This window comes from Cupriavidus sp. 8B, assembly GCF_054589115.1.
The window spans coordinates 43,621-91,361 of the sequence record NZ_BAAILO010000250.1 but is presented as its reverse complement, the minus strand read 5'-3'; the positions used below and the strand labels follow the sequence as shown (position 1 = coordinate 91,361).

General features: G+C 66.5%; 45 protein-coding genes and 1 pseudogene. 23 read left to right on the top strand and 23 right to left on the bottom strand.

What is annotated here, in order from left to right:
- Nucleotides 1-351: 351 nt before the first annotated feature.
- From ACYP5B_RS24360 to ACYP5B_RS24350, 3 genes are all read right to left on the bottom strand, one after another.
- The gene (locus tag ACYP5B_RS24360) at nt 352-1,584 is read right to left on the bottom strand and encodes a metal-dependent hydrolase family protein (RefSeq protein ID WP_459571361.1); all 1,233 of its coding nucleotides are present in this window, start codon (nt 1,582-1,584) and stop codon (nt 352-354) included.
- A 14-nt stretch (nt 1,585-1,598) separates the two neighbouring features.
- On the bottom strand, nt 1,599-2,933 hold the full coding sequence (locus ACYP5B_RS24355) for an MFS transporter (RefSeq protein ID WP_459571360.1): 1,335 nt from the start codon (nt 2,931-2,933) through the stop codon (nt 1,599-1,601).
- A gap of 324 nt (nt 2,934-3,257) precedes the next feature.
- Entirely contained in the window at nt 3,258-3,740 is a 483-nt protein-coding gene (locus ACYP5B_RS24350; RefSeq protein ID WP_400093149.1) for a DUF2147 domain-containing protein, read from the bottom strand.
- A gap of 533 nt (nt 3,741-4,273) precedes the next feature.
- Here ACYP5B_RS24350 and ACYP5B_RS24345 point away from each other — a divergent pair.
- Nucleotides 4,274-4,966, top strand: coding sequence for a hypothetical protein (locus ACYP5B_RS24345; RefSeq protein ID WP_459571359.1), 693 nt, complete (start codon nt 4,274-4,276; stop codon nt 4,964-4,966).
- A gap of 503 nt (nt 4,967-5,469) precedes the next feature.
- Nucleotides 5,470-6,048, top strand: coding sequence for a histone H1-like DNA-binding protein (locus tag ACYP5B_RS24340; protein ID WP_267604439.1), 579 nt, complete (start codon nt 5,470-5,472; stop codon nt 6,046-6,048).
- Between the two features lie 378 nt (nt 6,049-6,426).
- Here ACYP5B_RS24340 and ACYP5B_RS24335 read toward each other — a convergent pair whose 3' ends face one another.
- The 10 genes from ACYP5B_RS24335 to ACYP5B_RS24290 form a co-directional block, all read right to left on the bottom strand.
- Entirely contained in the window at nt 6,427-6,894 is a 468-nt protein-coding gene (locus tag ACYP5B_RS24335; RefSeq protein WP_400093144.1) for an outer membrane lipoprotein, read from the bottom strand.
- A 22-nt stretch (nt 6,895-6,916) separates the two neighbouring features.
- Nucleotides 6,917-7,864: a carbohydrate kinase family protein gene (locus tag ACYP5B_RS24330; protein ID WP_400093142.1), complete on the bottom strand. Its 948-nt coding sequence runs from the start codon at nt 7,862-7,864 to the stop codon at nt 6,917-6,919.
- Nucleotides 7,865-7,979: 115 nt separating this feature from the next.
- Nucleotides 7,980-8,480: a thiol peroxidase gene (gene tpx / locus ACYP5B_RS24325; protein ID WP_459571358.1), complete on the bottom strand. Its 501-nt coding sequence runs from the start codon at nt 8,478-8,480 to the stop codon at nt 7,980-7,982.
- Nucleotides 8,481-8,550: 70 nt separating this feature from the next.
- Entirely contained in the window at nt 8,551-10,155 is a 1,605-nt protein-coding gene (locus ACYP5B_RS24320; protein ID WP_459571357.1) for a DUF3426 domain-containing protein, read from the bottom strand.
- A 9-nt stretch (nt 10,156-10,164) separates the two neighbouring features.
- A complete protein-coding gene (prmA, locus tag ACYP5B_RS24315) occupies nt 10,165-11,079 on the bottom strand; it encodes a 50S ribosomal protein L11 methyltransferase (RefSeq protein ID WP_267604436.1) in 915 nt (304 codons plus the stop codon).
- A gap of 43 nt (nt 11,080-11,122) precedes the next feature.
- Nucleotides 11,123-12,490, bottom strand: coding sequence for an acetyl-CoA carboxylase biotin carboxylase subunit (accC, locus tag ACYP5B_RS24310; RefSeq protein WP_043349611.1), 1,368 nt, complete (start codon nt 12,488-12,490; stop codon nt 11,123-11,125).
- A gap of 185 nt (nt 12,491-12,675) precedes the next feature.
- The gene (gene accB, locus ACYP5B_RS24305; protein ID WP_267604434.1) at nt 12,676-13,134 is read right to left on the bottom strand and encodes an acetyl-CoA carboxylase biotin carboxyl carrier protein; all 459 of its coding nucleotides are present in this window, start codon (nt 13,132-13,134) and stop codon (nt 12,676-12,678) included.
- A gap of 160 nt (nt 13,135-13,294) precedes the next feature.
- Nucleotides 13,295-13,789, bottom strand: a complete 495-nt coding sequence (gene aroQ, locus ACYP5B_RS24300) for a type II 3-dehydroquinate dehydratase (RefSeq protein ID WP_400093139.1) — start codon at nt 13,787-13,789, stop codon at nt 13,295-13,297.
- Nucleotides 13,790-13,995: 206 nt separating this feature from the next.
- Nucleotides 13,996-14,544, bottom strand: a complete 549-nt coding sequence (locus tag ACYP5B_RS24295) for a TlpA family protein disulfide reductase (RefSeq protein ID WP_400093202.1) — start codon at nt 14,542-14,544, stop codon at nt 13,996-13,998.
- A 113-nt stretch (nt 14,545-14,657) separates the two neighbouring features.
- Nucleotides 14,658-15,371: a UDP-N-acetylmuramate--alanine ligase gene (locus tag ACYP5B_RS24290; protein ID WP_267604430.1), complete on the bottom strand. Its 714-nt coding sequence runs from the start codon at nt 15,369-15,371 to the stop codon at nt 14,658-14,660.
- A 226-nt stretch (nt 15,372-15,597) separates the two neighbouring features.
- On the opposite strand from ACYP5B_RS24290, the gene mpl reads away from it, so the two are divergent.
- The 8 genes and pseudogenes from mpl (at nt 15,598) to mtgA (ending at nt 23,538) form a co-directional block, all read left to right on the top strand.
- Nucleotides 15,598-17,001: a UDP-N-acetylmuramate:L-alanyl-gamma-D-glutamyl-meso-diaminopimelate ligase gene (gene mpl, locus ACYP5B_RS24285; RefSeq protein WP_459571356.1), complete on the top strand. Its 1,404-nt coding sequence runs from the start codon at nt 15,598-15,600 to the stop codon at nt 16,999-17,001.
- Nucleotides 17,002-17,013: 12 nt separating this feature from the next.
- The gene (locus tag ACYP5B_RS24280; protein WP_459571355.1) at nt 17,014-17,652 is read left to right on the top strand and encodes a YqiA/YcfP family alpha/beta fold hydrolase; all 639 of its coding nucleotides are present in this window, start codon (nt 17,014-17,016) and stop codon (nt 17,650-17,652) included.
- Between the two features lie 7 nt (nt 17,653-17,659).
- Entirely contained in the window at nt 17,660-18,301 is a 642-nt protein-coding gene (locus ACYP5B_RS24275; protein ID WP_459571354.1) for a chorismate--pyruvate lyase family protein, read from the top strand.
- A 69-nt stretch (nt 18,302-18,370) separates the two neighbouring features.
- A pseudogene (locus ACYP5B_RS24270) lies at nt 18,371-18,466 on the top strand (3-oxoacyl-ACP reductase); the annotation flags it as partial.
- Nucleotides 18,467-18,648: 182 nt separating this feature from the next.
- On the top strand, nt 18,649-20,817 hold the full coding sequence (locus ACYP5B_RS24265; RefSeq protein ID WP_459571353.1) for a ribonuclease catalytic domain-containing protein: 2,169 nt from the start codon (nt 18,649-18,651) through the stop codon (nt 20,815-20,817).
- A 161-nt stretch (nt 20,818-20,978) separates the two neighbouring features.
- Nucleotides 20,979-21,848, top strand: a complete 870-nt coding sequence (locus tag ACYP5B_RS24260) for an energy transducer TonB (RefSeq protein WP_459571363.1) — start codon at nt 20,979-20,981, stop codon at nt 21,846-21,848.
- Nucleotides 21,849-21,865: 17 nt separating this feature from the next.
- Nucleotides 21,866-22,741, top strand: a complete 876-nt coding sequence (aroE, locus tag ACYP5B_RS24255) for a shikimate dehydrogenase (RefSeq protein WP_400093131.1) — start codon at nt 21,866-21,868, stop codon at nt 22,739-22,741.
- 95 nt (nt 22,742-22,836) lie between these two features.
- Nucleotides 22,837-23,538 carry a monofunctional biosynthetic peptidoglycan transglycosylase gene (gene mtgA, locus ACYP5B_RS24250; RefSeq protein ID WP_400093198.1) on the top strand — a complete coding sequence of 234 codons (702 nt, stop codon included), beginning with the start codon at nt 22,837-22,839 and terminating at the stop codon, nt 23,536-23,538.
- A gap of 27 nt (nt 23,539-23,565) precedes the next feature.
- Here the strand turns inward: mtgA and corA are convergent, their stop codons facing one another.
- Both corA and ACYP5B_RS24240 read right to left on the bottom strand, forming a co-directional pair.
- Entirely contained in the window at nt 23,566-24,528 is a 963-nt protein-coding gene (gene corA, locus ACYP5B_RS24245) for a magnesium/cobalt transporter CorA (RefSeq protein WP_459571352.1), read from the bottom strand.
- 500 nt (nt 24,529-25,028) lie between these two features.
- Nucleotides 25,029-25,931 carry a DMT family transporter gene (locus ACYP5B_RS24240; protein WP_459571351.1) on the bottom strand — a complete coding sequence of 301 codons (903 nt, stop codon included), beginning with the start codon at nt 25,929-25,931 and terminating at the stop codon, nt 25,029-25,031.
- A gap of 173 nt (nt 25,932-26,104) precedes the next feature.
- On the opposite strand from ACYP5B_RS24240, the gene pyrF reads away from it, so the two are divergent.
- Nucleotides 26,105-26,923 carry an orotidine-5'-phosphate decarboxylase gene (pyrF, locus tag ACYP5B_RS24235; protein WP_267604420.1) on the top strand — a complete coding sequence of 273 codons (819 nt, stop codon included), beginning with the start codon at nt 26,105-26,107 and terminating at the stop codon, nt 26,921-26,923.
- Nucleotides 26,924-26,971: 48 nt separating this feature from the next.
- Here the strand turns inward: pyrF and ACYP5B_RS24230 are convergent, their stop codons facing one another.
- From ACYP5B_RS24230 to thiL, 3 genes are all read right to left on the bottom strand, one after another.
- On the bottom strand, nt 26,972-27,469 hold the full coding sequence (locus tag ACYP5B_RS24230) for a CinA family protein (RefSeq protein ID WP_400093127.1): 498 nt from the start codon (nt 27,467-27,469) through the stop codon (nt 26,972-26,974).
- Between the two features lie 38 nt (nt 27,470-27,507).
- On the bottom strand, nt 27,508-28,074 hold the full coding sequence (locus ACYP5B_RS24225; RefSeq protein WP_400093126.1) for a phosphatidylglycerophosphatase A family protein: 567 nt from the start codon (nt 28,072-28,074) through the stop codon (nt 27,508-27,510).
- Between the two features lie 106 nt (nt 28,075-28,180).
- Entirely contained in the window at nt 28,181-29,161 is a 981-nt protein-coding gene (thiL, locus tag ACYP5B_RS24220; protein ID WP_318230854.1) for a thiamine-phosphate kinase, read from the bottom strand.
- A 273-nt stretch (nt 29,162-29,434) separates the two neighbouring features.
- Between thiL and ACYP5B_RS24215 the strand changes: the two genes are divergently transcribed.
- From ACYP5B_RS24215 to ACYP5B_RS24205, 3 genes are all read left to right on the top strand, one after another.
- Nucleotides 29,435-31,759, top strand: a complete 2,325-nt coding sequence (locus tag ACYP5B_RS24215; protein WP_267604415.1) for an NADP-dependent malic enzyme — start codon at nt 29,435-29,437, stop codon at nt 31,757-31,759.
- Between the two features lie 407 nt (nt 31,760-32,166).
- On the top strand, nt 32,167-32,523 hold the full coding sequence (locus ACYP5B_RS24210) for a guanyl-specific ribonuclease (protein ID WP_420715674.1): 357 nt from the start codon (nt 32,167-32,169) through the stop codon (nt 32,521-32,523).
- The gene (locus ACYP5B_RS24205) at nt 32,520-33,119 is read left to right on the top strand and encodes a barstar family protein (protein ID WP_267604414.1); all 600 of its coding nucleotides are present in this window, start codon (nt 32,520-32,522) and stop codon (nt 33,117-33,119) included. Before ACYP5B_RS24210 ends, ACYP5B_RS24205 begins: the two co-directional genes overlap by 4 nt.
- Nucleotides 33,120-33,202: 83 nt before the next feature.
- Here the strand turns inward: ACYP5B_RS24205 and ACYP5B_RS24200 are convergent, their stop codons facing one another.
- The 4 genes from ACYP5B_RS24200 to ACYP5B_RS24185 all read right to left on the bottom strand — a co-directional run bounded on the left by ACYP5B_RS24200 (nt 33,203) and on the right by ACYP5B_RS24185 (nt 35,962).
- Nucleotides 33,203-33,805 (bottom strand): YidB family protein, encoded by a 603-nt coding sequence (locus tag ACYP5B_RS24200; protein WP_459571350.1) that lies wholly within the window; start codon nt 33,803-33,805, stop codon nt 33,203-33,205.
- 52 nt (nt 33,806-33,857) lie between these two features.
- Nucleotides 33,858-34,613, bottom strand: a complete 756-nt coding sequence (locus tag ACYP5B_RS24195; protein ID WP_459571349.1) for a 16S rRNA (uracil(1498)-N(3))-methyltransferase — start codon at nt 34,611-34,613, stop codon at nt 33,858-33,860.
- The gene (locus tag ACYP5B_RS24190; RefSeq protein ID WP_267604410.1) at nt 34,613-35,053 is read right to left on the bottom strand and encodes a VOC family protein; all 441 of its coding nucleotides are present in this window, start codon (nt 35,051-35,053) and stop codon (nt 34,613-34,615) included. Before ACYP5B_RS24190 ends, ACYP5B_RS24195 begins: the two co-directional genes overlap by 1 nt.
- A gap of 72 nt (nt 35,054-35,125) precedes the next feature.
- The gene (locus ACYP5B_RS24185; protein ID WP_318230859.1) at nt 35,126-35,962 is read right to left on the bottom strand and encodes a spermine/spermidine synthase domain-containing protein; all 837 of its coding nucleotides are present in this window, start codon (nt 35,960-35,962) and stop codon (nt 35,126-35,128) included.
- Nucleotides 35,963-36,092: 130 nt separating this feature from the next.
- Here ACYP5B_RS24185 and tkt point away from each other — a divergent pair, with 130 nt between their 5' ends.
- The 3 genes from tkt to ACYP5B_RS24170 all read left to right on the top strand — a co-directional run bounded on the left by tkt (nt 36,093) and on the right by ACYP5B_RS24170 (nt 40,497).
- A complete protein-coding gene (tkt, locus tag ACYP5B_RS24180; RefSeq protein WP_459571348.1) occupies nt 36,093-38,129 on the top strand; it encodes a transketolase in 2,037 nt (678 codons plus the stop codon).
- A gap of 97 nt (nt 38,130-38,226) precedes the next feature.
- Nucleotides 38,227-39,225, top strand: coding sequence for a type I glyceraldehyde-3-phosphate dehydrogenase (gene gap, locus ACYP5B_RS24175; RefSeq protein ID WP_174422980.1), 999 nt, complete (start codon nt 38,227-38,229; stop codon nt 39,223-39,225).
- A gap of 282 nt (nt 39,226-39,507) precedes the next feature.
- Nucleotides 39,508-40,497, top strand: a complete 990-nt coding sequence (locus ACYP5B_RS24170; protein ID WP_267604407.1) for a LysR family transcriptional regulator — start codon at nt 39,508-39,510, stop codon at nt 40,495-40,497.
- Nucleotides 40,498-40,567: 70 nt separating this feature from the next.
- Here ACYP5B_RS24170 and fur read toward each other — a convergent pair whose 3' ends face one another.
- A complete protein-coding gene (gene fur, locus ACYP5B_RS24165) occupies nt 40,568-40,999 on the bottom strand; it encodes a ferric iron uptake transcriptional regulator (RefSeq protein WP_267604405.1) in 432 nt (143 codons plus the stop codon).
- Nucleotides 41,000-41,198: 199 nt separating this feature from the next.
- On the opposite strand from fur, the gene ACYP5B_RS24160 reads away from it, so the two are divergent.
- The 6 genes from ACYP5B_RS24160 to ACYP5B_RS24135 all read left to right on the top strand — a co-directional run.
- Nucleotides 41,199-41,810: an outer membrane protein assembly factor BamE gene (locus tag ACYP5B_RS24160; RefSeq protein WP_459571347.1), complete on the top strand. Its 612-nt coding sequence runs from the start codon at nt 41,199-41,201 to the stop codon at nt 41,808-41,810.
- Between the two features lie 64 nt (nt 41,811-41,874).
- Nucleotides 41,875-42,672, top strand: coding sequence for a 4-hydroxy-tetrahydrodipicolinate reductase (gene dapB, locus ACYP5B_RS24155; RefSeq protein WP_459571346.1), 798 nt, complete (start codon nt 41,875-41,877; stop codon nt 42,670-42,672).
- 146 nt (nt 42,673-42,818) lie between these two features.
- A complete protein-coding gene (gene leuS, locus ACYP5B_RS24150; RefSeq protein ID WP_459571345.1) occupies nt 42,819-45,443 on the top strand; it encodes a leucine--tRNA ligase in 2,625 nt (874 codons plus the stop codon).
- 49 nt (nt 45,444-45,492) lie between these two features.
- Nucleotides 45,493-46,014 (top strand): LPS-assembly lipoprotein LptE, encoded by a 522-nt coding sequence (locus tag ACYP5B_RS24145; RefSeq protein WP_052494686.1) that lies wholly within the window; start codon nt 45,493-45,495, stop codon nt 46,012-46,014.
- Between the two features lie 64 nt (nt 46,015-46,078).
- On the top strand, nt 46,079-47,119 hold the full coding sequence (holA, locus tag ACYP5B_RS24140) for a DNA polymerase III subunit delta (RefSeq protein ID WP_459571344.1): 1,041 nt from the start codon (nt 46,079-46,081) through the stop codon (nt 47,117-47,119).
- Nucleotides 47,120-47,230: 111 nt separating this feature from the next.
- The coding region (locus ACYP5B_RS24135) for an aldehyde dehydrogenase family protein (protein ID WP_459571343.1) at nt 47,231-47,741 on the top strand (511 nt) is incomplete at its 3' end.

Here is a 47,741-nt window from a genome sequence, read left to right as displayed (position 1 = left end):
GGTCCCTCTTTTCCGCTCTTTTGGCTTGCCGACGAGGCGCCGCATAACGGGAGATTCAAACCTTGACGGCTCGCTTCGCATCGCGCTTGGGTGATTCCCGCCCGTGGGGCGAGAATCACGGCTACCACAATTGGTTTATCTTGCCGCTGGTTTGCTCCCCTCTCCCACTTGTGGGAGAGGGCCTGGGGGAGAGGGCGGGCGATCGTTACGCCTGCGTGCTGGAAAACACTGGGCTTCGCTTCAAGTGGCTCCTAGCCAAACCGCCCCTCTCCCCAACCCTCTCCCCGTGAGGGGAGAGGGAGCGACAGCCGTCGTCGTAGCACGGGGCTTTGGCCCGGCTGCTGGCTTCGTTCAGGCGGGCTGGCGATGCAGCCGTCCTGCCTGCATCACCATTGCCAGGTGCTCGCCCTGGCCGCACAGCACACTGATGTCCGCCAGCGGGTTGCCATCGACCGCTATCAGGTCCGCCAGCGCGCCGGCCCGCACGGTGCCGAGCTCCCCTTCGCGCTGCAGGATCGCGGCGGCGATCGAGGTGGCGCTGCGGATCGCTTCCAGGTTGCCGAGCAGCTCCGCGCGGATGCGGAACTCATCCGACTGGTCCTGGTGCATCTCGCCCAGCAGGTCGGAGCCAAAGCCCATCGGCACGCCGGCTTGCGCGTAGATGCCGAGTGAATCGCGGCCGGCCTGGCGCACGGTTTCGATCTTGGCCACCGATGCCGCCGGCAAGCCAAGGCGTGCGCCGTCGCGCGCGAGCGCTTCGTAGGTGACCAGGGTGGGTACCACGAACGCGCCATGCTCGCGCATCACGCGCGCGGCTGCGCGGTCGACCAAGTTGCCGTGCTCGATGGTGCGCACGCCGCAGCGCACCGCGCGCGCGATGGCGCGGCCGGTGTAGGCGTGCGCCATCACATACGTCTGGGCTGCCTCGGCCTCCGCCACGATGGCGCGGATCTCGTCTTCGCTGTATTGCGTGTTGCCGATCGGGTCGGTGGGCGAAGCCACGCCGCCGGACGCCATGATCTTGATCTGCGTGGCGCCCTTCTGGATCTCTTCGCGCACCGCCAGGCGCACCGCGTCCACGCCATCGGCCACACGGGCGATGGCGCCGGCGCGAAAGGCGCACGAGCATGGCTCCAGCACATCGGCGCGCGGGCGGAAGTCGCCGTGCCCGCCGGTCTGCGACAGTGCCTTGCCGGACGGGAAGATGCGCGGGCCCGGCACCAGGCCGGCCTCGATTGCCTGTGACAGGCCCCAGTCGGCGCCGCCCGCATCGCGCACGGTGGTGAAGCCGCGCTCGAGCATGGCCTTCATGATCGGCATGGCGCGAAACGCCACCAGTACATTAGGCTGCACCGCGTTCAGGCCGAGGTTGGCCAGCGAGGCCAGCACGTGCACGTGGCAGTCGATCAGCCCGGGCATTACGGTCTTGCCGGCGAGGTCGATCACCTGTGCTGCGGGGGCGTGGATCGGCGTGGCCGATACTTCGGCGATGCGTTCGCCCTCGATCAGCACATCGTGGCGTTGCAGGAGGCTGCCGTGGGCAGGGTCGAGGACGTTGCCGCCCTTAAGCAGGATCTGTTTCATGCGCGGGACAGTCATTAGACGGGTTGAGCGGCTCGGGTAGCCTGCGCCGGGCGCAGGTAGGCGGGCTCGCGCACCAGGCGCGTGCCGGCCAGGCTGATGGCGGCGGCGAACATCACGTAGAACGCCGGCGCCATGGTGCTGCCCGTGCTGGCGATCAGCCAGGTGATGATGAATGACGCGAAGCCGCCGAAGATGGTGACCGCCAGGTTGTAGGCCACCGACAATCCAGTCGACAGCACCTTGGCCGGGAACAGCTCGGAGAACGCCGCCAGGATCGGGCCGGTGTAGGTGGCGATCAGCACGCCGAACACCAGCTGGAAGACCACCAGCGAAGCCAGCCCCGGGGCCTGGTTGATGTAGACGAACATCGGGTAAGCCAGCAACAGGATCAGCAGCGCGGAACTCGACAGCAGCACGCGGCGCCCGATGCGATCGGCCAGCAGCCCCACCAGCGGCGAACACACCATGATCGCCAGGCCTCCCACCATGCCGGCGATAAAGCCGGTCGACTGCGACACATGGAGCACTTTGACCGAGTACGTCGGCATATAGAACAGCAGCACATAGGTGCAGACGGTCCACAGGATCACCATTGAAAAGCTGGCCGCGGTCTGGCGCGGGTAGTCGCGCAATACTTCGGCCAGCGGCGAATCCGACTTGTCGGTGGCATCGCGGAAGGTCGGCGTCTCGTCGAGGTGATGGCGGATGTAGTAGCCCACCGGCCCGATCACGATGCCGAGCAGGAAGGGCAGGCGCCAGCCCCAGTTATTGAGCGCCTCGGTGCTCAGCGCGGAGGTGACGAAGGTACCGACCGCGGCGCCCAGCAGCACGGCCACGCCGATGCTCGCCTGAATCCAGCTGGAGTAGTAGGCGCGGCGCTCCACCGGTGCGTACTCGGTCAGGAAGGCGGTGGCGCCGCCCATCTCGCCACCGGCCGAGAAGCCCTGCAGCAGCCGTGCCACCACGATCAGCAGCGGCGCGAACAGGCCGATCTGATCATAGGTGGGCGCCAGGCCGATCATGGTGGTGCCCAGCGCCATCAGCAGGATGGTCAGCGACAGCGCCGCCTTGCGGCCCACGCGGTCGGCGTATACCCCGAGGACGATGCCGCCGACCGGCCGCATGAAGAATCCCACGCCAAACGTGGCAACCGCAAGCAGGAGCGAGGACAGATCGTTGCCGGTGGGGAAGAAGAGCTTCGCGATGATGACGGCGAAGAAGCTGTAGACGGTGAAATCGAACCACTCGAGACCGTTGCCGATCACGGTGGCGACGATGGCGCGGCGGCGTTGCGCGCCGCTGACGCTTGGTGGCTTCGATGGCGCTTCTGGGTGGGCGCTTGCGTGCATGACATCCTCCTGGGTTGGCGGGCCCGGCGCGCGGACCGTGTCGATGCCGGGCCGGCGTGGCAGCGCCGCCCGGTGCGGTCGGGGATAAAGCGGCGCACGGCAGGTAACCCGATGGTAGGAGGAGCGAGGTCGGGCCGAAAACGAATTCTGCGCATGTCGTCATGCGGGCAGCGCATGGCAGGCAACGGGCCGCATGCCGCGCAAGGGGGCGCGGGCGGTAGTGGCGGGATGGGCGGGGAAGGGTGTGGCGGAGGTGATGCGCAAAGGCAACCAGGCGGTGTGGCCGGTGCCGTTGGTGGCACCGGCACCGCCCGTCGTGGCAGGCTAGCGTTCGCGCTCCCAGGTCTGGGTGCGGCCCAGCAGGCTGATGCCGATGAAGCCGCGCACGTTGAGCTTCTTGCCATCGTCCGCCAGCGACATCTTGGTCTTGTAGAGCTTGCCGCTTTCGGGGTCGAGGATCTCGCCGCCGCTCCACTCGTTGTCGCCGGTCTTGCGCAGGCCGGTGATGATGGTCATCCCCATGATGGGCTGGTCGCGGCGCGCGTCGGTGCACTTGTCGCACACCTTGGGCTTGCCGTCGCTCTCGACGAAGCTCTTGACGAGCTTGCCGCTGTAGACACCGTTCTGTTCGCTGATCTCCACCAGGCCGCGCGGCTTTCCGGTGGCGTCGTCGATGGTCTTCCATGAGCCGGTCGGGGTGGCCTGGGCCAGCGCAACGGCGCTACCCAGCAGCGCACCTGCGAGCACGGCGGTGCGAGCCGCGACGGCGGCGGCGCGTGCGACGGAGCGGGGGGCAGTAAAGTGCATTGGGATCTCCTCTTCGAGTTGGCGCGCGCCATGATACCGGCGCAGGACCAGCCCGGCGGCGCGCGTACGCCAATCTACTGGCGATGGGCTCGCGCCGCAATCGCCAGCCCGCCTTTGCGTACGCACCAAAGCCGCCCCGGCACCTGCCGCAGACCGGCCTGGCGGCTGGCAACAGGCCGATTCTGTCATGCAGCAAATTGTCCGCTGGCCGCCACTCGAAGCAATCCTCTAGCCGTGCGTTTCAAGTGGGGCAACATGCCGCGCTTGCTGCCGCAGGACGCGCCGGCGCGTGCGGCCGTCCCCTCTCTCGTTGCTTGCGCGCATCGGCGACCTGATCCGTTGGCAGTAGTCCATTCGGATGGTGCGCAAGCCGATGCCTCGCCAGGCGATCTGTCGTCCTGGTCGACGCGTTGAGTCATCCACTGCCGGACGCATGCCGACACCACCGTGAGACCACCGGCGACACCACCGGCAATGCGCGGCTCGCGATGGCATCTCACGCGTCGACGACGCCTGCGCGATGCGAGTGCGAGATGGCGTTCGACATCGTCCGAGCATCGTTCGCGCATCGTTGGAGCGCGCGTGTCGCGGTGACGATTCTCAAACCGTTGCGTCGGCGCATCACTGCTCGCGCTGCGCGTGAACGCGCGTGCCGGGATACGCAGATGCGCAGCGTCCGCGCTGCGCGCCGCGTTGCCGATGCGAGTCTTCGCGGTGGCGCTGTCGATGCGCTCGCCGTGCTCGCTCGCATCCGGGCAGCACGCGTGGCAACGACGGCGCGAGGCGTGCGCGCGGTTGTCTCGCGGAAGTTTTTAGTTTCCCGAAAAGCCTTTGCACATGCGGGTTTCCGGTTTTCCGGAATGGTCGGCAAGCGTGTCGTTCAAGCGCCTCGAAGGCGCGCAGGCAGCGATGCGCGCGATGAAAAAGCGGAGCGTGCCGGCAACGTCGTAACGCTCGCGCGACGCTGTGTCGAAGCTGCGTCGAGCATGCTCGCGAGAGAGCGTCGAGAGGGGACGAGAGACGCGGTGAGAGCGCAGCGCGCGCAAGCAAAGGCGAGGTCCGCGCAGCGCAACGACGAAGACGATGAAGTTGTCATGCTCGCGCGCAAGTTTTTTTGCACTTTTTTCTTAACATCGCCCAACAAACGAATTATGATTCGCCTTGACAAGAGTCTCACTTCATTGCATGGCTTGCGAGGCAAGCAAGACAGCAAGATGCAACGATGAGGTTGGACGTGATGCGCAACGATGAGCGCCACCCACTTCGATGCAATGAAACAGGTAGCTCAGGAGCACTAGAACTTTGACGCAGACCAAGCCGTACTGGTTTTCTAAAACGCGTGCAGTCTCCTTTGGCCCAGCAACGGGATGGGCGAACTACCCCCGAAAAAATGCCGTACGTGGTGTGCGTGGCCTAGCCCGCATCGCGGAAATGCCGGCCGATATCTCTTCTTTTCATGTCGCGCGCCGATCCGGCGGATGGCGCGGGCAGATCGAATATTCCAGGGCGCGGCAAGCGTCAGAAGCCCGGCTGCGGGCTCCGCTTGGCCACATTCGCACCGCGCGCCGCGGTGCCCCTGCCACCGAATTCATTAGCGTGCGGCCACAACGTTGCCGTGCGCCGATGAATCGCTCGCTCGATTGGGGTCGCACCGCTGTATCGCGCCTCGGGTCGGTCGGGTCGCCAACTTAGGTCATTCGATATTCACTCTCAAGTGAAGGAGTTATCCATGGCAACGACTGCAAAGAAGAAACCGGCGGCTAAGAAGGCCGCCGCCAAGCCGGCCGCCAAGAAGGCAGCCGCCCCGGCCAAGAAAGCCGCAGTGAAGAAGGTCGCCGCCAAGAAGGCCGCACCGGCCAAGAAGGCTGCAGTGAAGAAGGTCGCCGCCAAGAAGGTCGTAGCGAAGAAGGCAGCGCCGGCCAAGAAGGCAGCCGCACCGGCCAAGAAGGCCGCAGCCAAGAAGGTCGTAGCCAAGAAGGCCGCACCGGCCAAGAAAGCTGCCGCCAAGAAGGTTGTAGCGAAGAAGGCCGCACCGGCCAAGAAGGTCGCCGCCAAGAAGGCCGCACCGGCCAAGAAGGCTGCTCCGGCAAAGAAGGCCGCGCCTGCCAAGAAGGCTGCTGCTGCCAAGAAGGCTGCGCCGGCCAAGAAGGCGCCTGCTGCCAAGAAGGCACCGGCCAAGAAGGCTGCTGCCAAGAAGGCCGCGCCTGCCAAGCCTGCCGCTGCACCTGCTGTTGCACCCGCTGCAGCTGCCAAGACCGCGCTGAACCCGGCTGCGGCATGGCCTTTCCCCACGGGCACCCGTCCGTAAGCGTGCTGGTAACGGCTACCGCTGGGAATTGCCAAGGCACGCAGGGCGTGCCGCACTGACCGGATACCGCGTATCCGGTCCGCAAGACGCGAGTCTTGCCAACCCGCCGATGGTGCAAGCCCGGCGGGTTTTTTCATGGGCGATCGGAAAGCGGGAAGCGGGACGCCGGAGCCCGGGCCGGGATCGCAGCAAAGAAAAAGCGCTGCTCCGGTGAAGGAGTCAGCGCTTTGCCAGGGTTGCGTTGCGGCGTCTGCCGCGGCCCAGCAGACCGCTTCAGAGCGTGCCAGGAGCCGTTGCGCGGCAGGGCGGCACCCTTGGGTTGCGCCTGCCGCTGCGCGGCCATCCAGGGCCGCCCAAATGCCGTCCTGCGTCCTGCGCTTAGTGCGTGACGCGGGTCGTGCCGCCCGACGACAGCAAGCGCACGCGCTCGCCCGGACGGAAGGCTTCGTCGGCGTCCTGGACGATGGCGCGCATGTCGCCGTTGTCCAGGCGCACGGTGATTTCCAGGCCGCGGCGCTGGCTGATCTTGTTCTCGGCCATGCTGCCGGTGATGCCGCCGAGCACGGCGCCCAGCACGCCGGCCGCCACCGAGCCGCCGCCGCGGCCGATGGTGCTGCCCGCGGCGATGCCGCCGATGGCGCCACCGGCGATGGTGCCGGCGCCGGTCTGGTCGCCCTGGATCAGCACCTCGCGAACCGTCTCGACCACGCCATAGCGCAAGGTCTGCTCGCGCTGCGCCTGGCCCGGGGTGTAGATGCTGGCGGAGTTCGACTGCGAAGCGCAGCCAGCCACCAGGGTGGCGGCGGCGGCGAGCGCGATGGCGCTGGTGCGGATCAGGGTGTGCATAGGATCAATCCCGAAAAAGGTGTTACTCGTAGCGATAGCCAAAAGCGGACTGGAAGCGTTCACCGATTTCGTCGCGCGACGGCTTATGGTTCTGCGGACCCTGGTGCGCGATCTTGATGGAGCCCATCAGGCTGGCAAGCCGGCCCGTAGTTTCCCAGTCGAAGCCCCGTTCGATGCCGTAGAGCAGGCCGCCGCGGAAGGCATCGCCGCAGCCCGTCGGATCGACGACACGATCCGCTTTCACGGAGGCGATATTGTACTTCTGCTTGTCGGCGAAGACGGTGGCGCCCTTCTCGCCGTGGGTCACGATGAAGGCCTTGACCTGGGCGGCGACTTCGTCGCTGGTCCAGCCGGTACGAGACAACAGAACCTGGGCTTCGTAGTCATTGACCGTCACGTAGCTGGCAAGTTCAACGAACTGGCGCAGATCATCGCCGTTGAACAGCGGCATGGCCTGGCCCAGGTCAAAGATGAACGGCACGCCGGCGGCGGCGAACTGGCGCGCGTGGTGCAGCATGCCTTCGCGGCTGTCGGGGGCGACGATGCCCAGGCCGGGCGCATTGCTGCCGCCGAGCGCGTCCTGCACCTGCGAGAGCTGCGACTGGTTCATCGCGCCAGGGTGGAACGCCGTGATCTGGTTGTTCTCCAGGTCGGTCGTGATCATTGCCTGCGCGGTGAAGGTGTCGGGCAGGGTGCGGATGTGCTCGGTGCCGATATCGAGCGCGCGCAGGTGTTGCAGGTAGGGCTCGGCGTCGACGCCGACGGTGGCCATGATCACCGGATCGCCGCCAAGCAGCTTGAGCGAGTAGGCGATATTGCCGGCACAGCCGCCGAACTCGCGGCGCATGGACGGGACCAGGAAGGACACGTTCAGCATGTGGATCTGGTCGGGCAGGATATGTTCGCGGAAATGCCCCTCGAACGTCATGATGGTGTCGTAGGCAACGGAGCCACAGATCAGGCTGGACATGCTCTCTCCAATTCTCGTAATGCGGACTGACGGGGCCACCGGGTCAGGCCGGTGCCCCTGAATGCAAAAACGGCCACCCGTTTTGCCGGGTGGCCGCGCCTGGCAGGTGGCGCGCTTACTTCAGTGCGGCCAGTGCGGCGTCGTAGTTCGGCTCGTTCTTGATTTCCGAGACCAGTTCGCTGTACTTCACGGTGTCGTTCTCATCGAGCACCACCACGGCGCGCGCGGTCACGCCGGCCAGCGGGCCGGTCTTGACATCCACGCCGTAGTTGCCCTTGAACTCGGCACCGCGCATCAGCGACAGCGGCACCACGTTGGCCAGGCCTTCAGCGGTGCAGAAGCGGCCCATGGCGAACGGCAGGTCGGCCGAGATGGTCAGCACGACGGTGTTGGCCAGGCCGCTGGCGGCTTCATTGAACTTGCGGGCCGAAGCCTGGCACACCGGGGTGTCCAGGCTGGGGACGATATTGAGCACCTTGCGCTTGCCGGCAAAGTCGGCCAGCGTGACGTCCTTCAGGTCCTTGCCGACCAGCGAGAATGCGGGGGCCTTGTCGCCGGCTTGCGGAAACTTGCCGCCGACTTCGATGGCGTTGCCGCCGAGGGTGACGTTGCTCATATGTGCTCCTGTGTGAAATGCGGGCTCGCGAATGGGGGCGCCCGGAATGAGCGGCGAGCCCGGGTGGAATTCAGGGATAGAAGATCAGCACGCGGTAGTTTGCCGCCGCCTGCTGCGACCGGAATCGTACCCGAACCGGCAGCTCCGTGCCTGCCCGCAGGCCATGTGTGGCAAAGGCCTGCTGCCCGGTTTCGAGATAGTCGGCGGGTTGCAGCACACGGCGTAGCAGGAGCTGGTCCTGGAGGTCCGTCATGACCAGCTCGATGGCGGGCAGCGCCACGGTGGCGCGGCCTTGGTTGCGCAGCGTGACGGCGAGCAGGTAGGCGTCGGATTCTTCATCCTGCTTTTGCAGCAGCGAGCTCTCGATGCGCAAGGCGTCGATGTCGCGCCATGGTGCCACCTCGCAACCCAGCGGCGCGCAGGCCGCCTCGAAGGCGGGGCGCAATACGGGGAAGCGGCCGGACAACTGGCTGCGCGCCAGGTAGGTGCCTTGTAGCAGTCCCGCGATCACCAGGAACCCGATTGCCAGCCTTTGCAGCACGCGCTTGCGCCTGGCCGGGCCAGGATCGCGCTCGCGCGCGTGGCGCAGGAAGTCGGGCGCGAAGGACGGGGTGGCAGGCGTGTCGCTGCGCATCCACGGCCGCTCGGCCTGCTCGCGTGCGATGGCTGCGGGAATCTCGGGGAGGTCGTCCTGCGCTTCGGCGCGAAGGTAACCGCTTGCGCTCGGGACGGCCGCAGTGTCAGCGTTGGCGGCGTTGGGGGCAGTGCTCGTGGCGGCATGGCTGGTGGCGGATGCTTCGTTCGCCGCTTTCGCCGTGTCGGCAGCACTTTCCGTATCGGCGATGTCCGCAGTGTGCGTGGCATCGTCGTCGCCTAGCGTGCTGGGGTCGAGTTGCGGCCAGGGTGCCGCTTCCGGCGCGGGGGCGGGTGCTTCGCTTGCCCGCGGCGCGTCTGCCTCGGCTCCCTCGGCGTCGGCGGCAAGGCCAACTTCCTCGCCCTCGACGATGCCGGGCACGAATACCGCGGAGGGCTCGTCCTCGTCCTCACCGGTGTCTGAGTCCGCAGTGCCGGCTTCCGGCTCCGCCTGACGGTTGCTGGCCTGCACGGCCTCGTCTGCTTCCGCCTGCGTCTGGTACAGCATGACGGTGGGCGCGTCGAGCGCCGGCACGTCATAGCCAGGGTCGTAGCCGGGGTCAAAGGGCGCAGCGGCGGGGCGGCTCTCGTCGGCGTCGTCGTCGTTGTCGTCGGAGGGGCGCGTGTCGAAGTGTGCTGCCTCGTGCGGTACAGCAGCAGCTTCGACGGCGTGCGCTTGCGTGTCCGGGTGCGCGTCGGCATGAGAGCGCTTGCGCGGCGCGCGCGGCGCGCGGGCGGCCTTGTGTGATTCTTCGTGGGCTCCTTCGTGTTGCGCTTCGTCGTGCGCGTGCTCGACGGGCGCCTCATGTGCCGGGGACTCGGCAGGGGCAGGGGCGGTAGTGCTTCCCGCCGACTGCGCGGCGGTCTCAGGGCTGCCTGCCGGCTCGGGCGCCGGCAGCTCGATCAGGTGCTCGCGCGCATCGAAGACGGTATCGCACTGGCCGCAGCGGACCAGCCCCTGGCGCAGCCGCAACTGGTCCGCCACCAGCCGGAAGGCAGTGCGACAGGCCGGGCAACGCGTGACGAGCTTGGCTGCGGCCATGGGCTGGGCTCAGCTTTGGGTGCCGGGGCCTTCACCGCGGGTGCCGTGCAGGCAGACCCAGCCTTCCTCGCTGCGCCAGACCGACATGGGCAGCCAAGGCGCGTAGGCCGCGGCGACTTCGTCGGCCTGCCGCTCCAGCACGCCCGACAGCACCAGCCGGCCGCCGGGGCGAACCCGTGCGCTCAGCATGGCAGCCATCAGCTTCAGCGGGTTGGACAGGATATTGGCGACGACGAGGTCGTAGCTGGCCTCGGAGACGGTTTCCGGCAGCGCGAAGGTGGCCTCCACGCGATTGCGCTCGGCGTTATAGCGCGAGGCTTCCACCGCGTTGGGGTCGATATCGATGCCGAGCGTGTCGCCGGCACCCAGCTTGCGCGCCACGATGGCGAGGATGCCCGAGCCACAGCCGTAGTCGAGCACCGTTTCGCCGGCCTTGATGTTCTGTTCCAGCCACTGCATGCACAACCGCGTGGTGGGATGGCTGCCGGTACCGAAGGCGAGGCCCGGGTCCAGCTCCAGCACCACCGCGTCGGGTTCCGGCGCATCGTGCCAGGACGGCACCACCCAGATGCGCTCGCCGATGCGGATCGGCGCGAACTGGGATTGCGTCAGGCGCACCCAGTCCTGGTCTTCCACCGGGCGCAACTGGTACGCCGGCACCGGGTCGATACCCAGTGCATTGGCGGCGGCGGCCACCACCAGCACGGGGTCGGCGCTGTCGTCAAACAGTGCCACCACGCGCGAGCGGTTCCATGCCAGGCGGGTCGGCTCCATGCCGGGCTCGCCGAACAGCGGCTGCTCGTCGGGCGTATCGGCATCGGCGTCTTCCACCGAGACCGACAGCGCGCCGAGGTCGAACAGCGCGTCAGACCAGGCTTCGGCCTGGTCTTGTGCGATTTCGATCACACATTCCTGAAATGCCACAGGCGATCCTTGTCGATCAGTTATGACTGGCCGCGCCGGGGCTTCAGATCTTGCCGCCCTTGGCCACGTTCTTCTGGGCCAGGCGGTGCTCGAGATAGTGAATGCTGGTGCCGCCTTCGACGAAGTTGGCATCGAGCATCAGCTCACGGTGCAGCGGTACGTTGGTCTGGATGCCGTCCACCACCATTTCCGACAGCGCGATCCGCATGCGGGCGATGGCCTGCTCGCGGGTGGCGCCGTAAGTGATGATCTTGCCGATCATCGAATCGTAGTTGGGCGGCACGAAGTAGCCATCATACGCGTGCGAGTCGACCCGCACGCCGGGACCGCCGGGCATGTGCCACGCAGTGATCCGGCCGGGGGACGGCGTGAACTTGAACGGGTCCTCGGCGTTGATGCGGCATTCGATCGAGTGCCCGCGCAGCTGCACGTCCTTCTGGCGCCAGCGCAGCTTCTCGCCAAAGGCGATGCGGATCTGCTCCTGCACAATGTCGATGCCGGTGATCATCTCGGTGACCGGGTGCTCCACCTGCACGCGCGTGTTCATCTCGATGAAGTAGAACTCGTTGTTCTCGTACAGGAACTCGAAGGTGCCGGCACCGCGGTAGCCGATCTTCTTGCAAGCCTCGGCACAGCGATCGCCGATGCGCTCGATCAGGCGGCGCGGGATGTGCGGCGCAGGTGCTTCTTCGATGACCTTCTGGTGGCGGCGCTGCATCGAGCAGTCGCGCTCGCCCAGCCAGATGGCCTGGCGATGCTGGTCGGCCAGGATCTGGATCTCGACGTGCCGGGGGTTCTCCAGGAATTTCTCCATGTAGACCTCCGGGTTGCCGAAGGCGCGGCCGGCTTCCTCGCGCGTCATGTTGACCGCATTGACCAGGGCTGCCTCGGTGTGCACCACACGCATGCCGCGGCCACCGCCGCCGCCGGCTGCCTTGATGATGACCGGATAGCCCACGGCACGCGCCGTGGCCAGGATTTCCTTGGGGTCGTCGGGCAGGGCGCCCTCGGAGCCCGGCACGCACGGCACGCCGGACTTGATCATGGCCTGCTTGGCCGAGACCTTGTCGCCCATCAGGCGAATGCTCTCCGAGGTCGGGCCGATGAAGACGAAACCGGACTTTTCAACGCGTTCGGCGAAGTCGGCGTTTTCCGACAGGAAGCCATAGCCCGGATGGATGGCTTGCGCGTCGGTCACCTCGGCGGCCGAGATGATCGCCGGCATGTTGAGGTACGACAGCGGCGAGGGCGCCGGGCCGATACACACGGCTTCGTCTGCCAGCTTGACGTATTTGGCTTCCTTGTCGGCCTCCGAATACACCACCACAGTCTTGATGCCGAGTTCGCGGCAGGCGCGCTGGATGCGAAGGGCGATTTCACCGCGATTCGCGATCAGAATTTTTTCAAACATAGTCACTCTCTGCGAGGAGAAAGGCGGTCCCACCGCGGCGGATCCTGGCGCCCCCGGCGAGGGCAGCCGGAGTGCGGGCGGGGGTGCTGGCACCGGGACGAGGAACGCCCGATGGCCGTCGCCGCCGTGGCTGGCCGGAGCACTCTCCGGCGCAGGCTGCGGGCGGCGCGGCATGCCGGTCAGTTTCAGCCGATGATGAACAGCGGCTGGCCGTATTCCACCGCCTGGCCATTCTCGACCAGGATTTCCTTGATCACGCCAGCCTTGTCCGACTCGATCTCGTTGAGCAGCTTCATGGCTTCGATGATGCAGACCGTCTGGCCTTCCTTGACGGTATCGCCCACATTGACGAACGACGCGGCGCCCGGCGACGGTGCGCGATAGAAGGTGCCGACCATCGGCGAGGTCACGACATGGCCAACCGGCAGCTGCGGGGCGGCCGGCTCGGCGCCGACGGCGGGCATCGCGGCGGGCGCGGCGGCCGGGGGCAGTGCCTGCATCGGTTGCATGGCCATCGGCGCGGCGATGACCTGCGGCGGCGCCTTGACGATCCGCACCTTGCCTTCGCCTTCGGTGACTTCCAGCTCGGAGATGCCGGACTCGGCCACCAGGTCGATCAGCGTCTTCAGCTTGCGCAGGTCCATCTTCTATCCTCCTGAATCGGGTTGTCCGGCGGCCACCGCTCTGGTGGCTGCGTCCGGGAAAAAACTGACGCCTCCGGCGGGCTGCCTTGGTCCGCCGCGAAAAACAGCGGCAGGGCAGGCGCCGGGGGCGCGGTAATGGTTTAAGAAATCAATGGGCGGATCAGGCTTTGGGAAGCGCCTGCTCCAGCTCCTGCTCGAGGGCATAGTCCAGCGCCAGCAGATACCCTTGCCAGCCAAGTCCGCAGATCACCCCGATCGCCACATCGGAGAAGTAGGAGTGATGACGGAAGTTCTCGCGCCGATGCACGTTCGACAAGTGGACTTCCACAAACGGAATCGCCACCCCGGCCAGCGCATCGCGCAGCGCCACGCTGGTATGCGTATAGGCGGCCGGGTTGATGATGATGAAATCCACGCCCTCGTCGCGCGCGGCATGGATACGATCCACCAGCGCGCCCTCATGGTTGGACTGAAACGTAGCCAGGGCGATGCCGGTCTGGCGGGCGCGCTGCGCGAGGGCCAGGTCGATATCGGCTAGTTTCGTGTACCCATAAGTCTCCGGCTCCCGCGTGCCCAGCAAATTCAGGTTCGGTCCGTGCAGGACCAGCACCTTGCGGTAGCGGGCGGAGCGGCGTTCGGGAGGTGTATCGATCACGGCGGCTCGACCAATTCAACGAAATTGCGCGGAGATTACCGTAGCTTAGAGTGATTTGTCTAGCAGCGTAGACATAGGCAGCTTCGAAGCCGGCGAGTTTTCAGACCCGACCCCGCCCTTTTTGCGTGCGGAATCGCGTTTCGATCAAATTGCGTGATGATCGAACAAGGTTAGGAGAAAATCGCCCCAAATCAAGAATCTTATGCCTAGCTGCGAGGCAACGCCGCGCGCAGCTCGTCAGGGGAAACCCTGCCCATTTTGCGGTAGCTGACCGTGCCATCTGGCGCAATGATCACTGTATAGGGCAGGCCGCCGGCCGCGTTGCCGAAATTGCGCGACAGTTCCGTGCCGGCGAAACCGGCCACGGCGAGCGGGTACGAGACGGGGACTTTCTTGATGAACTGCTGGATGTTGCTGGCGGAATCGATGCCGATGCCGACAAATTCCACTTTCCGTCCCGCGTATTCCTTATGCAAAGCGGTCAGGTCGGGCATTTCTTCCACGCAGGGGCCGCACCAAGGTGCCCAGAAGTTCACAACCACCGTTTTTCCACGAAGTTGCGCGAAGTTGATCTGGGTGCCGTCCGGATCCGGCAGTTGCGTGCGCAGGAACGTCTCGACGGCCTCATCGGATGCCGGCTTGGGCGAAAACACATAGTGCCCGGCCAGCGCGCCGGCGGCGGCGGCCACCACGGCAACGGCAAGCCAGACCCAGAGGCGGCTGCGGCGGACAGGAGTGCTGGTGGAAGATGTCATGGCAGCAAGAAGGATAGCGGCTGATGGAAGAGATAAGAACCTGGAGGGCTCCATGGGGAAAGCGCGCATGGCCTATGTCCGGCCTCGCCTGCGCTCCCGGTCAAAGGTAGCGCTCAGGCCGCCGCGGGCGCGTCGGGCACCTCGCGGGCTGCCGCTTCGGCGGCCGCCAGCAGCGCTTGCACCGCGTCCACATCGGCACGGGCAACCCGGCCGCTGGCCGCGGCCCGGACTGCGCCGCGTTCGTCATCCGCATCATACAGCGCAATATGAATGCCAACTGGCTGGCCAAGTTCCGCACGGATCTCTCCTGCCAGCAGGCGCGCGTCGCGCACGGCCGGCCACTGTCCCTTCCAGAGGAAACTCAGGGTCTCGACCTCGCCGCGGCCGGCAAAATGCCGGGTCTCGCTGGTGTCGAAGTCCACGCCAGCGTTGAGCAGGTGCAGGGTGAGATCCTTGGGGCTATCGCAGAAGCACTGTAGATAGATGTCGGAATGCTCGGTGGCGGTGCCGTTGAGCACGGCCCCGGCCAGGTACGGGCGGAACGCGGCGAGGTCGCGCATGGCAAGCACGGCCAGCCGGCGCAGCAGCGCCAAGACGCGGGGCTGGCTCTCCGAGTGGAAAAGCGCCTGATAGAGACGGACCTCCGCCTCCACGGCCTCATTGTCGGGGAGCCACTCGCCCGCCACGCGCACGTCGCCCAGCAGCTGCCGCGCGGCCTTGCGCTTGGCCGTAGCGTAGTCGGTGCCGTCTTCCGCGATCATGCGGGCGGCGGCCTGGGCGATTTCCTCGCGCAGGCGGATGGGGTCGAGGCTGGGGCGGCGGGGCATGGGGGGATGATACCGGAGGGATCGCGGCCTGCGCTGGGGCGGGGTTTTGCATTTTAGAGTGGTTGGTGACGGGGAGATTCCTTGGGAAGAAGGCTGCGGCCTGGAAATCTGCCGTGCCCGGCGCCGGCGCCTCCCGCACGGCTTCGCCGTCACCCCCTCAGGTACAATTCTTTCCATCCAGAAGCAACCCGGCCCGGCCGCCCTGGCCCGCCTAATCCCAAATCCCATGCATATTCACATCCTCGGTATCTGCGGCACATTCATGGGCGGCCTGGCCGTGCTTGCCAAGCAGGCTGGCCACCGCGTCACCGGATGCGACGCCAATGTCTACCCGCCGATGAGCACGCAGCTCGAGGCGCAGGGCATTGAACTGATAGAGGGCTTCGATCCCGGCCAGCTGGCGCTGGAGCCGGATCTGTTCGTCATCGGCAATGTGGTCTCGCGCGGCAATCCGCTGATGGAGGCCATTCTGAACCGCAACCTGCCTTATGTCTCCGGCCCGCAGTGGCTCGGCGAGCATGTGCTGCGCGGCAAATGGACGCTGGCGGTGGCGGGCACGCACGGCAAGACCACGACCACCTCCATGCTGGCCTGGATCCTGGAAGATGCCGGCTACCAGCCGGGCTTCCTGGTGGGCGGCGTGCCCCAGAACTTCGGCGTGTCGGCCCGGGTGACCGAGTCCGACTTCTTCGTGATCGAGGCCGATGAGTACGATACGGCGTTCTTCGACAAGCGCAGCAAGTTTGTCCATTACCGTCCGCGCACCGCCATCCTGAACAACCTGGAATACGATCACGCCGACATCTTCCCGGATCTTGCTGCCATCGAGACCCAGTTCCATCATCTGGTGCGCACCGTCCCGGAGCAGGGCCGGCTGATCGTCAACGGCTTTGAGGAAAGCCTGGCGCGCGTGCTGGAGCGGGGCTGCTGGAGCGAGACCGAGCAGTTCGGCGTCGGCGACTGGCGTGCCGCCGAGCCCAAAGAAGCCGCTGCCGCCAGGGCCGGCGACAGCGTGACCCAGGACAGTTTCGATGTCTGGTTCGGCGAAAAGCTGCAAGGCCGGCTCAGCTGGGCCTTGCAAGGCACGCACAACCGGATGAACGCGCTGGCTGCGATTGCTGCTGCCCGCCACGTGGGCGTGCCCGCGCCGCAGGCGATCGACTCCTTGTCGCGCTTTGCTAACGTGAAGCGCCGCATGGAAGTGCGTGGCGTGGTCAATGGCATCACGGTCTATGACGACTTTGCCCACCATCCCACGGCGATCCAGACCACGCTCGACGGCCTGCGCAAGCGGGTTGGCGAGGCGCGCATCCTGGCGGTGCTGGAGCCGCGCTCCAACACCATGAAGCTGGGCGTGATGAAGGCGCAGCTGCCGGCCAGCCTCGAGACGGCTGACCTGGTGTTCGGCTACGGCGCGGCCAGCGGCAAGGATGCGCTGGGCTGGGACCTGGCCGGATCGCTGGCGCCGCTGGGCGAGCGCGCGGCCGCCTTCAGCGATCTGCCCGAACTGGTCCGCGCGGTGCGAGCCGCCGCGCGCCCGGGCGACCATGTGCTGGTCATGAGCAACGGCGGCTTCGGCGGCGTCCACCAGAAGCTGCTGGACGCCTTTGCTGCTGGCGCTTGCGCCTGAGCGGGGGCTGGCATGTTGCTGTACCTGCACGGTTTCCGCTCGTCACCACAGTCCTTCAAGGCCCGCCTGGTCCAGGAGCGCATGCGCGAGTGGGGCGTGGGGCGCTATTACGCCTGCCCCGTGCTGAATGTGTCGCCGGCCCAGGCCATCGCCCAGGCCGAAGTGGCCATCGCGGCCTCTCAGGCTGGCGGCGCGCAGCCGCTCACCATCATCGGCTCCTCGCTGGGCGGCTTCTATGCGCGCTGGCTGGCCGAGCGCCACGGCTGCCGCGCGGTGCTGCTGAACCCGGCGGTGCATCCCTGGACCGACCTGGAGCGCCACCTTGGCGACCAGCCGCTCTGGCACGGCGGCGGCTCGGTGCGGGTGGAGCGCCACCACCTGGATGAACTGCTGGCACTGCGGGTCGAGCCCATCACCCGGCCGCAGCGCTATTTCCTGATGGCCGCGACCGGCGACGAGGTGCTGGACTACCGCGAGATGCTGGCCGCATTCCCCGGGGCGCACACCCGCGTCATCGAGGGCAGCGACCACGGCATCAGCGAATTTGCCGACTACGTCGATGAAGTCCTCGCTTTCTGCGGCTATGGTCCCGATGGCCAGGTCAGCCAGGTCAGCCAGGTCAGCCCCATCGACCCGGAGCCGCAGGCATGAGCGCGGCATGAACGGGGCGCATGTGCGCCGCAGCGGTTGGCACTCCCACTTACCCGAAGATCCCGCCATCAGCGCCAACCTGCGCCGCTGGGTGATCGGCGATGGCTCGCTCACCGCCCGGCTGGTGGCGGCGTCAGGCGCTTTCCGGGTGCGTCGCCTGGCACAGCGCATGGAGCTCGCCCTTGCCGATGAATGGCAGGCGCTGGGGCTGCCTGCCCGCCGCCGCGCGCTGGCGCGCGAGGTGCTGCTGATTTGTGACGGGGCGCCGGCCATCTTTGCCCATACCGTGGTGAAGCCCGACCATGCCCGGCGCGACTGGCCGTTCCTGCGCGGCCTGGGCGAGCGCCCGCTGGGCGGCGCGCTGTTCGTCGATCCCCGCGTGCGGCGTGAGCCATTCACGTTTGCGCGCTTGCTGGCGCACCACCCGCTGCGGCGCCGGCTGGAACTAGCCGTGCCGGCCATGCGGGAGCTCGCGCCGTGCGCGGTGTTGCCTGCGCGGCGCTCGCTCTTCCGGCGGGGCGACGGCGTCATGCTGGTGACCGAGGTATTCCTGCCAGACTTGCTGGCGCGACCTGCTCCAGGAATGGGCGGTTCCTGGCAGAAGCCGCCAGGTAGCCATCCAAAGCAAGAAATTTCCCCACATCGATAATCGCGACCAAGAAGAAGAGACACCATCATGAAATTGCAGGGACGTGTTGCCATCATCACCGGCGCTGCTGCCGAGATCGCCAGCATCCACACCTTCCTGGCCAGCGACGATGCCAGCTACGTCAATGGCGTGGCGATCGAGGCCAGCGGCGGCATGTCGCTGTAACAGGCCGGCCCGCGCAGAGCTTGCAGCCGGCGCGGTGCGGTATCATCTCAGGTCCGGTTGCCGTCTCGCCTGAAGGCGGCCTTGCACCATTTCTCTCACCGGGCCGTTCCCGCAGGCGTCACAAAGCGCCAGGGCGCTTGTTTACCAAGAGCGGTTCCCGGCATTTCTGAAAGTATCGATCCATGCAGTTGCTGTTCGAAGAAGGCGGCGAGATTCGCGCCGGCACCGTGCTGACCCAGCAGGGCGAGTCGTACCAGGTGGAGCTGCCCGCGGGCAAGCGCACCAAGGTCAAGTCGCGCGACGTTCTACTGCAGTTTGCGCAGCCGTCGGCGATCGAGCTGTTGCGCCAGACCGCCGACCTGGTCGGCGAGGTCGACCTGGAATTCCTGTGGGAATGCGCGTCGGAAGAAGAATTCGGCTTTGTCGACCTGGCGGCCGAGTACTACGGCGCGGGTGCGAGCGTGGTGCAGCAAGCCGCGCTGGCGCAGACGCTGCACGGCAATCCGGTGTATTTCCGCCGCAAGGGCCGCGGGCGCTACCAGCGCGCGCCGGAAGACCAGCTCAAGGCTGCGCTGGCCGCGCTCGAGCGCAAGAAGCAGCAAGCCCTGGTGCAGGCCGAGTACGAAAACCAGCTCAAGGCCCTGACCTTGCCCGAGGCGTTCCGCGGCAAGGCACTGCAACTACTGTTCAAGCCTGACAAGAACAGCCTCGAATACAAGGCGATGGACGCCGCCTGCACGGCACTCGGCATGTCGCCGATGCGGCTCATGGTGGCGGTGGGCGGCATTGCCAGCCCGCGCGCGCTGCACGAGGCCAAGTTCCTCTCCGAATGCTTCCCCAAGGGCACGGGCTTTCCCGACGTGGCCGTGCCGGAACCCGCCGGCGAGCTGCCGCGCGCGGATGTGGAGGCGTTCTCCATCGATGACGTCACCACCACCGAGATCGACGATGCGCTGTCGGTCACGCCGCTGGACGGCGGCAAGATCCGCGTCGGCATCCATATCGCGGCGCCCGGGCTGGGCATCCGCCGTGGCGAGCCGCTCGACACGGTTGCGCGCCATCGCCTGTCGACGGTTTACTTCCCTGGCGACAAGATCACCATGCTGCCGGATTCCGTGGTGGAGCGCTACACGCTGCAGGAAGGCCGCGAGTGCCCGGCCCTGTCGCTGTACGTGGTCTACGACCCGGCCCTGCAGATGATCGTCAGCAGCGAGACCCGCGCCGAGCTGGTCAAGATCGCGGCCAACCTGCGCCACAACCTGCTTGAGGATGTGGTGACCGAGGCCGCGCTGGCCGCCGGCACCGGCGACTACCCGTTCCGCGACGCGCTGACCCAGCTGTTCCATTTCTCCGGCTGGCTGCACGACGAACGCCAGAAGGCGCGTCTTGCCAGCGGGCTGCGTCCCGAGTCGCACAACCGTGCCGACTACAGCTTCTACATCGACCTGCTGGAAGAGGGCGGCGAACGCGTGCGCATCGAGCAGCGCCGCCGCGGCTCCCCGCTCGACAAGATCGTGGCCGAGCTGATGATCCTGGCCAACAGCACCTGGGGCAAGCTGCTGGCCGACAACGGCGTGCCGGGCATCTATCGCACGCAGAAGGCCTGGGGCATGAACCGCACCCGCATGCAGACCTACCCGGCGCCCCACGAGGGGCTGGGCGTGGCGCAATATGCGTGGAGCACCTCGCCGCTGCGGCGCTACGTCGACCTGGTCAACCAGTGGCAGATCCTGGCCGTTGCCCAGCACGGCATCACGGCCAAGCTGGTGGCGCCGTTCAAGCCCAAGGACTCGGACCTGCTGGCTGCCGTGGCGGATTTCGAAGGCACCTACGCCGCCTATGCCGACCACCAGTCGACCATGGAACGCTACTGGTGCCTGCGCTGGCTGCAGCAGGAAAAGCGCGAGCGCCTGATGGGTTCGGTGCTCAAGGAAGGCGCCGTGCGCTTTGCCGAGATCCCGCTGGTCACGCGCGTGCCCGAGCTCATGCAGGCTTCGCGCGGCACCCAGGTGCTGCTGGAGATCGGCGCCATCGACGAGATCTCGCTGGAAGTGTCCTGCCGGGTCCTGGAAGTGTTTGCCGGCGAAGGCGAACTGCCGCAGGAAGAGATGGAACGGGACGACGAAGCCAGCGAAGTGTCGGCGCAAGCCGCCGCTGAAGCCGCGGCCGAGGAGGCCGCCGAAGCCGCTGCCCAGGGGGTGCTCGAGGGGGCAGCTGAAGGTGAGGCTGAAGGTGAGGCGGACGCCGCGGCCGGGGAAACCGGCGATGACGAAGCCGCGAGTGCCGCAGATGCCACAAGCGAAGGCGCTTCGTCGGACACAAGCGACACCGGCGCCAGCGGCGCGGGCTGAGTTCCTCGGAAAAAACGAGGCGCTCCCTTACAATCGCAGTCTGACCCGGGGTCCCACGGACCCCGGCCCCAGTCTCGCCCGATCGACGCTTCCCAGCCAACGTCCCGCCCATCGTGAAAGCCGCTTTTTCTCCCCGCCAGTGGTGGAACGCCAGCAGCACGATGGCCAAGGCGCTGGTCGTCTCGTTGCTGGCCCATGCCTTGCTGCTGACCGTGCGCGTCGTGGCGCCGGAGGCGTTCGAGATCAAGCGTACCGATGCCGCGCTCGACGTGGTGCTGGTCAATTCCAAGTCGGCGCAGCGCCCGCAGAACCCAACCGTGCTGGCCCAGGCCAACCTCGACGGCGGCGGCGAGCACGACCAGCAGCGCGCGACCACGCCGCTGCCGGCCCAGACCGTCACCAAGGACGGCGACCTGGTGCGCCAGATGCAGCGCCGCGTGGAGCAGATGGAGCAGGAACAGCAGCGGCTGATGACGCAGTCGCGCGAAGCCGCGCCGCCGGTGCACAGCCAACCGCTCAAGCCCGGCCAGCAGCGCGTGGAAAACCCGCTGCGTGGCCAGGACGAACGCACCTCGCTTGACGAGATGGCCAAGCTCGAAGCCGAGATCGGCCGCAACCTCGAGCAATATGCCAAGCGGCCCAAGCGCTACCAGCTCACCGCCACCAGCGCGCAGGAAGTGGAATACGCGCAGTACTACGACCGCCTGCGCCAGAAGATCGAAGCGCGCGGCACAACCGATTTCCCCCAGCGCAATGGCAAGCCGCTCTACGGGCAGCTGATCCTGGTGATCAACGTCAACCGGCAGGGCCGGCTTGGCTACAACCGCGATGGCTACAACATCGATGCCATCGACGTGGTCAAGAGCTCGGGCGATCCCGCGCTGGACCGCCAGGCGGTCGCCATCGTGCGGGCGGCGGCGCCGTTCGGCGGGTTCACGGCGCAGATGCAGGCGCGCCAGGATATTCTCGAAGTGATCTCCACATTCAAGTTTTCGCGCAGTGGGCTGGAAACTCGCCTGCAGTCCCGATGACATCATCACCTGACACTATGCAATCCCAGACTCCCGCCGACCGTTACGTCGTGATCGGAAACCCCATCGCGCACAGCCGCTCGCCCGCCATCCATGCCGCGTTCGCGCAGCAGACCGGCGAGGCTGTCGTGTACGAGCGCCTGCTGGCGCCGCTCGATGGGTTCGTTGCCACCGTGCGCGCCTTCTTCGACGGCGGCGGCCACGGCCTGAACGTGACCGTGCCGTTCAAGCTCGAAGCCTACGACCTGGCCGAGCGCCTGACGCCGCGCGCCGAGAGCGCGGGAGCGGTCAACACCATGTGGATCGAGGACGGCGTGATCCACGGCGACAACACCGACGGTGTCGGCCTCACGCGCGACATCGAAGTCAACCTGGATACCTTGCTCGAAGGCAAGCGCATCCTGCTGCTGGGCGCGGGCGGCGCCGCCATGGGCGCCATGCTGCCGCTGATCGCGTGCCGCCCGGATCGCATCGTGGTGGCCAACCGCACGCCCCAGCGCGCCAGCGATATCCTGGAAAACGTGGCCCAGCAGGCCGACGAGTACGGCGTGGAATTGTGGGGCGGCGGCTTCGACGCGCTGGCGGGTTTGACGGATGAAGACGCCTGCGATGTGGTCATCAACGCCACCAGCAGCAGCCTGCAGGGCGAACTGCCGCCGGTGCCGGCGGAACTGCTGGGCAAGGACGTGCTGGCCTACGACATGATGTACGGCGCCCAGCCCACCGTATTCCTGAAGTTCGCCGCCCAATGCGGCGCGCGCACCAGCGACGGGCTGGGCATGCTGGTCGAGCAGGCTGCCGAGGCCTTCTACAACTGGCGTGGCGTGCGGCCCGCCACCGCGCCCGTGCTGGCAACGCTGCGCGCTGCGCTGCAGGCCGAAGCCGCGCGCTAACGCGGCGCCAGGCAGGCTCGAACATGGCTGAGCGCAAGCGCACCGCCCGTCCCGGGGCTGCTCAAGGCGGCAGGGGCGGCGGCGGCCTCAACCCGCTGCGCTGGCTCGCCTACCTGCTTGGCACGCTGATCGCGGGCGTGCTGGCCATGCAGGTGTATTTCTTCCTGCAGATCGCTGCCTGGCAAACCGTGAACCCGTCATCCACGGCGTTCCTGCGGGCCGAGCAGTGGCGCCTGTGTGGCTTCAAGTTCTGGAGCTGCCAGGTGGACCGCCGCTGGGTGGGCTATGACGACATCTCCCGCAACCTCAAGCGCGCGGTGATCGCCAGCGAGGACGCCGACTTCGTCAACCATCCCGGCTACGAGCTCGACGCCATGCTCGATGCGTGGGAGCGCAACAAGAAGCGCGGGCACATCGTGCGTGGCGGATCCACCATCACGCAGCAACTGGCCAAGAACCTCTTCCTCTCGTCCGAGCAGCACTACCTGCGCAAAGGCCAGGAGCTGGCCATCACCTGGATGCTCGAGTTCTGGCTCGACAAGCAGCGTATCTACGAGATCTATCTGAATTCGGTGGAGTGGGGCGAGGGCGTGTTCGGCGTGGAGGCCGCGGCCCAGCATTACTTCAAGACCGGCGCCGCCAAGCTGAGCGTGGGCCAGGCAGCGCGCCTGGCCGCCGCGCTGCCGGCGCCGAAGTGCTTCGACAAGAAGGAGTACTGCGCCAATGTGCGGGTGAACTTCAAGGTCAAGGCCAATATCATCGCGCGCCGTATGGGCGCGGCCACGCTGCCGGACTGAGTCCGGGGCAGCGCGGCACATACTCAATCAGCTCAGCCAGCCCTTCCTCTTGAAGTACACCAGCGGGATCGCCGCCGACACGGCCATCAGCGCGATGGCCCACGGATAGCCTGCGGCCCAGTCCAGCTCCGGCATGAACTTGAAGTTCATGCCGTAGATGCTGGCGATCAGCGTAGGCGGCATCAGCGCCACCGACACCACCGAGAACAGCTTGATGATCTTGTTCTGGTTGATGTTGATGAAACCGACCGTGGCATCCATCAGGAAGTTGATCTTGTCGAACAGGAACGCGGTGTGGTTCTCGATGGAGTCGATATCGCGCAGGATCTGGCGGGCTTCGTCCTGCTGCTCGGTAGACAGCAACTGGCTGCGCATCAGGAAGGAGACCGCGCGGCGCGTGTCCATCACGTTGCGGCGGATGCGGCCGTTCAGGTCTTCCTCGCGGGCGATGGTTTCCAGCACGTCGGCCGCGGCGGCATCGGTCACATTCTCCGCCAGCACGCGCTTGCTGGCTTCTTCCAGCCGCTCGTAGACTTCCTCGATGGAGTCCGCCGAGTATTCGGCATCGGTGGCGTACAGGTCCATCAGCACGTCCTTGGCGTTGCGCACCGAGCCCGGGCGCATGCGCGCGCGCAACCGCACCAGCCGGAACACCGGCAGGTCTTCGTCGTGGATGGAGAACAGCACGTCGCGCGTGAGCACGAACGCCACGCGCACGTTGCGCGAGATATCTTCCTCGTCGAGCAGGAAGTCGGTGCGGATATGGATGTTCTCGTCCTCGCCCTCGAAGTAGCGGGCCGAGGCTTCCAGGTCGCCCAGGTCCTCCAGCTCCGGCAGGGCTACGCCGTAGGCTTCCTTGATCCAGGCGAGTTCCTCGTCATCGGGGCTGATGACATCGATCCAGATCGGCTTGTGCTGCAGAAGTTCATTGCGATCGTCGACCTGCTCCTGTGCGAGCCGGCCTTTCTGCAGGACGAACAGGTTGATCATCCCAGGGCTTCCTTGTTGCGTTTGGCGAAGAAACGCGCAGGCTTGGCTCGCCGGCCTTGGGGCGAACCCATGCTTCGCGCGAAAACGGCGAAGCGTAGGGCCGCTGGCAAGCGTGATCGCGCTGTGCGCTTGAAGTGCGCGCAAGGCGATGGCGTTTGCCGTTCATGGCTGGCAAGCCGGGGGAGGGACTAGTCCGGGACGAAGCGGCGCGCGCGGCGGCGGCCGTCAGGGGCACGGAAGAACACTCACCCGCAGTATGTGCTGCGGGCGAGTCCGACGAGGCGGTGGAGCGGGATTAGCCGGCTCCGGCGGTCGTCGTTACGCAGCCCGCAGTGACATGGCATTCGGTGCGATCGCAATCTGGCTGCGGCAACACGAACACCCGATGCTACTGCCCACGTAGTTTCTCCGGGATTATGATGGCCGCGAGTGTAGCCCAACGAGGGGGGCTTGTTAAGTGAAATCTGGGTGAAGGCAGGCGCCGGCGCGCGGGGCTCCCGTCATGCCGTGCGCGGCTCTTCGCGCCAGCGCCGAAGCAGCGGCGCGAGCAGCACCGAGGCCAGCGCGGCGAACATCAGCACGATGGCGGTGTAGTCCTGCCAGTGCGGCTGCTCGCCCAGCATCCACATGCCGGAAAACACCCCGACCACTGGAATGAACATCATCGACAGGCCCGACACCACCGGCGGCAGCCTGCGCGCCAGCATGAACCACACAAGGTGGCAAAAGGCAAACACCACTACCGCGTTATAGGCGATCGCGCCCCATTCCACGGCGCTCGGCAGGCGCCAGCCCTGCTCGAGGAGCAGCGTGCCGAGCAGCAGGAAGGGCAGGGTGACCACCAGCATCCAGAAGGTCAGCACACCGACCGGCAGCTCGGTCTTGCTGCGCTTCACCATCTGCGTGCCGAAGCCCCAGCCCGCCGCCGCGGCCAGCATCAGCAGCGTGCCGCCGGGGCTGCCGGCCAGCGCCGCGATCTCGCCGGACAGCAGCAGGACCGTGCCGGCCAGCGCGCAGGCAATGCCGATCCAGGCCGCCGCGCCGATGCGCTCGCGAAACAGCACCAGGCCCCAGACCACGGCCCAGATCGGCATGGTGTAGCCGAGGATGGCGGCGCGCCCGGATGACAGCATCTTGACGGCGCAGATGGCCAGCAGGTGCCAGATCACCATATTGGGAATCGCCAGCTTGATCACGGTCGGCCACTGCCCGGGCGGCATGCGCAGCGATTCGCCGCGCAGGCGCAAGGCCAGGCCCAGCGCCAGCACGCCGCCGGCCATGCAGAGCAGGCGAAACCCCATGGCCGGGAAGTGCGCCACGCCGAGTTTCATGATGGGCCAGTTGATGCCCCAGGCAAGGGTGAGGATGACGAGCAGCACCAGGCTGCGGCGATTGAGATGCATTGGAGGGGGCGGCGGCTGTGTGCGACGCCGCTCTTTGTATCGAGGAAGAACGGCAGAAGATAGCACGCAGCGGGTAAAATCGCAGGAACGACTGTTGCCGCGGGGGAGCGCCGACCCGGCTTGACAAGCCCGGCGCACAGCCGACGCGGCCGACCCAGATTAGCGAGCATCCCATGACCTTCACCGAGCAGCTGGCTGCAGCCTGGCAGCGCAACGATTCCCTCCTTTGCGTCGGGCTGGATCCCGACCCGGGCAAGCTGCCCCTGTCCATGACGGGCACGGGCGGCGCGATCTTCTCCTTTTGCCGCGAGATCGTCGACGCCACCGCCGACGTGGTCTGCGCCTTCAAGCCGCAGATCGCCTATTTTGCGGCGCAGCGCGCCGAAGACCAGCTCGAGCAGCTGATCGCCTATATCCATGACGCCCATCCCGGGATTCCCGTGATCCTGGACGCCAAGCGCGGCGACATCGGCTCGACCGCGCAGCAATACGCCATCGAGGCCTTCGAGCGTTACCGGGCCGATGCGGTCACGGTCAATCCCTATATGGGCCTGGATTCGCTCGAGCCGTACCTGGCCTATCCGGATCGCGGCGTGATCGTGCTGTGCCGCACGTCCAATCCCGGCGGCTCCGACGTGCAATTCCTGCCGGTGGACGGCAAGCCCGTGTACCAGGTGGTGGCCGAGGCGGCCGCCACACGCTGGAATACCAATGGGCAGATGGCGCTGGTGGTGGGGGCGACCTTCCCCGCTGAGATTGCCAAGGTGCGCGAGATCGTGGGCGACATGCCGCTGCTGATCCCCGGCATCGGCGCTCAGGGCGGCGATATCGAGGCCACCGTGCGCGCCGGGCGCACCGGCGCTGGCGCCGGCATGATGATCAATTCGTCGCGCGCCATCCTCTATGCCAGCCGCGAGAAGGATTTCGCGGCCGCTGCGCGCAACGTCGCGCTGCAGACGCGTGAAACCATCAACCGCTTCCGGCAGGGCTGAGCCGCCGCATTGCCGGCGGCCTTGCCGCCGCCACGCGTGACTGAGGTTTCAGGCCTCGTTGCGGACCAGCTCGAGCAGGCCGCGGATGGCGTATTCCGCGGCCTGGCGGCGGATCTGCTGCCGGTCGCCGCGAAAACGCTGCGTTTCCATCTTGGTGGTGATGCGGTTGCTCCAGCCGAAGCACACCATGCCCACGGGCTTTTCCGGCGTGCCGCCGGTCGGGCCGGCCACGCCGGTGATCGATAGCGCCACCTGGGCGCGGCTGTTGAGCAGAGCCCCTTCGGCCATGGCGCGCGCCACTTCCTCGCTGACCGCGCCATGGTCGCGGATCAGCTTGGCCGGCACACCCAGCATGGTCGACTTGGCCTCGTTCGAGTATGTGACGAAGCCCCGCTCGAACCACCCTGACGAGCCCGACACATCCGTAATGGCCGCGGCCACCAGGCCGCCCGTGCAGGACTCCGCCGTGGCGAGCAACAGCGACTTCTCGCTCAGGGAAATTCCGACCTGGACGGCGAGTTGGTCGAGCAAGCGGCTGACGAGCATGATGGCGGTTCAGTAGTTAGGGTTGGGGGAGCGGCGGATCACAGCGAACGCCACAGGGCGAACACCAGCAGCGTGTAGAAGGCGGCCATGATGTCGTCGAACATCACGCCGAAGCTGCCGCGCAGGCCGGGCCCCTTGAGCTTACGGTCGAGATGCCCAATGGGCGCCGGCTTGACGATGTCGAACAGGCGGAACCACAGGAATGCCGCAAGCTGGCCCCAGAACCCGGTTGGCATGACGAAGGCCATGACCAGCCAGAACGCGACGATCTCGTCCCAGACCATGCTGCCGTGATCAAACACGCCCATGTCGCGCGCGGTGCGCGCGCACGCCCAGAGCCCCAGCACAAAGCCGCCGACGATCAGCCACAGCCAGGTTTCCGGCTGCACCCACATTGAGATCACCAGGTAGGACACCCATGCATACAGCGTGCCGACCGTGCCCGGCCCGACTGGCGACAGTCCCGAGCCGAAGCCCAGTGCGACCAGGTGAGCGGGGTGCGAGAGCATGAAACGCGCCGTGGGGCGCGTGACCTTGGCGGCCTGGCCGGCTTCCAGGGTCAGGGCGGGATCGTGCGCGGTAGGCCCGGGCGGATTGGCGGACATCAGGGGTTGGCTCGTCTGGTTCGGATGGAGATTATCCCGGACAGCGTGTCCGGGCAGGGTCTGGCGCCCCGCATGGCTGCATGATGACACGGCGCACGCACGCTTGTCAGGGGGAAGCGAAGTGGTCGAAGCTGGTGCCGTTGTAAGCGCTCGGGTTGCCGTCGCGGTCAACCAGTCGCAGGCCGGCCTCGGGCGTGATGGCGCCGACACGCGTCACCGCCAGCCCGAGCCGCGCGCCGATGGCGGCAATATGGTCGCGCTCGCCCACGGGGGCGGTAAAGCAGAGTTCGTAGTCGTCGCCGCCGGCCAGCGTGCATTCCAGCTGGCGCGCCTGCGGCTGGCTGGCCAGCACCGTCGAGCGCGGCAGGGCGTCGACATCGAGCAGGGCGCCGACCTGGGAGCGCTCCAGGATATGGCCGAGGTCGCCGACCAGGCCATCGGAAATGTCGAGTGCCGCATGCGCCACGCCACGAAGCGCCATACCCAGCGCGATGCGCGGCGTGGGCGTCTCCATGCGCGGGCGCACCTGGCTGAAGTCCGGCTCGGGCAGCAGCCATTCGCCACGGAAGTCGCCCAGCGCCAGGCGGGCGTCGCCGAGCGTGCCGGAAATCCAGATATCGTCGCCGGGGCGTGCGGCATCGCGTCGCAGCGCCTTATGCACGGGTACGTCGCCGAACACCGTCAGGCTCAGCGTGAGCGGGCCGCGCGTGGTGTCGCCGCCGATCAGCTCGCAGCCGTGCGCGTCAGCCAGTTCCAGCATGCCGGCAGCCAGTTCGGACAGCCAGGCCGCTTGCGCGTCGGGCAGCGCCAGCGCCAGCGTGAAGGCGCGGGGCTCGGCGCCCATGGCCGCCAGGTCGGACAGATTGACCGCCAGCGCCTTGTGGCCAAGTGAGCGCGGCGCCACGTCCGGAAAGAAATGCCGCCCGCTGACCAGCATGTCGGTGCTGATGGCAAGGTGGTGGCCGGGACGCCCTTCAATCAGCGCGCAATCGTCACCCACGCCCAATACCGCCTTGCGTGCGGGCCGGGTAAAGAAACGGCGGATCAGGTCGAACTCGGAGAGCTGGGCGCTGGAGGAATCGGGCATGAAGGGGTCGGGGCGGCGGAGAGTCTGCGAAGGGCCAGGGAAACCTCGCCGGGTCGCGGCCGCTGCGGGTTTCGCCCTGCTGTTCAGCGCAGGCGGCATGCGGCATATTGTACCGAAACGCAAAGGTGCCTCGCGCAAAACGCTTATTGTGAAATAATATTTCACAATATAAAATGCGAGGTTCCAAAGGAAGAGACCGCGGGTACGTGGAGCCGACCCGCCATTTCGTGTCCCATACGTGATTAACGGCTCCACCGACCGGAAGATGCGCCGATGACCAGTCCCCAGCAGCCCACGCCCCAAGACGACCTGAAGCAGCAGCAGCGTGAGGCGCTGCGCAAAGCTGCCCTGGAATATCACGAGTTTCCGACCCCGGGCAAGATCTCCGTCACGCCGACCAAGCCGCTGTCCAACCAGCGCGACCTGGCCCTGGCCTACTCGCCGGGCGTCGCCGCCGCGTGCGAGGAAATCGTGGCCGATCCGGCCAACTCCTTTCGCTACACCGCGCGCGGCAACCTGGTTGGCGTGATCACCAATGGCACCGCCGTGCTGGGCCTGGGCGATATCGGCCCGGCGGCTTCCAAGCCGGTGATGGAAGGCAAGGCCGGCCTGTTCAAGAAGTTCGCCGGCATCGACGTGTTCGACATCGAGCTCGATGAGAAGGACCCCGAGAAGCTGGTGCAGATCATCGCCGCGCTCGAGCCCACCTTCGGCGGCATCAACCTGGAAGACATCAAGGCGCCGGAGTGCTTCTACGTCGAGCGCAAGCTGCGCGAGCGCATGAAGATTCCCGTCTTCCACGATGACCAGCATGGCACCGCCATCGTGGTCGGCGCGGCCGTGGTCAATGGCCTGACCGTGGTCGGCAAAGATATCAGCAAGGTCAAGCTGGTGGCTTCCGGCGCCGGCGCCGCGGCGCTGGCCTGCCTGGACCTGCTGCTGGACCTGGGCATGAAGCTCGAGAACATCTGGGTGACCGACCTGGCTGGCGTGGTCTACGAAGGCCGCACCGAGCTGATGGACCCGGAAAAGGCGCGTTTCTCGCAAAAGACCGACAAGCGCAAGCTGGCCGAAGTGATCGACGGCGCCGATATTTTCCTGGGCCTGTCCGCCGCTGGCGTGCTCAAGCAGGACATGGTCCAGCGCATGGCCGACAAGCCGCTGGTGCTGGCCCTGGCCAACCCCAACCCGGAAATCCTGCCGGAGCTGGCCAAGGAAGTGCGCCCGGACGCGGTGATCGCCACCGGCCGTACCGACTACCCGAACCAGGTCAACAACGTCCTGTGCTTCCCGTTCATCTTCCGCGGCGCGCTGGACTGCGGCGCGACCACCATCACGCGTGAGATGGAAGTCGCCGCGGCGCATGCGATCGCGGAACTGGCGCGCCAGGAACAGAGCGACATCGTTGCCACCGCCTATGGCATCCAGGACCTGTCCTTCGGCCCTGAGTACCTGATTCCCAAGCCCTTCGACCCGCGCCTGATTGTCAAGATCGCGCCGGCGGTGGCCGAGGCCGCCATGAAGTCCGGCGTGGCCGCGCGCCCGATCAAGGACATGGACGCGTACCGTCTGCAGCTGCAGCAGTTCGTGTACCACTCCGGCACCCTGATGAAGCCGATCTACGCGGCTGCCCGCCAGGTCGACATGGAGAAGAAGCGCATCGTCTTCGCCGAGGGCGAGGAAGAGCGCGTGCTGCGCGCGGTGCAGGTGATCGTCGACGAAAAGCTGGCCAACCCGATCCTGGTCGGCCGCCCGGCCGTCATCGCCCACCGCATCGAGCGCTTTGGCCTGCGCCTGCGCGGCGGCATCGACTTCACCGTGGTCAACCCGGAACACGACGCACGCTTCCGCGACTACTCCGAGGCGTACTTCAAGATGATGGCCCGCCAGGGCGTCACGCAGCAGTACGCCAAGCTGGAAATGCGCCGCCGCACCACCTTGATCGGCGCCATGCTGGTCAAGCAGGGCGAGGCCGACGGCATGGTCTGCGGCACGGTCAGCACCACCGCCGCCCACCTGCGCTACATCGACCAGGTGCTGGGTGGCTCCAACGAGGTGTACGCCGCGATGAACGGGCTGGTCCTGCCGGGCCGCCAGATCTTCCTGGTCGACACCCACGTCAACATCGACCCGACCGCCGGCCAACTGGCCGCGATCACCCTGATGGCCGCGGAAGAGCTCAAGCGCTTCGGCATCGTCCCCAAGGTGGCGCTGGTGTCGCACTCGAACTTCGGCACCTCCGAAGCGCCGTCGGCGCAGAAGATGCGTGAAACGCTGGCCATCCTGCGCGAGCGTGCCCCGGATCTCGAGGTGGATGGCGAGATGCACGGCGATTGCGCGCTGGACCCGAAGCTGCGTGACACGCTGGTGCCGGACGGCACCCTCAAGGGCGAGGCCAACCTGCTGGTGTGCCCGAACATCGACGCCGCCAACATCGCCTACAACCTGCTCAAGGTCGCGGCGGGCAACAATGTGGCGATCGGGCCGATCCTGCTTGGCGTCAAGGCGCCTGTCCACATCCTGACGCCTTCGGCCACGGTGCGGCGTATCGTCAATATGACGTCGCTGGTAGTGGTGGACGCGGCAGCCAAGCGCTAAACCGCCGTCAGTCTTCAAAAGCCGGGCTTGCCCGGCTTTTTTATCGCCTTTTTACTGCCGCCGGCACCGCGTCAGTGTGTGCACACATTTGTTTAACATGTTGAAACAATTGAGGTTTTCCACTCTGCCAGGGGGCGGGGATTGATTATTTATTAGCATGGGCGTAACCTTATGCCTTTGAAGTACGCGCTCGTTACACGCGCGACGAAGCTGTCGATTTACGCGCAGGCCGTCCGGGGCGCAAGCAAAATAGGCAGTTTAGGTGGCGCGGCAACCGCGCAGCGGCGCCGGGATCATTTTGTTGGTGTCCTCAAATCAAGACAAGCAACGTGGGTTCCCAGATTCCTTTGACGCAGCGCGCATCACAATGGATTTCAGTCGCCGGTCTGGCGCGAGCAGCAAGCCGGGTGTTGGCAGGCGTGGCATTGTCGTGCGCGCTGGCGCAGCCGGTGCTGGCACGCCAGGCGACCGATGACGGCACGGGAACCATCGCGGTACAACAGTTGCCCAACGAGGCACAGTCCACGTTGGAGCGGATCGAAGCGGGTGGCCCGTTTCCCTACGCCAAGGATGGCTCGAGGTTCGGCAACTACGAGCGCGCCTTGCCGCAAAGGTCGCGCAATTATTACCGCGAATACACGGTGAAGACAAACAGCCGAAATCGAGGAGCACGACGGATCGTATGTGGCGGTGATCAACGCGCCACCAACGACTGTTACTACACGGACGACCACTACAACAGTTTCAAACGGATAGCCAAATGATGACTGACATTTTCGGATTGGGCGACGCCCTTGCCGCCCGCGAAGAGCGCGGCGCCGGAGATGGCTGGCAGCGGGCCCAGACCCAGGCCCAGAATCTTTACGACAACGTGTTGACGATGCCCCGCAACGAGCTCTCGCAACAAACGCCGCTCGCACCCGTTCCCGCAGCCGGCACTGACGGCAGCCAAGAGGGAGCCATGAACCTGTTCAAGACGGTGCGTCCAAACATCGTCCAGTCGATCCGCGCGTTTCGCGTGCCCGAACTAGCCCAGGCCGCGGCGGAGCTGGGCCAGCATTTCCTGTACGCGAACTGTGCGCACTGCCAGAGCAAGGCGGAAGTGCTGGAAACCATCGCCACCAACTTCCTCTTTCCCAAGCATTTCGGCAAGAATTTCGATGCGCTGGCCGATTGCCTGACCGACCTGATTCACAAGGCGGGCGCGCAGCCCGGTTTCGTGATCGTGCTCGAAGGCCTGCCGATTGCGCAGAAGTTCGACAAGGAAGGGCGCGAGGTCTTGCTCGATGTGTTCCGCGATGCGGCCGAGTTCTGGGCCGAGCGCAAGGTGCAGTTCCGCGTGTTCTACTCCTTCGCCTGAGCGCCAGCCGCCCGCAGCGAAGACAGCAAGATTGAAAAGGCCCGCTAGCAGCGGGCCTTTTGCTTTGCCGGCAGGGCGCGGGGTTACGCCGCCGGCGGTATCTCGCCTTGCGGCGTCAGCTTGTCGATCAGCTCCGGCAGTCCTTCGCTGAGATGGGCTGCGACATCCTCTTGGGACAGGCCCGTCTTTTCGGCCAGGCTCTCCAGCGCGCCGGTGCCGCCGAGTGCGCTGGCCAGCGCGGACGGCGAGACCGCCTGGTTGGCGCCGGTGCCGATCCACGAGTTGACCTGCTCGCCCAGGCCGGCCTGGGCCAGGACCTGCTGCAAGGCCTCGATGCCGCCTGCCGCCGCGCCCAGCGCGGGTGCGGCGCCGGCCTGGCCCTGGCCACCCAGCAGCCCGCCGAGCAATCCGCCCAGATCCAGGCCGCCTGGTGCGCCACCGGCCGCGCCGCCGCCCATCAGCCCGCCGAGCAGTCCGCCAAGCCCGCCGAGGCCACCTGCGCTGGCGGCCGGATCGGCCGGATCATGCTCCGCCCCGGGGCTGCCTTCGGCGCCTTTGTGGCGCATGGCCAGCATGGCCAGCAGGCCTAGCGCCATCATCATCTTCGGGTTCAGGCCGCCAGCGCCCGCTTCGCCGCTGCCGCGCTGCCCGAACACTCCGCCCAGCACGCTATCGAGTAGTCCCATGATCGACTCCTTCCGGTGAAAGTGGCGCCGGGCCGGGATGGCCCGGGTGCCGTCAAAATCCGCCCAGTACCGCGTTGAGCGTGGCCAGGCAAGCAAGCCCGGCTGTCTCTGTACGCAAGATGCGCGGCCCGAGTGACACGCCCGTGAATCCGGCGCGCAGCGCCGCTGCTTCCTCGTCCGGCGCCAGCCCGCCTTCGGGCCCGATCAGCAGCGTGACGCCGCTGTCCAGCAGCGCATTGCGCTGCTCGGTGGCAAACGATACCAGCGACTGCGGGGCCCGCGGCGATACCAGCAGCCGTGCCCCTTGGGCCGCTGCCGGCTTCGCCTGCAGGCCCAGCCACGATTCCAAGTTAGCGACCGGCGCGACCTCCGGCAAGCGATTGCGCCCACATTGCTCGCATGCGGCCTCGACCAGCGCCTGCCAGTGCGCGTGGCGCTTTTGCGCCCGCTCCGCCGAGAGCCGGACCACCGAGCGGGCCGCCTGCAGGGGCTGGATGGCGGCGACGCCAAGCTCGACGGATTTCTCGATCAGCCAGTCCATCTTGTCGCCGCCCGCCAGCCCCTGCGCCAGCGTGACGCGGAACGGCGGCTCGGCCTCGAACGGATCGTGGCTGCCGATCCGCGCCAGCGCATGGCGCTTGCCGATATCGACCAGGGTAGCCGCATGGCTGCCGCCGCGTCCGTCGAACAGGGTGATGTCGTCGCCCGGGTTGAGCCGCAGCACCTGGACATGGCGCACCACAGCCTCGGGCAGTGGCATGTCGGTCTCGGCGGCCAACGCGGCATCGATAAAAAAGCGAGGCGGCATCAGGCGGATCCGTCCTCGTTCTTGCCGGCAGCTTTGGCCAGCGGCTTGCCAAAGCCCCAGCGGTAACCGTCGGGATCTTCGACCATGCAGTAGCGGTCGCCCCAGAACTGGTCGGCGGGCGCCATCAGGCTGATCGCGCCGGCGGCGACGGCGCGCGCGTGCATGGCATCGACGTCGTCGCAGTAGACGTAGAACGTCTGCGGGCATTCGACGCCGAGCGAGCGGGGCGCGCGCGCGGTGCTGCCCCAGGCGCCTTCGGGCGCGAACATCACGACGAGCTCGCCCTGGTAGTGCATCTCGGCGTGGGTCGGCACGCCGTTTTCGTCGACCACGTTCCCCGCGCTGAAACCGAAGGCGCGGTGGTAGAAGTCGAGCGCGCTGCGCCCGTTGCCCACCGTCAGGTAGGGGGTGAGCCAGGGGGTGTTGGCCGGTCTTGTCATGATCGTCTCCTGGTTACGGGAAGCCGCGCGGGGCTTGCCGTGGCGGCAAGACTCGCGGTGCGAATGAGCATCTTACGCGGGTGCGCCGGCGCTGTCGAAAAGCGCCTGCAGGTGCAGGGGCAGGGCGAACAAGGCAGGATGGAGCGCTGCGTGGTAGCAGCGCAGCTTGCGATCGAGCTTCCAGGCGCGCAGCCGCTCGTCGAGTTGCGCGGAGTCGGCGCCGCGCACATCGAGGCTGTCGCTGGCCAGCGCGATGGCCCATTGCGCGCCATAGACGGGGATGAAAGCGGTGATGGGCTGGACATGCGCAAAGCACTGCTGCAAGCGCGCGGCGAGCACGCGCACTGAATCGGGGCGGTGCTCCGGCGGGCCAAGGTGCACGGACAGCGCGCCGCCGGGCGCCAGGCAGCGCCGGGCGGTTTGCAGGCCGTGGGCGGAGAAGAGCGCCGCCGCCGGGCTGCCGTCGTCGGCCTCGGTCAAATCGAATACGATCAGGTCGAACTGCCGCCCCGCGCGCCCAAAGGCTTCCATCAAGCCGAGCGCGTCGCCGATGGCGAGGTGCACGCGCGGATCGTCGAAGGCACCCTGGTGGATGCCATCGAGCCAGGCCCGGGCCAGCGTCACGACATCGGGGTCGAGTTCGGCCACCACCACCTCGCGCATGAAGGGCAGGCGCAGCAATTCATGCGCCGAGCCGCCGTCGCCGCCACCCACCACCAGCGCGCAGCGCGCCGCACCATGGGCCACGGCCATGGGGTGCACCATCAGCTCGTGCTGGATGAAGGCGTCCGCTTCCGCGCTCATGACGCGGCCATCGAGGCGGAAGATCCGGCCAAAGCGGGGATGCTCGCCAATCTCGATTTGCTGGTACGGCGAGCGCACTGCCGCGAGCAGCCGAATCTGGCCCAAGGTGGTGCCAACGCCGGGGGAAAGCCATTCAGTCCATTGCAGATGGCCGCCAGGCGGGGCCGCCGGGTGGCCGAACTCCCCCCTTTGATCTGGTAAAATTCCGCTTTTCCCGCCGCCAGGTTCCCGCCGCATGTCTCACCTCGCTCATCCCGCCGCCAGTCCGCACGCTTCGCAGCCCATCCAACTCATGGCCAACGCCATCCGCGTCCTGGCCATGGACGCCGTCCAGCAGGCCAATTCAGGCCACCCCGGCATGCCGATGGGCATGGCGGATATCGCGGTTGCGCTGTGGGGCCGTCATCTGAAGCATAACCCGAGCAACCCCGAGTGGGCTGACCGCGACCGCTTCGTGCTGTCCAACGGCCACGGCTCGATGCTGCTTTACGCGCTGCTGCACCTGACCGGCTACGACCTGCCCCTGGCCGAGCTGAAGAACTTCCGCCAGATGCACAGCAAGACGGCTGGCCACCCGGAATACGGCATCACCCCGGGCGTGGAAACCACCACCGGCCCGCTGGGCCAGGGCCTGACCAACGCGGTCGGCATGGCGCTGGCCGAGCGCCTGCTGGGCGAGGAATTCAACCGCCCCGGCTTCGACATCGTCAACCACCACACCTATGTGTTCCTGGGCGACGGCTGCCTGATGGAAGGCATCAGCCACGAGGCCTGCTCGCTGGCCGGCACGCTGAAGCTGAACAAGCTGGTCGCGCTGTGGGACGACAACGGCATCTCGATCGATGGCGACGTGGTGCACTGGTTCGCCGACGACACCCCGAAGCGTTTCGAAGCCTACGGCTGGAATGTCATCCGCGCGGTGGACGGCCATGACGCCGCCGCCGTCGACGCCGCCATCGCCGAAGCCAAGTACAGCGACCGCCCGACCCTGATCTGCTGCCGTACCCTGATCGGCAAGGGCGCGCCCAACAAGGAAGGCGGCCACGATGTGCATGGCGCGCCGCTTGGTGGTGCCGAAATCCTGGCCACGCGCGAGGCGCTGGGCTGGGCCCACGCCCCGTTCGAGCTGCCGGCCGAAGTCTATACGGCATGGGATGCCAAGGCCCGCGGCGGTTCGCTGGAAAAGGCCTGGAACGCCCTGTTCGAGGCTTATGCCGAGCGCTTCCCGTACGAAGCCGGCGAATTCCAGCGCCGCATGCGCGGCGAGCTGCCCGGCGCGTTCGACGCTGCCGTGGACGCGTTCCTGGCCAAGTGCGAGGAAAAGGCGGAAACCATCGCCACCCGCAAGGCCAGCCAGAACACCATCGAGGCGCTCGCGCCGGTGCTGCCGGAATTCCTGGGCGGCTCGGCCGACCTGACCGGCTCCAACCTGACCAACTGGTCGGGCAGCAAGGCCGTGCGCGGCGATGCCTGGGGCACCCACATCAACTACGGCGTGCGCGAGTTCGGCATGAGCGCCATCATGAACGGCATCACGCTGCATGGTGGCTACATCCCTTATGGCGGCACGTTCCTGACCTTCTCCGACTACAGCCGCAATGCCCTGCGCATGGCGGCGCTGATGAAGATCCGCACGCTGTTCGTGTTCACCCACGACTCCATCGGCCTGGGCGAGGACGGCCCGACCCACCAGTCGATCGAGCACGTCGCCAGCCTGCGCCTGATCCCCAACATGGATGTGTGGCGTACCGCCGACACTACCGAAACCGCGGTGGCCTGGGCCCAGTCCGTGCGCCGCGAGAACGGCCCGAGCTGCCTGATCTTCAGCCGCCAGAACCTGCCGTTCCAGAAGCGTGACGACACCACCCGCGCCAATATCGCGCGCGGCGGCTACGTGCTGCGCGACGGCGCCAACGCCAAGACCGGCCGCCCGGACGCCGTGATCATCGCCACCGGCTCGGAAGTCGGCCTGGCCGTGGGCGCCGCTGATCAACTGGCTGCCGACGGCGTGCACGTGCGGGTGGTCTCGGTGCCGGCAACCACGGTATTCGACAAGCAGGACGCCGCCTACAAGGCATCGGTGCTGCCGGCCGGCGTGCCGCGCGTGGCGGTGGAAGCCGGTGTGACGGATTTCTGGTGGAAGTACCAGGTCCAGGCCGTGGTGGGCATCGACACCTTCGGCGAATCGGCTCCCGCTGGCGTATTGTTCAAGCACTTCGGCTTCACAGTCGAGAACGTCGTGCGCACCGTGCGCGACACGCTCGGCCAGTAACAGGCATTCCCGGGCCCGCGCAGCGGTCGACTCGGCCGCGCGGGCCGGCAGACGCTTTCCCGCATCCATCGATCGTTAGCCTACTCAGGAGATAAACATGACCATCAAGATCGGCATCAACGGCTTCGGCCGCATCGGGCGCATGGTGTTCCGCGCTGCCGCCGCCAACTTCAAGGAAATCGAAGTGGTCGGCATCAACGACCTGCTCGAGCCCGACTACCTGGCCTACATGCTGAAGTACGACTCGGTGCACGGCCGCTTCGACGGCGAAGTGTCGGTCGACGGCAACACCCTGATCGTCAACGGCAAGAAGATCCGCCTGACCGCCGTCAAGGATCCGTCCGAGCTGAAGTGGGGCGAGATCGGCGCCGACGTGGTGATCGAGTCCACCGGCATCTTCCTGACCAAGGAAGGCGCGCAGAAGCACATCGACGCGGGCGCCAGGAAGGTGATCATGTCGGCCCCGTCCAAGGACGACACCCCGATGTTCGTGTACGGCGTGAACCACGGCACGTACAAGGGCGAAGCGATCATCTCCAACGCCAGCTGCACCACCAACTGCCTGGCGCCGGTCGCCAAGGTGCTCAACGACAAGTGGGGCATCAAGCGTGGCCTGATGACCACCGTGCACGCCACCACCGCCACGCAAAAGACCGTCGACGGCCCGTCCAACAAGGACTGGCGCGGTGGCCGCGGCATCCTGGAAAACATCATTCCGTCGAGCACTGGCGCTGCCAAGGCCGTGGGCGTGGTGATTCCTGAGCTGAACAAGAAGCTGACCGGCATGTCGTTCCGCGTGCCGACCTCCGACGTGTCGGTGGTCGACCTGACCGTCGAGCTGGAAAAGGGTGCTACCTACGCCGAGATCTGCGCCGAAATGAAGGCACAGAGCCAGGGCGCGCTCAAGGGCGTGCTGGGTTACACCGAAGACAAGGTGGTTGCCACGGATTTCCGCGGCGATGCACGCACCTCGATCTTCGACGCCGAAGCCGGCATCGCGCTGGACTCGACCTTCGTCAAGATCGTGAGCTGGTACGACAACGAGTGGGGCTATTCCAACAAGGTGCTGGAAATGGCTCGCGTCGTCGCCAAGTAAGCTTGCCTGGATAGGTTGGTTTGCGCACGGAACAAAGCGGCATTCCCTGGAATGCCGCTTTGTCGTCTGCCTGCAACTCCAGCTATCGGCAGCCTAGGCAAGCCTTCCGCCAGGATCCCGGCGCAAGGACAAAGACCGGCACGGTGCTAGGGGCGGGCGCGGAATTCCTGTTCCGTTCCCGACTTTGCTCTTACACTGTGAAAGTGCTGGATATACCGATGCGCAGCCAATGCAAGTGACGATACGGTCATTCCCAATTCCCAATCCAACCTGGGTGAGATCATGGTGAATGTGGATACCAAGCTGCTCGTGATTTTTACCGAGCTGCTCAGCAAGCGAAACGCGACCTATGTCGCGGAAAAAATGCATATGACCGCACCCGCGGTTTCGCATTCGCTGGGTCGCCTGCGCGAGATTTTCGACGATCCCCTTTTCATCCGCGTGCCGCACGGCCTGACGCCGACGCCGCGGGCCCTGGAACTGGGGCCGAAGATTCGCGACATGCTGGACCTGTGGTCCTCGATCAACGAGGGCGACGCCGATAATTTCGACCCCGCCGTCGCTACCGGCACCCTCAACATCGGCTTTGCCGCCGAGTTGGGCGATACGGTCTTCAACCGCTTCATCCTGCGCATCAAGCAACTGGCGCCGGAGTTGCATATCAAGCTGGTCGAATCCCATTCCTGGGAGTCGGATGTTGCCGCCATGCGTGGCAACGAACTGGACCTGGCGTTCTCGCCGTTCCCGACCCGGCATCCCGAAATCGTGGAAGAGATGGTTACCTCGCTCAACCTCTGGGTTTGCGCGCGGAAAAACCATCCGGTGCTCAAGGGCACTTGCACGCTGGAACAGTATCTCGACTGCGGCCACATCTTCATGGCGCATTCGGGCGGCAACGGCCGTCCGGCACCGTCGCTGATCCCGCTGGACTACGCCTTGCAGCAGCGCGGCCTCAAGCGCAATGCGACGTTGACGGTGCATTCCTGGCGCGCGCAGTCGGAACTGGCCGCGCAGACCGACATGATCTTCACGGTCAATGCGCTGACCAAGGACATGGCTTGCGAGACCTACGGCCTCAAGGCCTTCCCCTTGCCGGCGGAACTCAATACCACGCTGGGCCTGAACATGTTCTGGCACCGCAGCCGCAATACCCATCCAATGCTGGTGTGGGCACGCGGGCTGTTCCGCCAGGTCGTGGGCGAATTCGTCGGCGTGCCGGCGGTTGCGCGTGGCCTGCACATCGTTGCCGAGCACGATCAGCTGGAATCGTGAGGCAGGCTTGCAATAAAAAAACCGGCGCTGGCGCCGGTTTTTTTATGCTCGCGGGGAAATCGCGGCTGGCTTAGCGCTTGGCCCGGTGGGGGCACTCGTGCTTGGTGCAGCTGCCATAGAGCGACAATGCGTGTTCGTGCAGCGCGAAGCCGCGCTCGGTCGCGATGCTTTGCTGGCGGCGCTCGATTTCGGAGTCGTAGAATTCCTCCACGCGGCCGCAATCGATGCAGACCAGGTGGTCGTGGTGCTTGCCTTCATTCAGCTCGAAAATGGCTTTGCCGGATTCGAAGTTGTTGCGCGACAGCAGTCCAGCCTGCTCGAACTGGGTCAGCACGCGATAGACGGTTGCGAGGCCGATATCCATTTGTTCGTTGAGCAGGATGCGGTAAACGTCTTCCGCGCTCAGGTGGCGCTGCTCGCTGGTCTGGAAGATCTCGAGGATCTTCAGACGGGGTACGGTCGCTTTAAGACCGATATTTTTGAGGTCCGCCGGACTCGGCATGGGCGTGACTCCCTAGAGTACAATGTCTGGATAATTGAATCATAAGGGTTTTGGCGGCAAAAGTCGCCCCGGCGGTTGCCTGGGGCTCGGTCACCTGCCCTAGGCTGCGCTCGCGATGATCCATCGCCGCTGCCGCCTCATGGCCAACACCGTGAGGGCCTGAATCGGCACTTTTCTCTCCCTTCTAGAAGCGAGATACATGCGTTCATTTCGTTCGTCCGCCATGCGTCCGACGCTGGTTACTACTGTGCTGGCTGCAGCTACCCTGCTAACGGCAGCGTGCTCCACCTATGACAATACGTCGCGCAAGGTCGCCAACGCGATCACGCCGTACCGTATCAACATCGTGCAAGGCAACTTTGTCTCGCGTGAAGCCGCCGCCCAGCTGCGTGAAGGCATGACGCGCGAGCAGGTCAAGTTCCTGCTCGGCACGCCGCTGCTGGCCGATGTGTTCCACGGCAACCGCTGGGACTACGTGTTCTCGTTCCGCCGGGGCAATACGCCGGTGGTGCAGCAGCGCCGCTATACCGTCTTCTTCGATGGCGACAAGCTGACCAAGTTCGGCGGCGACGAGTTGCCGTCCGAATACGAGCTGATTGCCGAAATCGACGGCATGAAGGCCATGCAGGCGGGCAAGGCACCGACGCCTAAGGCGCCGGCCGAAACCGTTGCCGCGGCTTCGGAAGTGGCGGCGACCCCGGCAGCAACCCCGGATGCAGCCCCCGCCGCAACTCCGGCCGCAGCCCCGGATGCAGCCCCCGCCGCCGCGCCTGCTGCCGCCGCGCCGGCGGCCGCCAGCCCGACCAACTGAGCCGCCAGGCCCGAATGCCGGCCGCGTCACGCGGCCGGCTTGTTTTTTTGACTGCTGACACGCCATGAATATCGCCATCGCAGGTGCCTCCGGCCGCATGGGCCGCATGTTGATCGAACACGTACTCGCCACCGAAGGCTTCACCCTGTCGGGCGCGCTGGATGTACCGGGCGCCCCGGCCTTGGGCCAGGATGCCGGGCTGCTGCTGGGCCGTACCACCGGCGTGGCGGTCACCTCGGATATCGAGGCTGCCCTTGCCGGTGCGGACTGCCTGATCGACTTCACCCGGCCCGAGGGCACGCTCGTGCACCTGGCAGCGGCCAGGCGCCTGGGCGTCAAGGTGGTCACCGGCACCACCGGATTCGACGACGCCGGCCGTGCCGCCATCGCCGAAGCTGCCAAGCACATCGGCGTGGTGTTCTCGGCCAATATGAGCGTGGGCGTCAACGCCACGTTCAAGCTGCTCGAAGTCGCCGCCAAGCTGCTTTCTTCCGGCTACGACATCGAAGTCATCGAGGCGCACCACCGCCATAAGGTGGATGCCCCGTCGGGCACCGCGCTGGCGATGGGCGAGGTGGTGGCCAAGGCGCTGGGCCGCGATCTGAAGACCTGCGGCGTGTTCTCCCGCGAAGGCCACACCGGGCCGCGCGACCCCAACTCCATTGGCTTTGCCACCGTGCGCGGCGGCGATATCGTGGGCGACCACACCGTGATGTTCGCCGGCATCGGCGAGCGCATCGAGATCACGCACAAGTCGTCCAGCCGCCAGTCGTATGCCGAGGGCGCGCTACGCGCGGCGCGCTTCCTGGCCGACAAGCCCACCGGCCTGTTCGACATGCAGGACGTACTCGGCCTGAAGTAAGGCCCCGGCAGGCCCTGCGCCGCAAGTGCCGACGGTTATAATCGGCACTTTCGCCGCTCCAGTGCAGGCGGGCGCCGGAAGGCTTGCCCGCCGCTAATCTTTTCCACGCTTTTCGCACGCCAACGCACCGCGCCGTTGTCCTGAACATGCAAGACAAATACCTTCCCTCCGCCGTTGAACAAGCCGCCCAGCAACACTGGCAAGCCATCGATGCCTACCGTGTGTCGGAAGAGGCGAAGCTGGCCGACGGCAGCGAGAAGCCCAAGTTCTATGCCTGCTCGATGCTGCCTTACCCGTCGGGCAAGCTGCATATGGGCCACGTGCGCAACTACACCATCAACGACGTGATGGCGCGCCACCTGCGCATGAACGGGCACAACGTGCTGATGCCGATGGGCTGGGATGCGTTCGGCATGCCGGCGGAAAACGCCGCGCTCAACAATGGCGTGGCGCCGGCGGCCTGGACCTACGACAACATCGCCTACATGAAGCGGCAGATGCAGTCGATGGGCCTGGCCATCGACTGGTCGCGCGAAGTCGCGACCTGCAGCCCGGACTACTACCGCTGGAACCAGTGGCTGTTCCTCAAGATGCTGGAAAAAGGCATCGCCTACCGCAAGACCGGTACGGTGAACTGGGACCCGGTCGACCAGACCGTGCTGGCCAACGAGCAGGTCATCGACGGGCGCGGCTGGCGCTCGGGCGCGCTGGTTGAAAAGCGCGAGATCCCAATGTACTACCTGCGCATCACCGACTATGCCGAGGAACTGCTCGGCGATCTGGACGACCTGGGCTGGCCCGAGCGCGTCAAGATCATGCAGCAGAACTGGATCGGCAAGAGCGTGGGCGTGCGCTTCGCCTTCCCACATGCCATCGCCGGCGACGACGGCAAGCTGATCGGCGACGGCAAGCTGTACGTGTTTACCACGCGCGCCGACACCATCATGGGCGTGACCTTCTGCGCGGTCGCCGCCGAGCACCCGCTGGCCACCCATGCCGCCGCCACCAATCCTGAGCTGGCCGCCTTTATCGACGAGTGCAAGCATGGCTCGGTGGCGGAAGCCGATATGGCGACCATGGAAAAGAAGGGCATGCCCACCGGCTTGAAGGTGGTGCACCCGCTCACCGGCGAGCAGGTCGAGGTGTGGGTCGGCAACTACGTGCTGATGAGTTACGGCGACGGCGCCGTGATGGGCGTGCCCGCGCACGACGAGCGCGACTTTGCCTTTGCCAACAAGTACGGCCTGCCGATCAAGCAAGTGGTCGACGTCAAGGGCCAGCCGTTCTCCACCGAAGCCTGGCAGGAATGGTACGGCGACAAGGAACACGGCACCTGCATCCATAGTGGCAAATACGACGGCCTGGACTACAAGGCCGCGGTGGAAGCCATCGCAGCCGATCTGGGCGCCAAGGGCCTGGGCGAAAAGAAGATCACCTGGCGCCTGCGCGACTGGGGCATCTCGCGCCAGCGTTACTGGGGCACGCCGATCCCGCTGATCCATTGCGACGACTGCGGCGTGGTGCCGGTGCCGGAGCGGGACCTGCCGGTAGTGCTGCCGGAAGACCTGGTGCCGGACGGCACCGGCAACCCGCTGGCCAAGGATCCGCGTTTCCTCGCGTGCACCTGCCCATCGTGCGGCAAGCCGGCGCGCCGCGAGACCGACACCATGGATACCTTCATCGATTCGTGCTGGTATTACATGCGCTATACCTGCCCGGATGCGGCCACCATGGTCGACGGCCGCAACGACTACTGGATGCCGATGGACCAGTACATCGGCGGCATCGAGCACGCGATCCTTCACCTGCTGTACGCCCGCTTCTGGACCAAGGTCATGCGCGACATGGGCCTGGTCACGTTCAACGAGCCGTTCTCGAACCTGCTCACGCAGGGCATGGTGCTCAACGACACCTACTACCGCGAGGACGCGGCCGGCAAGAAGACCTGGTACAACCCGGCCGAAGTCGATGTCAGCACCGATGAGCGCGGCCGCCCGCTGGGCGCCGTGCTCAAGGCCGATGGCCAGCCGGTGGTGATCGGCGGCGTGGAGAAGATGTCGAAGTCCAAGAACAACGGCATCGACCCGCAGGCCCTGATCGACCAGTACGGCGCCGATACCGCGCGCCTGTTCGTCATGTTCGCCGCGCCGCCCGAGCAGCAGCTCGAGTGGAGCGGCTCGGGCGTGGAGGGCGCCTCGCGCTTCCTGCGCCGGGTGTGGAACTACGGTTATGCCAACGCCGAGGCGATCGCCGCGGGCGGCAATGGTGCGCCGTCCGGCGACGCCGATGCAGCGCTGCGCCGCGAGATCCACAGCGTGCTCAAGCAGGCCAACTACGACTACCAGCGCATCCAGTACAACACGGTGGTGTCCGCCACCATGAAGATGCTCAACGCGCTGGAGGACGCCAAGGAGGCCACGCCCGCCGCGCGCCGCGAGTGCCTGGGCATCCTGCTGCGCGTGCTGTACCCGGTGGTGCCGCACGTCACCCACGGGCTGTGGCAGGAACTGGGCTACGCCACGCAGTACGGCGACCTGCTCGACGCAGCCTGGCCGCAGGTGGACGAATCCGCGCTGGTGCAAAGCGAGCTGGACCTCGTGCTGCAGATCAATGGCAAGGTGCGCGGCAGCCTGAAGGTGCCGGCCGATGCCGAGCGCGCGGCCATCGAGGCCATGGCTGCTGCCAGCGAGATCGTTGCCAAGTTTGCCGACGGCGCCGCGCCGAAGAAGATCGTGGTGGTCCCGGGCCGCCTGGTTAACGTGGTTCTTTAACGTGGTGCTCTAACCAGCGCCGAGAGAAGCCAACAAGGGAGCTGCCCATATGGATGGACAGAAGCTGGATCGACCGCTGCAGGGCCGCCGCAAGGTCCTGGCCACGCTGCTGCTGGCCGGCCTGCTGGGCGGCTGCGGGTTTCACATGCGCGGCAACGCGGACTTCGCGTTCAAGCGGCTGTATGTGAGCATTCCGCCCAATACGCTGATGGGCTCCGATTTGCGCCGCGCCATCCGCAACGGCTCGGACACGCAGATCGTGACCGACCCGAAAGAAGCGGATGCCCTGCTCGATGTGCTGCAGGACACGCGTACCAAGACGGTGCTGTCGATCACCACCACCGGCGTGGTGCGGGAATACCGCCTGACGCAGCGCTTCACCTTCCGCCTGCGCGATGCCGGCGGCCAGGAACTGATCGCGCCGTCGCAGCTGGTGCTCACGCGCGACCTGACCTACAACGAAGCCAACACGCTGGCCAAGGATTACGAAGAGCAGCAGCTCTATCGCGATATGCAGCGTGACATCGTGCAGCAGCTGATTCGCCGGCTGAGCGCGGTCAAGGCCATCTGAGCCGCGCAACAAGCGCCGCCCGGAAAGCCCAACACGGTAAGGACAGAGGAAAGAAGCGCACGGCATGCAGCTCAAGCTCGACGGACTCGAAGCGCACCTGCGCCAGGCCAAGGGACGCGGCCTGGCACCGCTCTACGTGGTGCATGGCGACGAGCACCTGCTGGTGCTCGAGGCGGTCGACCGCCTGCGCCAGGCCGCGCGCGAGTCTGGCTTCACGGAGCGCGAGGTGCTGTCGTCCGAGCGCGGCTTCAACTGGGGCCATGTGGTGCAGGCGCAGCAATCGATGTCGTTGTTCGGCGACCGCAAGATCGTCGAGTTGCGGATTCCCTCCGGCAAGCCCGGCAAGGACGGCGGCGAGGCGCTGCGCGCGGTGGCTGCCCAGCCTTCGCCGGACGTGGTCATGTTCATCACACTGCCGCGGCTGGACTTCGCCACGGCCAAGTCGGCCTGGTTCCAGGCGCTGGACGCCGCCGGCGTGTCGATCAAGGTCGATTCGGTTGACCGCACCCGGCTGCCCGCCTGGGTCGGCGAGCGGCTGGCGCTGCAGCAGCAGCGGGTCGAGCCCGGCGAACCGGGCCGGCGCGCGCTGCAGTTCATCGCCGACAAGGTCGAAGGCAACCTGCTGGCCGCCCACCAGGAAATCCAGAAGCTCGGGCTGCTGTATCCCGCAGGCCCGCTGAGCTTCGAGCAGGTGCACGATGCGGTGCTCAACGTGGCCCGCTACGACGTCTTCAAGCTCTCCGAAGCCATGCTGAGCGGCGACGTGCCGCGCCTGGTGCGCATGCTCGAAGGGCTGCGCGGGGAGGGGGAGGCCACGGTGCTGGTGCTGTGGGCGCTGACCGAGGAAATTCGCGTATTATCCAAGGTCCGGCAAGGGCTGGCGGCAGGCAAGCAGATCGGCGTCCTGACGCGCGAACTGCGTGTCTGGGGCCCGCGCGAAAAGCTGGTGCCGCAGGCCGCGCAGCGCCTCTCGCTGGCGCAGCTGGAAGCGGCGCTGGGCATGGCCGCCAAGCTGGACCGGCAGGTCAAGGGCCTGCGCGCCGAGGGCATGCCGGCCGAACCCTGGGATGGCCTGCTGCAGCTGGCGCTGACCATCGCCCGGTAAGCCCGCGGCGCAGTCAACGGCGACGGATCGCCAGTTGCCTGCACTGCCAGCATTGCCAGCCGTAGCCGACAAAAAACCAAGCATTGAGGGCCGGGTCCCCTGGCCAGGAATATGAACGAGCTCGATCTCAAGCAGTACATGGACCGCGTCGGCCAGCAGGCCCGCGCCGCCTCCCGCGCCATGGCGCGCGCCTCCACCGCCGACAAGAATCGCGCGCTGCTGACCATCGCCGCCGCCATCCGCCGCGACGCCGCGCACTTGAAGACCGTGAACGCCGGCGATGTGGAACGTGCCCGCGCCAACGGCCAGGATGCTGCCTTTATCGACCGCCTGACGCTTTCGGACAAGGCCATCGACACCATGGCCGCCGGCCTGGAGCAGATCGCCGCGCTGGCGGACCCGATCGGCGAGATCAGCAACATGAAATTCCGTCCCACCGGCATCCAGGTGGGCCAGATGCGGGTGCCGCTGGGCGTCATCGGCATCATCTACGAGTCGCGCCCCAACGTGACCATCGATGCAGCCGCGCTGTGCCTGAAGTCGGGCAACGCCACCATCTTGCGCGGCGGCTCCGAGGCGATCGACTCCAACACCGCGCTGGCCGCACTGGTGGCCGAGGGCC

Bases quoted from the DNA above. Each gene is read 5' to 3' on its own strand.
- dapB (WP_459571346.1), top strand. From the start codon at position 41,875: ATGAATATCGCCATCGCAGGTGCCTCCGGCCGCATGGGCCGCATGTTG.
- ACYP5B_RS24280 (WP_459571355.1), top strand. From the start codon at position 17,014: ATGTTGCTGTACCTGCACGGTTTCCGCTCGTCACCACAGTCCTTCAAG.
- ACYP5B_RS24350 (WP_400093149.1), bottom strand. From the start codon at position 3,740: ATGCACTTTACTGCCCCCCGCTCCGTCGCACGCGCCGCCGCCGTCGCG.
- pyrF (WP_267604420.1), top strand. From the start codon at position 26,105: ATGACCTTCACCGAGCAGCTGGCTGCAGCCTGGCAGCGCAACGATTCC.
- holA (WP_459571344.1), top strand. From the start codon at position 46,079: ATGCAGCTCAAGCTCGACGGACTCGAAGCGCACCTGCGCCAGGCCAAG.
- accB (WP_267604434.1), bottom strand. From the start codon at position 13,134: ATGGACCTGCGCAAGCTGAAGACGCTGATCGACCTGGTGGCCGAGTCC.
- ACYP5B_RS24320 (WP_459571357.1), bottom strand. From the start codon at position 10,155: ATGGCCGCAGCCAAGCTCGTCACGCGTTGCCCGGCCTGTCGCACTGCC.
- aroE (WP_400093131.1), top strand. From the start codon at position 21,866: ATGCAATCCCAGACTCCCGCCGACCGTTACGTCGTGATCGGAAACCCC.
- ACYP5B_RS24215 (WP_267604415.1), top strand. From the start codon at position 29,435: ATGACCAGTCCCCAGCAGCCCACGCCCCAAGACGACCTGAAGCAGCAG.
- ACYP5B_RS24335 (WP_400093144.1), bottom strand. From the start codon at position 6,894: ATGCACACCCTGATCCGCACCAGCGCCATCGCGCTCGCCGCCGCCGCC.
- ACYP5B_RS24190 (WP_267604410.1), bottom strand. From the start codon at position 35,053: ATGACAAGACCGGCCAACACCCCCTGGCTCACCCCCTACCTGACGGTG.
- ACYP5B_RS24355 (WP_459571360.1), bottom strand. From the start codon at position 2,933: ATGCACGCAAGCGCCCACCCAGAAGCGCCATCGAAGCCACCAAGCGTC.
- tpx (WP_459571358.1), bottom strand. From the start codon at position 8,480: ATGAGCAACGTCACCCTCGGCGGCAACGCCATCGAAGTCGGCGGCAAG.
- ACYP5B_RS24260 (WP_459571363.1), top strand. From the start codon at position 20,979: ATGGCCAAGGCGCTGGTCGTCTCGTTGCTGGCCCATGCCTTGCTGCTG.
- ACYP5B_RS24290 (WP_267604430.1), bottom strand. From the start codon at position 15,371: ATGCCCCGCCGCCCCAGCCTCGACCCCATCCGCCTGCGCGAGGAAATC.
- ACYP5B_RS24170 (WP_267604407.1), top strand. From the start codon at position 39,508: ATGGTGAATGTGGATACCAAGCTGCTCGTGATTTTTACCGAGCTGCTC.
- thiL (WP_318230854.1), bottom strand. From the start codon at position 29,161: ATGCCCGATTCCTCCAGCGCCCAGCTCTCCGAGTTCGACCTGATCCGC.
- ACYP5B_RS24230 (WP_400093127.1), bottom strand. From the start codon at position 27,469: ATGCTCGTCAGCCGCTTGCTCGACCAACTCGCCGTCCAGGTCGGAATT.
- ACYP5B_RS24360 (WP_459571361.1), bottom strand. From the start codon at position 1,584: ATGAAACAGATCCTGCTTAAGGGCGGCAACGTCCTCGACCCTGCCCAC.
- ACYP5B_RS24145 (WP_052494686.1), top strand. From the start codon at position 45,493: ATGGATGGACAGAAGCTGGATCGACCGCTGCAGGGCCGCCGCAAGGTC.
- ACYP5B_RS24275 (WP_459571354.1), top strand. From the start codon at position 17,660: ATGAACGGGGCGCATGTGCGCCGCAGCGGTTGGCACTCCCACTTACCC.
- corA (WP_459571352.1), bottom strand. From the start codon at position 24,528: ATGATCAACCTGTTCGTCCTGCAGAAAGGCCGGCTCGCACAGGAGCAG.
- mpl (WP_459571356.1), top strand. From the start codon at position 15,598: ATGCATATTCACATCCTCGGTATCTGCGGCACATTCATGGGCGGCCTG.
- ACYP5B_RS24295 (WP_400093202.1), bottom strand. From the start codon at position 14,544: ATGACATCTTCCACCAGCACTCCTGTCCGCCGCAGCCGCCTCTGGGTC.
- fur (WP_267604405.1), bottom strand. From the start codon at position 40,999: ATGCCGAGTCCGGCGGACCTCAAAAATATCGGTCTTAAAGCGACCGTA.
- ACYP5B_RS24240 (WP_459571351.1), bottom strand. From the start codon at position 25,931: ATGCATCTCAATCGCCGCAGCCTGGTGCTGCTCGTCATCCTCACCCTT.
- ACYP5B_RS24345 (WP_459571359.1), top strand. From the start codon at position 4,274: ATGGCGTTCGACATCGTCCGAGCATCGTTCGCGCATCGTTGGAGCGCG.
- ACYP5B_RS24265 (WP_459571353.1), top strand. From the start codon at position 18,649: ATGCAGTTGCTGTTCGAAGAAGGCGGCGAGATTCGCGCCGGCACCGTG.
- ACYP5B_RS24205 (WP_267604414.1), top strand. From the start codon at position 32,520: ATGATGACTGACATTTTCGGATTGGGCGACGCCCTTGCCGCCCGCGAA.
- accC (WP_043349611.1), bottom strand. From the start codon at position 12,490: ATGTTTGAAAAAATTCTGATCGCGAATCGCGGTGAAATCGCCCTTCGC.
- ACYP5B_RS24330 (WP_400093142.1), bottom strand. From the start codon at position 7,864: ATGTCCAGCCTGATCTGTGGCTCCGTTGCCTACGACACCATCATGACG.
- leuS (WP_459571345.1), top strand. From the start codon at position 42,819: ATGCAAGACAAATACCTTCCCTCCGCCGTTGAACAAGCCGCCCAGCAA.
- ACYP5B_RS24340 (WP_267604439.1), top strand. From the start codon at position 5,470: ATGGCAACGACTGCAAAGAAGAAACCGGCGGCTAAGAAGGCCGCCGCC.
- ACYP5B_RS24225 (WP_400093126.1), bottom strand. From the start codon at position 28,074: ATGTCCGCCAATCCGCCCGGGCCTACCGCGCACGATCCCGCCCTGACC.
- ACYP5B_RS24195 (WP_459571349.1), bottom strand. From the start codon at position 34,613: ATGCCGCCTCGCTTTTTTATCGATGCCGCGTTGGCCGCCGAGACCGAC.
- ACYP5B_RS24200 (WP_459571350.1), bottom strand. From the start codon at position 33,805: ATGGGACTACTCGATAGCGTGCTGGGCGGAGTGTTCGGGCAGCGCGGC.
- tkt (WP_459571348.1), top strand. From the start codon at position 36,093: ATGTCTCACCTCGCTCATCCCGCCGCCAGTCCGCACGCTTCGCAGCCC.
- gap (WP_174422980.1), top strand. From the start codon at position 38,227: ATGACCATCAAGATCGGCATCAACGGCTTCGGCCGCATCGGGCGCATG.
- ACYP5B_RS24160 (WP_459571347.1), top strand. From the start codon at position 41,199: ATGCGTTCATTTCGTTCGTCCGCCATGCGTCCGACGCTGGTTACTACT.